At 63.8% G+C, this 57,671-nt stretch carries 49 protein-coding genes (1 of these 49 running past the window's edge); 13 read left to right on the top strand and 36 right to left on the bottom strand.

Going from position 1 to position 57,671, the window contains the following annotated elements; translation table 11 throughout:
* Positions 1 to 459, bottom strand: the 5' portion of a protein-coding gene (locus AB4Z01_RS19525) for a sigma-70 family RNA polymerase sigma factor (protein ID WP_441696299.1). 45 nt of this gene lie to the left of the window's left edge; only the first 459 of its 504 coding nucleotides appear in the window; its start codon is at positions 457 to 459; the stop codon falls past the left edge of the window.
* A gap of 280 nt (positions 460 to 739) precedes the next feature.
* Here AB4Z01_RS19525 and AB4Z01_RS19520 point away from each other — a divergent pair, with 280 nt between their 5' ends.
* Both AB4Z01_RS19520 and AB4Z01_RS19515 read left to right on the top strand, forming a co-directional pair.
* Positions 740 to 985 carry a hypothetical protein gene (locus AB4Z01_RS19520; RefSeq protein ID WP_441696296.1) on the top strand — a complete coding sequence of 82 codons (246 nt, stop codon included), beginning with the start codon at positions 740 to 742 and terminating at the stop codon, positions 983 to 985.
* Between the two features lie 168 nt (positions 986 to 1,153).
* The gene (locus tag AB4Z01_RS19515; RefSeq protein ID WP_441696294.1) at positions 1,154 to 1,909 is read left to right on the top strand and encodes an avidin/streptavidin family protein; all 756 of its coding nucleotides are present in this window, start codon (positions 1,154 to 1,156) and stop codon (positions 1,907 to 1,909) included.
* A gap of 78 nt (positions 1,910 to 1,987) precedes the next feature.
* Here the strand turns inward: AB4Z01_RS19515 and AB4Z01_RS19510 are convergent, their stop codons facing one another.
* The gene (locus tag AB4Z01_RS19510) at positions 1,988 to 2,641 is read right to left on the bottom strand and encodes a hydrolase (protein ID WP_441696291.1); all 654 of its coding nucleotides are present in this window, start codon (positions 2,639 to 2,641) and stop codon (positions 1,988 to 1,990) included.
* 173 nt (positions 2,642 to 2,814) lie between these two features.
* Between AB4Z01_RS19510 and AB4Z01_RS19505 the strand changes: the two genes are divergently transcribed.
* Positions 2,815 to 3,090, top strand: coding sequence for a helix-turn-helix domain-containing protein (locus AB4Z01_RS19505; protein ID WP_441696288.1), 276 nt, complete (start codon positions 2,815 to 2,817; stop codon positions 3,088 to 3,090).
* A 140-nt stretch (positions 3,091 to 3,230) separates the two neighbouring features.
* Here the strand turns inward: AB4Z01_RS19505 and AB4Z01_RS19500 are convergent, their stop codons facing one another.
* From AB4Z01_RS19500 to AB4Z01_RS19490, 3 genes are all read right to left on the bottom strand, one after another.
* Positions 3,231 to 3,581: a hypothetical protein gene (locus AB4Z01_RS19500; protein ID WP_441696287.1), complete on the bottom strand. Its 351-nt coding sequence runs from the start codon at positions 3,579 to 3,581 to the stop codon at positions 3,231 to 3,233.
* 45 nt (positions 3,582 to 3,626) lie between these two features.
* Entirely contained in the window at positions 3,627 to 4,562 is a 936-nt protein-coding gene (locus AB4Z01_RS19495; protein WP_441696285.1) for a pirin family protein, read from the bottom strand.
* A gap of 208 nt (positions 4,563 to 4,770) precedes the next feature.
* Positions 4,771 to 5,664 carry a LysR family transcriptional regulator gene (locus tag AB4Z01_RS19490; protein ID WP_441696283.1) on the bottom strand — a complete coding sequence of 298 codons (894 nt, stop codon included), beginning with the start codon at positions 5,662 to 5,664 and terminating at the stop codon, positions 4,771 to 4,773.
* Positions 5,665 to 5,828: 164 nt separating this feature from the next.
* Between AB4Z01_RS19490 and AB4Z01_RS19485 the strand changes: the two genes are divergently transcribed.
* The 3 genes from AB4Z01_RS19485 (at position 5,829) to glmS (ending at position 9,924) form a co-directional block, all read left to right on the top strand.
* On the top strand, positions 5,829 to 6,797 hold the full coding sequence (locus tag AB4Z01_RS19485; RefSeq protein WP_441696281.1) for a quinone oxidoreductase family protein: 969 nt from the start codon (positions 5,829 to 5,831) through the stop codon (positions 6,795 to 6,797).
* 738 nt (positions 6,798 to 7,535) lie between these two features.
* Positions 7,536 to 7,937 (top strand): hypothetical protein, encoded by a 402-nt coding sequence (locus AB4Z01_RS19480; protein ID WP_441696278.1) that lies wholly within the window; start codon positions 7,536 to 7,538, stop codon positions 7,935 to 7,937.
* Positions 7,938 to 8,100: 163 nt separating this feature from the next.
* A complete protein-coding gene (gene glmS / locus AB4Z01_RS19475; RefSeq protein ID WP_441696276.1) occupies positions 8,101 to 9,924 on the top strand; it encodes a glutamine--fructose-6-phosphate transaminase (isomerizing) in 1,824 nt (607 codons plus the stop codon).
* A gap of 57 nt (positions 9,925 to 9,981) precedes the next feature.
* On the opposite strand, the gene AB4Z01_RS19470 is transcribed toward glmS, so the two are convergent.
* The 3 genes from AB4Z01_RS19470 to AB4Z01_RS19460 all read right to left on the bottom strand — a co-directional run bounded on the left by AB4Z01_RS19470 (position 9,982) and on the right by AB4Z01_RS19460 (position 14,414).
* Positions 9,982 to 11,268, bottom strand: coding sequence for a polysaccharide biosynthesis/export family protein (locus AB4Z01_RS19470; RefSeq protein WP_441696273.1), 1,287 nt, complete (start codon positions 11,266 to 11,268; stop codon positions 9,982 to 9,984).
* Between the two features lie 12 nt (positions 11,269 to 11,280).
* Positions 11,281 to 13,479 (bottom strand): GumC family protein, encoded by a 2,199-nt coding sequence (locus AB4Z01_RS19465; protein WP_441696270.1) that lies wholly within the window; start codon positions 13,477 to 13,479, stop codon positions 11,281 to 11,283.
* An 80-nt stretch (positions 13,480 to 13,559) separates the two neighbouring features.
* On the bottom strand, positions 13,560 to 14,414 hold the full coding sequence (locus AB4Z01_RS19460; protein ID WP_441696267.1) for a LuxR C-terminal-related transcriptional regulator: 855 nt from the start codon (positions 14,412 to 14,414) through the stop codon (positions 13,560 to 13,562).
* Positions 14,415 to 14,950: 536 nt separating this feature from the next.
* Between AB4Z01_RS19460 and AB4Z01_RS19455 the strand changes: the two genes are divergently transcribed.
* Positions 14,951 to 15,472 carry a Mu transposase domain-containing protein gene (locus tag AB4Z01_RS19455; protein WP_441696264.1) on the top strand — a complete coding sequence of 174 codons (522 nt, stop codon included), beginning with the start codon at positions 14,951 to 14,953 and terminating at the stop codon, positions 15,470 to 15,472.
* Here AB4Z01_RS19455 and galE read toward each other — a convergent pair.
* From galE to AB4Z01_RS19430, 5 genes are all read right to left on the bottom strand, one after another.
* Positions 15,449 to 16,483, bottom strand: a complete 1,035-nt coding sequence (galE, locus tag AB4Z01_RS19450; protein WP_441696261.1) for a UDP-glucose 4-epimerase GalE — start codon at positions 16,481 to 16,483, stop codon at positions 15,449 to 15,451. The two genes, AB4Z01_RS19455 and galE, sit on opposite strands and share 24 nt — an antisense overlap.
* A gap of 61 nt (positions 16,484 to 16,544) precedes the next feature.
* Complete coding sequence (locus AB4Z01_RS19445; protein WP_441696258.1) at positions 16,545 to 17,291, bottom strand: Crp/Fnr family transcriptional regulator; 747 nt, start codon at positions 17,289 to 17,291, stop codon at positions 16,545 to 16,547.
* A 349-nt stretch (positions 17,292 to 17,640) separates the two neighbouring features.
* On the bottom strand, positions 17,641 to 18,672 hold the full coding sequence (locus AB4Z01_RS19440) for a GDP-L-fucose synthase family protein (RefSeq protein ID WP_441696256.1): 1,032 nt from the start codon (positions 18,670 to 18,672) through the stop codon (positions 17,641 to 17,643).
* On the bottom strand, positions 18,665 to 19,735 hold the full coding sequence (gene gmd / locus AB4Z01_RS19435) for a GDP-mannose 4,6-dehydratase (protein WP_441696253.1): 1,071 nt from the start codon (positions 19,733 to 19,735) through the stop codon (positions 18,665 to 18,667). Before gmd ends, AB4Z01_RS19440 begins: the two co-directional genes overlap by 8 nt.
* A 179-nt stretch (positions 19,736 to 19,914) precedes the next feature.
* Complete coding sequence (locus AB4Z01_RS19430; RefSeq protein WP_441696250.1) at positions 19,915 to 21,015, bottom strand: DegT/DnrJ/EryC1/StrS family aminotransferase; 1,101 nt, start codon at positions 21,013 to 21,015, stop codon at positions 19,915 to 19,917.
* 641 nt (positions 21,016 to 21,656) lie between these two features.
* Between AB4Z01_RS19430 and AB4Z01_RS19425 the strand changes: the two genes are divergently transcribed.
* From AB4Z01_RS19425 to AB4Z01_RS19415, 3 genes are read left to right on the top strand one after another with little or no spacing between them, the layout of a single operon-like run.
* The gene (locus AB4Z01_RS19425; protein ID WP_441696247.1) at positions 21,657 to 22,937 is read left to right on the top strand and encodes a glycosyltransferase family 4 protein; all 1,281 of its coding nucleotides are present in this window, start codon (positions 21,657 to 21,659) and stop codon (positions 22,935 to 22,937) included.
* Positions 22,934 to 24,178, top strand: a complete 1,245-nt coding sequence (locus tag AB4Z01_RS19420) for a glycosyltransferase family 4 protein (RefSeq protein ID WP_441696244.1) — start codon at positions 22,934 to 22,936, stop codon at positions 24,176 to 24,178. The genes AB4Z01_RS19425 and AB4Z01_RS19420 overlap by 4 nt, the downstream gene beginning before the upstream one ends.
* A gap of 10 nt (positions 24,179 to 24,188) precedes the next feature.
* A complete protein-coding gene (locus AB4Z01_RS19415; protein ID WP_441696241.1) occupies positions 24,189 to 25,430 on the top strand; it encodes a glycosyltransferase in 1,242 nt (413 codons plus the stop codon).
* 90 nt (positions 25,431 to 25,520) lie between these two features.
* Here AB4Z01_RS19415 and AB4Z01_RS19410 read toward each other — a convergent pair whose 3' ends face one another.
* The 6 genes from AB4Z01_RS19410 to AB4Z01_RS19385 all read right to left on the bottom strand — a co-directional run bounded on the left by AB4Z01_RS19410 (position 25,521) and on the right by AB4Z01_RS19385 (position 31,542).
* Entirely contained in the window at positions 25,521 to 26,651 is a 1,131-nt protein-coding gene (locus AB4Z01_RS19410; protein ID WP_441696239.1) for an NAD-dependent epimerase/dehydratase family protein, read from the bottom strand.
* Between the two features lie 66 nt (positions 26,652 to 26,717).
* Positions 26,718 to 27,311 (bottom strand): serine O-acetyltransferase, encoded by a 594-nt coding sequence (locus AB4Z01_RS19405; RefSeq protein WP_441696237.1) that lies wholly within the window; start codon positions 27,309 to 27,311, stop codon positions 26,718 to 26,720.
* A 23-nt stretch (positions 27,312 to 27,334) separates the two neighbouring features.
* Complete coding sequence (locus tag AB4Z01_RS19400) at positions 27,335 to 27,946, bottom strand: hypothetical protein (RefSeq protein WP_441696235.1); 612 nt, start codon at positions 27,944 to 27,946, stop codon at positions 27,335 to 27,337.
* On the bottom strand, positions 27,943 to 29,220 hold the full coding sequence (locus AB4Z01_RS19395; RefSeq protein ID WP_441696233.1) for a hypothetical protein: 1,278 nt from the start codon (positions 29,218 to 29,220) through the stop codon (positions 27,943 to 27,945). The genes AB4Z01_RS19400 and AB4Z01_RS19395 overlap by 4 nt, the downstream gene beginning before the upstream one ends.
* Before the next feature lie 40 nt (positions 29,221 to 29,260).
* On the bottom strand, positions 29,261 to 30,457 hold the full coding sequence (locus tag AB4Z01_RS19390) for a glycosyltransferase family 4 protein (protein WP_441696231.1): 1,197 nt from the start codon (positions 30,455 to 30,457) through the stop codon (positions 29,261 to 29,263).
* Positions 30,454 to 31,542 (bottom strand): MraY family glycosyltransferase, encoded by a 1,089-nt coding sequence (locus AB4Z01_RS19385; protein WP_441696230.1) that lies wholly within the window; start codon positions 31,540 to 31,542, stop codon positions 30,454 to 30,456. Before AB4Z01_RS19385 ends, AB4Z01_RS19390 begins: the two co-directional genes overlap by 4 nt.
* 395 nt (positions 31,543 to 31,937) lie before the next feature.
* Here AB4Z01_RS19385 and AB4Z01_RS19380 point away from each other — a divergent pair, with 395 nt between their 5' ends.
* The gene (locus tag AB4Z01_RS19380; RefSeq protein WP_441696228.1) at positions 31,938 to 34,460 is read left to right on the top strand and encodes a glycosyl hydrolase family 28-related protein; all 2,523 of its coding nucleotides are present in this window, start codon (positions 31,938 to 31,940) and stop codon (positions 34,458 to 34,460) included.
* A 21-nt stretch (positions 34,461 to 34,481) separates the two neighbouring features.
* On the opposite strand, the gene AB4Z01_RS19375 is transcribed toward AB4Z01_RS19380, so the two are convergent.
* The 10 genes from AB4Z01_RS19375 to AB4Z01_RS19330 all read right to left on the bottom strand — a co-directional run bounded on the left by AB4Z01_RS19375 (position 34,482) and on the right by AB4Z01_RS19330 (position 45,649).
* Positions 34,482 to 35,024, bottom strand: coding sequence for a YdcF family protein (locus AB4Z01_RS19375; protein WP_441696226.1), 543 nt, complete (start codon positions 35,022 to 35,024; stop codon positions 34,482 to 34,484).
* 41 nt (positions 35,025 to 35,065) lie between these two features.
* On the bottom strand, positions 35,066 to 35,719 hold the full coding sequence (locus tag AB4Z01_RS19370) for a PIG-L deacetylase family protein (RefSeq protein WP_441696308.1): 654 nt from the start codon (positions 35,717 to 35,719) through the stop codon (positions 35,066 to 35,068).
* Complete coding sequence (locus AB4Z01_RS19365; RefSeq protein ID WP_441696225.1) at positions 35,719 to 36,528, bottom strand: glucose-1-phosphate cytidylyltransferase; 810 nt, start codon at positions 36,526 to 36,528, stop codon at positions 35,719 to 35,721. Before AB4Z01_RS19365 ends, AB4Z01_RS19370 begins: the two co-directional genes overlap by 1 nt.
* Positions 36,525 to 37,838 (bottom strand): methyltransferase domain-containing protein, encoded by a 1,314-nt coding sequence (locus AB4Z01_RS19360; protein WP_441696305.1) that lies wholly within the window; start codon positions 37,836 to 37,838, stop codon positions 36,525 to 36,527. Before AB4Z01_RS19360 ends, AB4Z01_RS19365 begins: the two co-directional genes overlap by 4 nt.
* A gap of 339 nt (positions 37,839 to 38,177) precedes the next feature.
* Entirely contained in the window at positions 38,178 to 39,773 is a 1,596-nt protein-coding gene (locus AB4Z01_RS19355; protein WP_441696224.1) for a lipopolysaccharide biosynthesis protein, read from the bottom strand.
* A gap of 103 nt (positions 39,774 to 39,876) precedes the next feature.
* The gene (locus AB4Z01_RS19350; RefSeq protein ID WP_441696222.1) at positions 39,877 to 41,055 is read right to left on the bottom strand and encodes a class I SAM-dependent methyltransferase; all 1,179 of its coding nucleotides are present in this window, start codon (positions 41,053 to 41,055) and stop codon (positions 39,877 to 39,879) included.
* Positions 41,056 to 41,106: 51 nt separating this feature from the next.
* Positions 41,107 to 42,141, bottom strand: a complete 1,035-nt coding sequence (locus AB4Z01_RS19345) for a glycosyltransferase family 2 protein (RefSeq protein ID WP_441696220.1) — start codon at positions 42,139 to 42,141, stop codon at positions 41,107 to 41,109.
* A 169-nt stretch (positions 42,142 to 42,310) separates the two neighbouring features.
* The gene (locus AB4Z01_RS19340; RefSeq protein ID WP_441696218.1) at positions 42,311 to 43,381 is read right to left on the bottom strand and encodes an NAD-dependent epimerase/dehydratase family protein; all 1,071 of its coding nucleotides are present in this window, start codon (positions 43,379 to 43,381) and stop codon (positions 42,311 to 42,313) included.
* 368 nt (positions 43,382 to 43,749) lie between these two features.
* A complete protein-coding gene (locus tag AB4Z01_RS19335; protein WP_441696216.1) occupies positions 43,750 to 44,526 on the bottom strand; it encodes a GDSL-type esterase/lipase family protein in 777 nt (258 codons plus the stop codon).
* Between the two features lie 28 nt (positions 44,527 to 44,554).
* A complete protein-coding gene (locus AB4Z01_RS19330; protein WP_441696214.1) occupies positions 44,555 to 45,649 on the bottom strand; it encodes a LysM peptidoglycan-binding domain-containing protein in 1,095 nt (364 codons plus the stop codon).
* 692 nt (positions 45,650 to 46,341) lie between these two features.
* Between AB4Z01_RS19330 and AB4Z01_RS19325 the strand changes: the two genes are divergently transcribed.
* Positions 46,342 to 48,129, top strand: a complete 1,788-nt coding sequence (locus AB4Z01_RS19325) for a calcium-binding protein (RefSeq protein WP_441696213.1) — start codon at positions 46,342 to 46,344, stop codon at positions 48,127 to 48,129.
* A gap of 540 nt (positions 48,130 to 48,669) precedes the next feature.
* The gene (locus AB4Z01_RS19320) at positions 48,670 to 50,142 is read left to right on the top strand and encodes a TolC family outer membrane protein (RefSeq protein WP_441696212.1); all 1,473 of its coding nucleotides are present in this window, start codon (positions 48,670 to 48,672) and stop codon (positions 50,140 to 50,142) included.
* Positions 50,143 to 50,219: 77 nt separating this feature from the next.
* On the opposite strand, the gene AB4Z01_RS19315 is transcribed toward AB4Z01_RS19320, so the two are convergent.
* The 7 genes from AB4Z01_RS19315 to AB4Z01_RS19285 all read right to left on the bottom strand — a co-directional run.
* Complete coding sequence (locus AB4Z01_RS19315; protein ID WP_441696210.1) at positions 50,220 to 51,470, bottom strand: peptidoglycan-binding protein; 1,251 nt, start codon at positions 51,468 to 51,470, stop codon at positions 50,220 to 50,222.
* Between the two features lie 891 nt (positions 51,471 to 52,361).
* Complete coding sequence (locus tag AB4Z01_RS19310) at positions 52,362 to 53,498, bottom strand: calcium-binding protein (RefSeq protein WP_441696208.1); 1,137 nt, start codon at positions 53,496 to 53,498, stop codon at positions 52,362 to 52,364.
* 526 nt (positions 53,499 to 54,024) lie between these two features.
* Positions 54,025 to 54,744: a hypothetical protein gene (locus AB4Z01_RS19305; RefSeq protein WP_441696206.1), complete on the bottom strand. Its 720-nt coding sequence runs from the start codon at positions 54,742 to 54,744 to the stop codon at positions 54,025 to 54,027.
* Between the two features lie 99 nt (positions 54,745 to 54,843).
* A complete protein-coding gene (locus AB4Z01_RS19300) occupies positions 54,844 to 55,131 on the bottom strand; it encodes a ribbon-helix-helix domain-containing protein (RefSeq protein WP_441696204.1) in 288 nt (95 codons plus the stop codon).
* 706 nt (positions 55,132 to 55,837) lie between these two features.
* Positions 55,838 to 56,098 (bottom strand): hypothetical protein, encoded by a 261-nt coding sequence (locus tag AB4Z01_RS19295; protein WP_441696202.1) that lies wholly within the window; start codon positions 56,096 to 56,098, stop codon positions 55,838 to 55,840.
* A gap of 213 nt (positions 56,099 to 56,311) precedes the next feature.
* Positions 56,312 to 56,659 (bottom strand): hypothetical protein, encoded by a 348-nt coding sequence (locus AB4Z01_RS19290; protein ID WP_441696200.1) that lies wholly within the window; start codon positions 56,657 to 56,659, stop codon positions 56,312 to 56,314.
* Positions 56,660 to 57,240: 581 nt separating this feature from the next.
* On the bottom strand, positions 57,241 to 57,671 hold a 431-nt coding region (locus AB4Z01_RS19285; RefSeq protein ID WP_441696198.1), incomplete at its 5' end, for a helix-turn-helix transcriptional regulator.

Genomic DNA, 57,671 nt, shown 5'->3' with positions numbered 1-57,671 from the left:
GCCGAGACGGGAGCGGACGGTGCCGATCGGGATGTGGAAGGCCTGCGCCGCCTCCTCATAGGAGTCGCCGTTGATCGCCACCGCCTCCACCAGTTCGCGGTGATGCTGCTGCAGGCCGTCGATGGCCTTGCCAAGACGGATGAGATCGAGGACGTCGTCCTGGCTGGGCGGCTGCGGCCCGTCGAAATCTTCGGCTGGCACCGCGATCACCCGTCCGCGGCGCTCGAATTGCGACAGGAACACACGCTTCATGACGACGCAGAGCCAGCCGGCGATGTTGGTGCCCGGCTGCCAGAGATGGAACTTGTTGTAGGCGCGCAGCAGCGTGTCCTGCAGCAGGTCCTCCGCGTCGGCGCGGTTGCGGGTCAGGGATCGCGCGTAGCGCCGAAGCTCGCACAGCACCGGGGTAACGACGGCGGTGAATTCGGCGCAATCCGCGGCACGATCTTTGTCCGGCATTGGGATCTTCCCTTCAACACTGGGCGCCGCCCGTCGTCTCATCCAGCGAAACGATTCGGAGCGGCAATATATCTCAGGAACACAAGAACAAATCTCATGCCAAAAACTTCGTTCCGTCTTATATTTTATTATCAAATGATAGTTAGTCAGCCTAAATAACAAATGTTTATTCGCTCTTATTTGGACAGGCGACTTGCCCGGCCCATGAACTCATCGGAACCGTCGTCGAAGCTCCGGCATTCAGAAGGAAGGGCCCCACCATCCGATGGATCGCAGCGCCATGACCGTCCTCCGCCTTCCCGATCGCCAGCGCCCCGAGCCCGAGCATGTCTCCTGCGACCAGTGGGGACGGCCGATGTTCCGCTTCACTGTGGAGTACCCGCATCTGGCGACGCGGACTGGCGGGGAGCGCGTCTGGACCGCGACGATCTGGGCCTATGATGAGGACGACGCAGAGGCGCGTCTCGACGCCATCCGCGGCTCCGGCCGTCTCGCCGGGCAAGTGTTCGAGACCGATTCCTGGTGAGGGAAAGCGGCGCCGGTGCAGACCGGCGCCGCCCAAGGGCTGCCGGTTCCGTCCGTCCCGACATCAGCAGGGCCTTTCCCGGGTTTGTGCTCCGCGACTGCTGCCGCACGAGGAACCCGGATGTGGCGACGGCCCATTCACCAGGGATCAGGCTGAGGAGGTGTCGGCATGGCGTCCTGGAACGGCACGTGGCGCAACCAGTACGGCTCGATCGTCGTGATCGAGGACGACAGCGACGGCGTGATCCGCGGCGTGTTCCGCACGGCCCTGGAGGACAGCAGCTTCTTCGGGCAGGAGGTTCCGATCCATGGCGCGGCTTATGGCGACGTCATCGGCTTCACCGCCGCCTCCAACGGCACGGCCGGACCGGCGGCGGTCAGCTATACGGGGCTACTCCGTGACGGCAGGCTCGAGACCCTTCTGGCACACCGTCGCCGGCCAGACCTTGAGCGCGGCCGAGGAAGGCGCACCGGCAAAGATCAGGAAGGTCGGCGCCTGGCGCGCCTTCGGCACCAGCCTGGACACCTTCGAACGCATCGGCTGATCCGCTCGCCGGGCGGCCTGGCCTATGTCGGCGCGAGAGCAGGCGCCGCACCGCCGCGACCACCTCGTCCGACGCCTCCCGCGGCACAAAATGCCCGATGTCGTCGTGCCCACCGTCTCATTGCCTTTCGCAGCCCAAGCCCTCTGCAATTCTCGGCACCGCCGAGTTCCGGGTGTCTCGCTTCAAGCTCGATTCTGATCCCACTCCGGATATCGCTCGATCGTCAGGGTCGGCGCGCGCCCGATATCCGTGCCTGTCTGTGCGTCCGCAATGACAGGCAGCGTCGCTGCCGCGAAAGCGATGGTCCACTTTCGCGGCGACAATCGTTTCAGGCTTCGGCGAAAGCGCCGGCTCGATCGCCGGAGCTTCACGGGGCTTGACACAGAGGGGATGGCGAGCCGCGACACCGGATCCATCGTCTCGCAGGGCATCTCGTTGCTACTCGCCACCCGACCACGTCAGCCGGCGGCGCTCGGCACTGGCGTGTTGAGCAGTTGCTGCTCCCACAGATACGCCATGCCGCTACCGGCCATGTGATCCTTGAGCAGCGAGACCAATGCAGGGAGGGTCTCCGCCCTCGTGTAGTCGCGCTGCCATTCGCACGCGAGCGCCATCCACGTCATCATGTTGCAGCCCGCCGCGATCATGCGCTGGATCGCCACCTCATGGGCTTCAACGGACACACCGCCGCAGGCGTCCGTAATGACCGTCACGTCCCAGCCCTCGCCGGCAGCCTGAATCGCCGGCATAGCCACGCAGATCTCCGTGAACAGACCGGCGATGATCAGCTGCTTGCGGCCGGTCTTCTTGACCGCGTCGACCACCTTCTGGTCTTCCCAGGTGTTGATCAGCATCCGGTCGATCACGTCCTGGCCGGGGAAGACGTCGGTGATCTGCGGGAAGATAAGCCCACCTCGGTCAGCGAGCACGCTCGTGAGGATGGTCGGGACGCTGAATGCCTTGGCGGCTTTCGCCAGGCCCGTAGCATTGTTGACCGCCATATGTGGGTCGTGACTGTTCAGGTTGGTGAGCTGATAGGGCTGGTGGTCGATCAGGACGAGAACCGAATCCTCAGGACGAAGGAGCGACTTAAGGCCGTTGCGGAAGGTCACGACTATCCCTTTCTGACGTCTTCGATGAATGGCGATGTCTGCCGGGCAATCTTGCGCCCCCGGGCAGCGCTGCCTTGTATTGCCGTTCTCGAACGCATCACGGTAGTGCCGGAATCTGCCACGCTGTGTCGCAGAACCAGGGACGCCACATTGGAGAACGAGGATCTGAAGACATGGTGGAGGTCGCCGATGCCGGGGGCATTTCACCCGCCGCGCGCCGGCTCCGCGTCTCCAGATCGATCGTCAGTCGGCGGCGGCTGCGACTTGAAGCGCAGCTTGGCGGTCAGCGTCTCGCGCGAACGACCCGCGGCGCCGCACTCACCAAAGCCAGCGCCTTGTTCCGAGGCTGCGCGTGCAGGCTGGCCCTCCTGCGTCGACCTCTCGGGTCAGGATTTGCGGACAGTGATCTGCGTGGGCGTCGAACCTGCGACGTCACCCGGAGGACTTAGAGACCGTTTGGAAATGCGCTGGCGTGAGTCGGATGGCGGTGGTTTCGAGAACCGGAGCGCAGCGCACATTGGTGCGTGAGCACCGGAAGCTTCGAGGCCGCCGTCAGACGGCCGCGCCAGGTGCATTTACAAACGGTTTCTTACTCCCGTGCCTCCTGCCAGTGGGGATAGGTGACATAGGCGGTGACCGCGCCTTGCTCGTGCGACTGGATCGTCACCTTCTGCCCTTTGGGCATATGGACGATCTCGCCCGGCCCCGCGGTGACGCTGTCTGAGTTGGCGGACACCGTCAGTCGCCCCTCGATGACGACCATCACATCATCGACCGCCATTGTCTCCTCGAGCCTCTGGTTCGGCCCATAGCGCCCGTAGCCGATGGTGATCGGGGAGCCATGGCGCTGGTCGACCAGGTTGCCCGCAAACACGTCCCCGTCCTGTCCCGGGGAACGCTCCAGCTCTGCGTCGGTGATGGCGAACTTGCGAACCTTCATGGGAATTGCTCCTTCCAGCTGGCGTGATTGCGTCACCTGGGCCGGTCAGTCCGGAAGTGGAATGTGCTCATCCCGGTCATCGACCGGGAGATCGAAGCGCCCCTTGCCCCAGTTCTGCGCCCGCCATTCGGCTTTGGCCTCCTCGATGCGCTCCTGCGAAGACGCAACGAAATTCCACCAGATGTAGCGGGGACCCGATAGGGTCGCGCCGCCGAGAATCATCAGGCGCGCGCCTCTGTCGCCGGCCGCGACCGTGATGCTGTCGCCGGGACGGAAGACCATCATCCGACCCGCTTCGAAATCCTGGCCGGCGATCGAGATCGAGCCTTCGACGATGTAGATGCCCCGGTCCTCGTGACCATCCGGCATCGGCAACCGGCTTCCTGCTTCGAGCGCCACGTCGGCGTAGAACGTCTCCGAGTACATGGTCGCGGGGGCCTTCTCACCATAGGCGTCCCCGAGGATGAGCCGGATCGAGACGCCGCGATCCTCGATCACCGGCAGCGCCTCCTTGCCGTGATGCTCGAACAGCGGCGCCATATCCTCGTGACGCTCGGGCAGCGCCAGCCAGGTCTGAATGCCGAACAGGCTGTTCGGACCGCTTCGGGCCGCCGCGGAGGTGCGCTCGGAATGGGTCACGCCGCGCCCGGCGACCATCCAGTTCAGCTCGCCCGGACGGATCGTCTGATCGGCCCCGGTGCTGTCCCGGTGATGGAAGTCGCCACGAAAGAGATAGGTAACGGTGCCGAGACCGATATGCGGATGCGGCCGAACGTCGACGCCCTGTCCGGTCAGGAACTCGGCCGGGCCAGCCTGATCGAAGAAGATGAACGGTCCAACCATCTGCCGCTTCGGCGCCGGCAGGGCCCGCCGAACCTCGAAGCCGCCGAGATCGCGGGAGCGTGGAACGATGAGAGTTTCGATCGCGTCGAGGCCGACCTCATCGGGACAGCCCGGTTCGATTGCCGGATTCCAAGTCATGCGCCCCATCCTCTCTTGGGTTGCCGGGAGGCCTCGCCCTTGCCGATGCGAGTGCCCACGCTGGCGCACGGCCGTCTGGCCGACTAGCCCTGTGCTGCGTCAAGCTGTGTCGCACCAAGTGGAACGTGCGGGCAATGTCGTCGAGCTCAGCGGCCCCGCAGTAGAGCGACCGCCGACGCAGTTTCGATAAGGCCTCGCTCCGTTCGTTTTAGCGGTCGAGACCCCAAACGTCCGGATTTCGTGCGAAGTACTCGATCAGCATCTCCGTCAGGACCCGCACTTTCCGCGTGGGATGCTGACCTGGCGGGCGGACGACATATGCGGCCCCCGGAGGGACCGGATAGCGTGTCATGATCGGGACCAGCGCACCGGAGGCCACATACTGATATGTGATGCAATCGGGAAGCCATGCGATGCCGAGACCTGCCGCCGCCGCCGCGGCAAGCGCCGTGGCGCTATCGGCCTTGAACCTGCCCTGCGGCTGAACCGTGACGATCTTGCTGCCATCCATGAACTGCCAAGCTTCCGTTCCCTGCATGAGGGCCTGATGGCTGGCGAGTTCGCCCGGAGTCTCGGGTGACCCGTGTGCTTCGACATAATCCGGGCTTGCGACAAGCTTTCCATGGATCGGCCCGACGCGCCTCGCGATCAGGTTGGAATCCTGAAGGTAGGCGCCCCGGATCGCGCAATCGAACCCCTCTGCGATGAGATCGACGAAGCGATCACTGTAGGAGGTATGGACGTGGAGCTGCGGATGCTGGCGCGCCATTTCCGCGACGACGGGGGCGAAGTGGGTCGGGCCGAAAGTGAGCGGCATCGCAACCCTCAGGACGCCGCGCAGCTCGCCGGTGGGGAGGATCGTTTCCGTGGCGGTATCGATCTCAGCGCTGGCTCGGGCCGCATGGTCTTTGAACGTGATCCCCGCCTCAGTGAGCGCAGCGCCGCGGGTCGTTCGTGCAAGAAGCTGGACGCCGAGCTCCGCCTCGACCCGCAAAAGCCGCCGACTGACGATCGATTTGGAGACCCCGAGCCGGCGCGCGGCGGCCGACACACCTCCAGCATCGGCCACGGCGACGAATGTCCGAAGATCCTCGATGTCCAATCGGCGTTCCTTCTTTCGCGACACAGCTTGCCTGACTATGGCACTAGCGCATCACCGAAGGGAACGGCCAGTTCTGACCGGGCGACGTGGCCCGCCGCTGGATGCGTCCGTTGAACCCATTGCCATTCATAGCAGCCTTCCGCAGGGCGCGCAGTGAGAGAACCATGAAAGCAGCCGTCTATGACTACCCCGGCCCGCCGGATGTCCTTCGCTATGCGGATGTGCCCGATCCGGTTTGTCCAAGCGATGGCGTCCTGATCCGCGTCGAGACTGCTGCTATCGAGGGCGGCGACCTGATCAATCGCGCGTCCACGCCTCCACCCCGCCCAGCCTTCGTCGTCGGCTATGCGGCCGCTGGCAAAATCATCGCGGTCGGAGAGAAAGTGTCGAATCGCCAGGTCGGCCAGAAGGTGACGAGCTTCGATCTCGCCGGGTCGCACGCGCAGTTGCGTGCCGTTGCCGCCAGTCGGACGTGGCCTGTGCCGGAAGGACTCGACATGGCCGCTGCCGCAGCTCTGCCGATCGCATTCGGAACCGCTCATCACTGCCTTTTCGCACGGGGTGGTTTGAAGCGTGGTGAAACTGTCCTTATCCAGGGCGGCGCCGGCGGCGTCGGGCTCGCCGCCATCCAGCTCGCGCATCGGGCAGGCGCGACCGTGCTTGCAACGGTCTCCGGGGTTGAGAGGGCCGAACGTCTTGTCCGGCTTGGCCTCGATCATGCGATCGATCATCGCTCGGCCGGGGTCGTCGATACGGTCATGCGTCTGACAGAAGGTCGTGGCGCGGACCTCGTCGTGGACCCGGTGGGAATCACCTTGCAAGATTCCCTGGCGGCGCTACGCCCAGAGGGGCGTCTGGTCTTCGTCGGCAACGCCGGCGGTTCGCAGCTCAGTATCGATCTGTGGCCCGCGCTGCAGGCGAACCAATCGCTTTTCGGCGTCTTCATGGGAACGCAATTGGAAAAGCCGGATGTCTACCTCACGGTTTCCCGGATGCTGGAATTGGCGGCGACCGGGGATCTTCGGGTGATCGTGGACAGGACGTTTCCACTCGCGGCCGCTGCCGAGGCCCACGCCTATGCCGAAGGCAATTCCGTCCTCGGGCGCGTCGTAATCGTCTCGGCCACGCAATGAGCATCGTGGACCGGGTGATCTCGCGTGCGTATGTCGGGTGGGGCCATCGTCCCGCCCTCTGGCAGCCAGGGCCGCCGCACAAAAGCATCACCACGCTTCTCTCGGGCACGGCAAAGGCCATCTACAGTCCGCCGCGCACCGTCTCTCCACCGTGGGGCCAGAGGCCGGGATATCACGACGATACAGACCGGGGATATGGAGGGATATCGGCAACGGCCATGGCGAGATCTCTTCTGCTCGCCATGGTGAATCATATCCCGGCCGTTTGGAAATCCTCTGAGACAGCCTCTATGGGAGTTGGTATAACACGGCCTCACAACGATCACGAAATCTGGCTGGAAGCAGCATGTCAATCCAATCCTTCGGCTGCGGCGACCTCCGCTGAAAGCCGGAGCACAGAACGCTATACACTAACTGATATACCGAGCACTAATTCCTTGATCCAAATACGAATGCCTCACTAAGCCTAACTACTAACCCCGTCACTCTCAATTATACTGAACTAAGAATAAATCTACCGCCAAAAAGACATGTATTCATGTCTCATATTTATCATTGCGCCAAGTAATGACTTTGATATCATGCATCTAGAGATTTTTGATTTTGGCAGAATTTAGATATTATCGAAATTCCAACCATTAATTCTGAATTAACCAAGATCAAATCCGATATACGGACAGAATCATAAAGCAGACGATAACAAAGGCGCGCCTCACGTAGCTTAACTGGAGTATAAATATGCCTTCCCGGATCGAATCGGCACTTAGGCCGCACGAAACTGACCTCGCAAATCTTGATATGTTTGCCTCCAGGCTCGATCAGGTGGGCACCCGCGAGCGCATGCGAACCAGCGGGTGGCTCCACGACTGCATCATAATCATCGACACACGCGCCCTGGAGAGGGAGTGTCTCGCCAAAGGTTTGATGGGAAGCAGCATCAAGGTGTTTTCCTTCGGCTCGAGCGAGGAATGGCAGCAAGCACATGAATTGCACAACCGCGCGTCCGCCATACTCTTCACCCTAGGGTCACGCGACAGCGGCGATGCCCGGGTGCAAGCCGACATTCCAGCCTCGTCGCCCACTTCCAGGATACTCCGATCATTGCCATCGGCGACCTCGACGGCTCGGATCATGTCATGAAAATTCTGGAATATGGCGCCCGCAGTTATATCCCAACGAGTGTCGGTCTGGATGGAGCGATCAAAGCGATCCGGCAGGCCCGTGGCGGGATCGTGAGCAGGCCCGCGGCGGGATCGTGAGTGGAGAAGGCTGAAAAAGTCAGGCATGTGCAGGAGAAGAGCTGATGTGCGGCATCGTCGGCATCGTCGGGACCAAGCCGGTCGCCTCGCGCCTGGTCGAGGCGCTGAAACGCCTGGAGTATCGCGGCTATGATTCCGCCGGCATCGCCACCCTGGTGGATGGCCGGATCGAGCGCCGCCGSGCCGAGGGCAAGCTGGTCCATCTCGAGGCCCGTCTCGGCGAGGCGCCGATCGACGGCACCATCGGCATCGGCCACACCCGCTGGGCCACCCATGGCCGGCCGAACGAGACCAATGCCCATCCGCACGCGACCGACCGGGTCGCGATCGTGCACAACGGCATCATCGAGAACTTCCGCGAGCTGCGGCAGGAGCTGGAAGGGCTCGGCCACGTCTTCGCCACCGAGACCGATTCCGAGATCGTCGCCCATCTGGTCAGCCACTACCTCGACCGGCAGATGGCGCCGCGCGAGGCCAGCGCCGCGGCCCTGAAGCGGCTGGAAGGCGCCTTCGCCCTGGCCTTCCTGTTCAACGGCGAGGAGGACCTGCTGGTGGTCGCCCGCCGCGGCTCGCCGCTGGCCATCGGCTTCGGCGACGGCGAGATGTATGTCGGCTCCGACGCGCTGGCGATCGGCGCCTGGACCGACCGGATCTGCTATCTCGACGAGGGCGACTGGGCGGTGATCGCCCGCAGCGGGGTCGAGATCTACGACGCCGAGGACCGGTCGGTCGCCCGGCCGGTGAAGCCGATCGCCACCACCGGCGCCCTGATCGGCAAGGGCGATTTCCGGCACTACATGCTGAAGGAGATCTACGAGCAGCCGGCGGTGGTGGGCGACACGCTGCGCACCATGCTGGACCCGGCCACCCGGGCGATCGTGCTGCCGCCGCTGCCCTTCGACTTCGCCGCGGTGCCGCGCGCCACCATCGTCGCCTGCGGCACCGCCTTCTATGCCGGCATGGTGGCGAAATACTGGTTCGAGACCGTGGCCCGRCTGCCGGTCGAGATCGACATCGCYTCGGAGTTCCGCTACCGSGAGGCGCCGCTGCCCGAGGGCGGCCTGGCSATCTTCGTCTCYCAGTCGGGCGAGACCGCCGACACGCTGGCGGCGCTGCGCTACGCCCGGTCGCAGGGCCAGCGCATCCTGTCGATCGTSAACGTGCCGGACAGCTCGATCGCGCGCGAGAGCGACGCGGTGATCCAGACCCTGGCSGGGCCGGAGATCGGCGTCGCCTCGACCAAGGCCTTCACCACCCAGCTGACCGTGCTGGCCTGCCTGGCCGTCGCCGCRGCSCGKGCGCGCGGCGCCATCGAYGCSGSGCGGGAGGCGGCGCTSTCSACSGCSCTGACCGAGGTGCCSAGCCGCCTGGCYGACGTGCTGAACCACGACGCCACGATCCGCGACCTGGCYCAYCAGGTGGCCCTGGCGCGCGACGTKCTSTAYCTCGGCCGYGGCCTGTCCTATCCGCTGGCGCTGGAAGGCGCGCTSAAGCTGAAGGAGATCAGCTACATCCACGCCGAGGGCTATGCCGCGGGCGAGATGAAGCACGGGCCGATCGCGCTGATCGACGACAAGGTGCCGGTGATCGTGCTGGCGCCGCGCGACCCGGTGTTCGACAAGACGGTGTCGAACGTGCAGGAGGTGATGGCCCGCGGCGGCAAGGTGATCTTCTTCTCCGACCGCGAGGGCATCGAGAAGCTCGGACCCGGCCCCGTCGCGGCGATCGACCTGCCGGCCGTCGACCCCTTCGTCGCCCCGATCCTCTACGCCGTGCCGGTGCAGCTGCTGGCCTATCACACCGCCGTCGCCAAGGGCACCGACGTCGACCAGCCCCGCAACCTCGCCAAGAGCGTCACGGTGGAGTGAAAGCCACTCCCCGGATGACACATTGGCGGCAACGGGGCCGGTCCGGCACGCCGGGGCTCATTTGAGAGTCAATTGCGGACCGCGCAGATCGATCTTCTGGGTAGCCCGCAGGATATCCCCCGGCTTGATCTCCGCCCTCTCGTCGGCCGCGACCTCCTGGTACTGACCATCGACAAGGCGGGTGATCGTATAGGTCGTCGTCAAGGTGGCGACGGCTTCGGAGGCGGTCGTCGCCTGCCTCTGCATCTCGGCCAGCGTGGTGAGGAGAGAGGCCATCCTCTGGTCGCTGCGAGCGATCTCGAGATCCGCCTCGCGGATGCCCGTGGCGTCCTCGTCGCTTTGCTTGCTTCGCAGCTCGACACGGCGCTGCTCGATGTCCAGCAGGTTTTGATGCGCTCGCGCCAGATAGGATTGCTGCTCCAGCATGTCGCGCTGCGCCACTGAATAGCTGCGCTGAGTCTCGCGCAGCCGCGTCAGCTGGGTGAGCTTCTGGTCGGCCAGAGTCTGCATAGCCTTAACGTCCTCGGCCAGCAGGGCGAGTTCGTCGCTGTGCAGCTTGATGGCTTGTTCCAGCGTCGCGATCTCCTGCTCGTAGCTGGCGCGCTGGGCCAGCATCGCCCGGTCCTGACTCTCCATCGATGCTTTGCGGACGGTGAACAGGTTCTTTTCGCTCTCCACGATCCGGTTCAGGGCGTCGATATCCTGAACGCTGTCATGCGTGGGCAGGACGAAGGAGAAATCCTCGGCCCCATCCATTTCGGCCTTGAGCCGCGCGCGGCGAACCTGAAGGGAGAAACGCAGAAGCTGGTTGTCGGTGTAGTCCTGCTCCGTCGAGATGAGCTGGAGCCGGCTGTTGTCCATGGCCAGTGTCGGCTGTTTCAGCCCGCCGCCGACAGCGAGGAGTTCCAGCGCGATCATGCCCGGCCGATATGGATAGGGACCCGGCTTCTCGATCTCGCCCAAGACGAACACCGGCGCGTACTCCTCGATCGACACGCTGATGGCTTTGCCCGCCGGGACGTGCTCCTCCAGTTCGACACCGATCCGCTTGGCGATCTCGGTGGTACTGAGACCGCCGACATCGACCTCACCGAGCAGCGGATATCCGATCATCCCGTCGGGACCGACACGGAACCGCCCCGTCAGAGTTTCCTGCCCATAGACCGTGATCATCAAGGTGTCGCCGGGGCCGATATGGTAGGCCCCGTCGGCCGCCCGGGCTGGAGGTGCCAGCGCCATCCACAACAGTCCTGCGATCAGATAGGGAAGTACGCGGCGTGCCATGCGCTGGTTCGAGCTCTGCCGGGGACACACCGGCATCAGCGTCTGGATCTCGATGGTCATTGGTCAGCCCCTCTACGCTTCCTTGACGAGACCGATGCCCTTGCCGCGAAGATCGGGCGGGGACGGCTGATCAGGCCGCGCGGCGATGGGAACGGAGCTGGCTTCGTAGCGTGTCTGCCGGCCAGCCGGGACGCCGTTGAGGATCACGCCGGATGCCGTGACCCCACGGAAGGCAAGCTGTCGAACGGCGGAGGCGACATCTTCCCTGTTCGTCCGGCCCCAGCGTACGACCAGGATGACGGCATCCGCCAGCGCCCCCATTTGCGCCGCATCGGTGGAAGTCGAGGCCGGAGAGGTGTCGAGAATGATGAGATCGTACCGTTTCCTGAGCTTCGACAGCGCCTCCTGCATGCTGCCGCCGCCAAGGATGCAATCGAGGGACTCTCCGGACGATGCGGGGGCGATGAAATGGGCCTGGGACCGCTGATCGATCTGGATCGCTTCCTCCAGCGATTCCGTGCCGCCGATGGCCTGTCGATGCGGCGCCGCAGAGGACCCGAACTGCGCGGCGATCGCGGGCTTGCGCAAATCGGTGTCGACAACGATGACCTTCAGGCCCGCCCGGGCCGCCGAGCGTGCGAGCGAAACCGCCAGGCTGGTCTTACCCTCGCCGGCATGCACCGACGTGAACATCAGGATCTGAGCACGTCGAGTTGCCGGCGCCAGCTGGAGGGTCGATCGGAGCGTGCGGATGGCCTCGCTGAAGGCGGATCGCGGCTGGTCCAGCACGAAAGCGGACACCGGCATTGCTCGCCTTCCCCGCCGGATCCAGGGGATCAGATCGATCACGGGAACTCCCACCGCCTTCTCCAGATCTCCCGGGGACCGGATCCGGTCATCGAGGTTCTCGCGCAGCAACGCGAGACCAAAGCCGAAGCCGAGGCCAGCCAGCAGGCCCAGCCCGGCGTAAGGGATCAGCTTCGGGCTCGCTGGCACAGATGGCGGCTCGGCCTCCGAGACCATTCGCGCCTCACGAACAGCGTAGCCCTCTTGTTCGATCGTCTGCTTGTAGCGGTTGAGATAGGTCTCGTAGATCGTGCGGTCGGCAGTCGCTTCACGCTCGAGCTGGTTCAGTTGCACCCGTGCGTTGCTGGTATTGGTCAGGTCGGCTTCGGCCTCCTGGAACGCGGCCTGCAGCGCAGTTTCCTTACGCCGGGCCACGTCGAGCTCATTGTCGAGGCTCATGAGCACGCGCTGCACCTCGGCTGCGATCTGCTGCTTGAGCGAAGCCAGCTGCGACTGGAGGGACGGCAATTGGCTGCTTTTCAGCGCACCGGTATCCTGCAGCTCGGACAGGCTGCGCTCGACCTTCGCCTGCTCGGCCCGAAGCGCCTGAATGGTTGCGGAGCCCAGAACCTGCGCGAAATTGTCCAGGCCCCCCTCGCTTTGCGAGAGTGCCTTGGCGGTGTCAAGGCGGGCCTCCGCATCGGCACGGCTGGACCGGACCTGAACGAGCTCGATGTTGAGGGCATTGATCCGCTGCGTCTCGAGTGTCTTGCCATCGGATTCGATGAGTCCGGCGTCGCGTCGAAAGCGCTCGGCCGCGGCTTCCGAAACCTCAAGCCGCTGCCTCAGGTCGTCGAGTTTCGCTCCGAGCCATTCGCTCGCCTGTCTCGTGGCCTCAGACTGGACCGAGGCTTGGTAGGACAGGTAGGCCTCGCCGAACGCGTTGGCGGCGGCTGCGGCGAATTCCGGATCTTCGGCCGTGTAGGAGATGAAGATCGTGTAGGAGCGACCGTCATTGCTCACTTGGAGGTTGTCGAGCAGACGGTCGATCACGTCACGCTTCGCCGGCCCTTTCCCATCGGATTGCGCCACGGACGGCTCCGGCACGGACGATCCGGCGACCGCATCCCAGCCGTTCCCGATCCAGCGCTCGATCCTCTGCCGGAAGGTTTCGGCCAAAGGCGGTGCGATGTCGGCAGGCTCGTAGCCTTTGTGCTCGAGAATGCCGGCCACGCGCTCGGCCATCGTGCGGGATCCGATGACGTCGAGCTCGGTCCGAAGAACCGGACTGTCCTGAGGCAGCGGAGAGACCACCGCGTCAGCCGGCAGAATTTGGACCCGCCGGACATCAAGAGCGATGACGATCTCTGCGACATAGCGGGGCTGCGCCTGCATATATAGGAAAGCGGCAATGGCCAGGGCAGCAGCCACCGGAATCCAGATCGCCAGCTTTCGCCGTCGCAGTATTCTAAAATAATCCTGCATGCTTCGCATATGAAGCCCGGAGGCACTCACATTCTCAATCACAGTAGCACCATCATAACAGTAGATCGAAAGAACGCATACTACGACATGGACCGATTTGAACTTGACCCTCTCGGCATCATATCGTTAATCTTGTAGGCCACTTCCGTTCTGTTCTTAGCCTTCAGCTTCTTCATAATATTGCGAATATGGACCTTTACCGTACTTTCGCAGAGATTGAGCTCATAGGCGATGATCTTGTTCGCTTTGCCCCGGCGCAGCGCGTCGGCCACTGCCGCCTGACGCACCGTGAAAAGGCCGTTCACCACATTGTCCTGATGCGATTGTTCCCCAGACAGATGCTGCTGGAAAGACGTGAAGCTGCTGGCCGGAACGAAGATCCCGCCTGCGCGCGCCAGGCGGACAGCCTCGATGGCGACGTCCAGCCCCACGCTGGTGGGGATATAGCCGCGGGCGCCGTATTCGAGAATCTTCATGACATGAGCCATATCCTCCACGTCGCCGATGACGATCGTGGGAATTCCAGCGAAGTCCGATGCCAGCGTTCTCACCGCATCCACCACATCGGGTTCGGCGGCGTTGCGCCATCCGATATTGAACAGGATTGCCGACACCTGATCGTGGACATCCACGGCGTTGCGCCAGCTATCTATGGTAGAGAAAGCAGACGCCTCGATATTTGCGTTTCTCGATGTAAATCCCCGAATAAGGCACTCCAGTTCAAGATTCCGATAATCGATTACCGCCATATGTATGTTGTTTCTGCTTTCAACAGACAATCGATCATCCATCGAACGGAACTTGGATTCGGTCACATCAGATAAATCATATAGCTTCGAGTTCGCCTCTGCCGCCCCGACATAGTTCTTCGCAGCGCTGTCGGCAGAAAATTGTAGATTTTGCGACATATTATTTCCCCATGTGCAGAAGATCACGTCGTTTACCCGAGCGACTTGCATCAAGTTTTATGAAAATTATTGTTAGCGTTCCTGAGCGATTCTCTCATGCCCCCGTCAGCCTCTTGATAGAGGCAAGTTAAAACCGCCGATCAGCGCCGATATAGTTGCAAGACGCTTAGTACAGATTGGAGACCCACCAGCGAGATGAACGCATCTCAGGCAGGATCATCGATATGGATAATATCCACTTAACCCAGTTTGGGAATTAACCTAAATTAAACTAACTGTACGTCTTTTGACGGCATCCACCAGCAGGCCTTGTTTACAAAAAATTAACAACCCTCACAGCGGGCGCCGCAAGATTACTCATCGCGGCACCTGCAGGCGCAAAATCGGGACGACCAAGCCTCCGCTTTAGATAACCGCGCTCTCCCCCGCTGGCCGATCGATCGCGGCCCCCGGCCCAAAGGGGTAGGGCGAGGGGAGCAGCTGACGGAGCCGGAGGAGGTCGCGGCGATGCTCCGGCTCAGGGCTTTGGCCGGGGCGTTCGCGGATCGCGCGGCGTCGGCTATGTGAAGCGCAACGCCATCGCCGGCCACAGCTTCGCCAGCTGTGCCGCGTTGCAGACACATCTGGTCTGGTGGATGCGCGAGATCGCCGACTGGCGCGTTCACCGCACGACGGGCGAGCCGCCGCTCCACCGGTTCCGGCGCGAGGAGGCCACCGCCCTCCGTCCGATCGACGGCCGTCCGCCGCTCCGCCAAGTTCGGGATCTGTCACGCAGGGTGCAATCCGATTGCTTCGTCGAGGTGGACACCAACGTCTACAGCGTCCCCTACCGGCCGATCGGCAAGACGGTGCGCGCGGTGATCGCCGGCGGCCGGATCGGCATCCGGCTCGGCGGCCAGGAGGTGGCGGCCCATCTCGAGTGCGCCGGCCGCCGTCAGCGGCTGATCGAGTCCGCGCATTTCAGCGGCACGTCGCCCGTCAGCGCTCTGTTGCGCTCCGCCGCGCGACGCGACGCGCCGCGGCCGGCGGCGCTGCTCAGGACGTCGCTTGATATCCGGCGCTCACCGGGGAGGCAAAGCCGGTGAACCGAAGCCGTCCGGATGGCGGGAATGCCAGATCCACGCCGTCCGGATGATTGTCTGAAGGTCACTGTACGAGGGCCTCCAGCCCAATTCGCGCCGCAGCTTCCCAGAATTCGCCACCAGGGCGGCCGGGTCTCCCGCGCGTCGTGGCCGGACGATCGTCGGGATGGGACGGCCCGTCACCCGCTCGGCGACCTCGACGACCTGACGGACGCTGTACCCCGTGCCCGATCCGACATTGTAGGCGAGTGCGCCAGACGATCGGAGTGCGATCAGGGTTCTGACATGCGCATCGGCAAGATCGACGACATGCACATAGTCTCGGATACAGGTTCCGTCCTGCGTCGGATAATCGTTCCCGAAAACATCGATATGCGGCCGAAGCCCTTGCGCCACCTGCAGAACCAGCGGGATCAGATGCGTCTCGGGGCGGTGATCTTCCCCGAGATCCCCACCTGGCTGAGCGCCGGCGGCGTTGAAGTATCTCAAGACGGCCGTGCGAATCCCGTGGCTGTGCTCGGCCCAGAACAGGACCCGTTCGCACATGCGTTTGGATTCGCCATAAGGATTGCCCGGCGAGACGGCCTGATCCTCGTCAATGTCCGAGCCGTCTCGGCTCTCGAAAATGCTCGCGGTGGACGAGAGGATGAAAGCACGCGTCGCATGGTCGACCGCCGCCTGCAGGACGTTGCAGAGCGTGCCGACATTGTCACGCACGTAGTCGACGGGGCGATGGTTGGATTCACCCACCAGGGTTCTGGCGGCGAAGTGCATGACCGCATCGTACCGGCGCTCTGCAAACACCTGATTGATCGCGTCAACCTGCCGGAGGTCGGCGAAAACAAAGGACGCGGCAGGCGGCACGGCAGCGCGATGCCCGGTCGAGAGATCGTCGACGACGGTCACCCGGAATCCCAGATTGCAGAGCAGCCAGGCAACATGGCTTCCGACGAACCCAGCCCCTCCCGTGACAAGGACGTTCTCAATCGGCTCGATCGCGTGATGCTCCGTCATCGGACTCTCCGTTTGCAGAGGCGACCGGCATCCGTTGCCGCGGCGCCAGACGCGCTCCCGTTCAGCGGCCGAAGATCTTGCGCGACGCCTCGCGGCCCAGGCCGAGATAGGCGGCATCGAAGTGGGCGATATCCATGAGCCCACTGCGGTCGAGAAACTCGACCTCCGAGTTTCGAAAGACGACGAGCCCGAGCTGGCGCAGGCGCCGTAGGACGCGATTGACATGGATGGATGTCAATCCGAGGGCATTGGCAAGATCGTGTTGAGTGAGCGGGCAGAAGAACCCCGACGAACTGCCCTGGCCTATGAATTCGAGCCGAACGGACAGTTCGAGAAGGAGGTGAGCCACGCGCCCTGCGGCGGATCTGCGCCCGAGCGCCACCAGGCGCTCTTCCGCGATGGAGCCCTGAAGGCTGGCACTCCAGAGGATCGCTCCGCCCAGCCGCGGCCATTGCCTCGACACTGCAAGCAGAGAGTGCGGCGAGACCGCTGCAGCGTCTACGGCTGTAATGCTGGCGAAACCAAGGCTGGGTCCATTCAAAAAAATGCCGCGCAAACCAAAAAAATCTCCCGGGATCATAAAATCTATAATCTGCCGCAGACCGTTTGGTAGATCTCTGAACGAGTACCCCCACCCACTATTCAAAATTAATACCGCTTTTAAAACCTCAGAATCTTCCAATAACTCGATTCTGGCTGCATATTCATGGTGATTTCCAAGTAGTTTTTTTATCTCAGCAATTTCTGATGCCGACGGGGAAAAATGTCTACTGATTTTAGTTAGAAGTGCTCCCTCACCTATCGTCATTTTCTGCCCGTCGGCCTTCTACGCGGCTATTCTCATCGATATATCGCGAATCCCCAACGTCCTCGCCGACTCTAAACCGACCAACAATGCAGAGGCTGGTTACGACGGCGATCGGTAGCGTCCGTCTCTCGACCTCCGAATATGCAGCCTTGGCCGGCGGTCGAATTCCGGCGACGATCGCCTCGCAGGAAGTTGCCATGGTCTGCCCATTATCCGCTTCGAACCAAGCTCGGCAAGCGCCTCACCAGGGCTGCACAGCATTTACCTTAAATTAAATCCGGTTGAGGACCAACCCATCAAATCCTACTTAGCCTATGCCCCGGAAGGAGGACCGGGTAGCCCAAACGGGCTAGCCAAACGTCAGAGAGGATGATGCCAAGCCCAGTGGCCTCCCCTCCACCTGACACCCTGCAATGCAAATATCTTGAAGCGTCTCCTCGAGCCACCAGCGATAGGTGCTCCGTATTCCGCTTTCCAGATCCGTCGCGGCTCGCCAGCCGAGACGCGCGATGCGTTCGATGTCGAGCAGCTTCCGCGGTGTGCCGTCCGGGCGGCTCGCATCAAACGCGAACACCCCCTCGTAACCGACCACCTTGGCGACAGTCCGGGCGAGGTCGGCTATGGAGATGTCGGCCCCCGTTCCGATATTAATCGGCACGGGATCCTCATGACGTTGCATGGTGATGACGCAAGCATCGGCGAGATCATCGACATAGAGGAACTCGCGGCGCGGCCTTCCCGATCCCCAGATCTCGACATTCGGCTGATTCTGGATCTTCGCTTCATGGATCCGGCGGATCAGCGCCGGCAGGACGTGGGAGGTCTCCAGATCGAAATTGTCGTTGGGGCCATACAGGTTGGTCGGCATCGCGGAAATGAACCGGCAGCCATATTGCCGGGCGTAGCACTCCACCATCTTCACCCCGGCGATCTTGGCGATGGCATAGGGCTCGTTGGTCTTCTCAAGGGCACCGGTGAGAAGCTGTTCCTCACGGATCGGCTGGGCCGTATCCCGCGGATAAATGCAACTGGACCCCAGATACAGCAGCTTTTCGACGCCGACGCGATGGGCCGCATGGATCACGTTGGCGCCGATCATCAGATTCTCGTAGAGGAACTCCGCCGGATATGTCGCATTGGCGACGATTCCGCCGACCCTTGCCGCGGCGGCGAAGATGATCTCCGGCCGTTCCCGTCGCATCCAGGCCTCCGTCGCCGCCTGGTTGGTCAGGTCGACCGTTCTCCGGTCGGCGAAGAGCAGGACGCAGTCCTCCCGCGCGAGTCGGCGGACCAGAGCCGATCCTACCATGCCCCGGTGGCCACTGACCCAGACGCGCTTTCCGCGCAGATCGAGCGGCGGTCGCTTGATGTCGTCACTCATAACGGTCATTGCGTCCGGCCTCGCGCATCACGGCCACCAGATCCGAATTTACCATCTCGGCGACAAGATCGGGAAAGGAGGTGGTGTGGCTCCAGCCGAGCTTCTCCCGGGCCTTCGCCGGATTGCCGAGCAGGAGGTCGACCTCGGTCGGCCGAAAGTATCGCGGATCGATCTCAATCAAGGGCGCACCGGTCCTGGCGTCCAGCCCCTTCTCGTCGACGCCTGTCCCAGCCCATTCGATATCCCGGCCCGCCACCTGGAACGCAAGTTCGACGAATTCCCGCACAGTGTGGGTCTCTCCGGTGGCGAGCACGTAATCGTCCGGCATGTCCTGCTGCAGGATCCGCCACATCCCATCAACGTAATCGCGCGCGTGACCCCAATCGCGTCTTGCATCCAGATTGCCGAGATAGAGGGATTTCTGAAGCCCCCGTTCGATCGCAGCCACCGCGCGAGTGATCTTGCGCGTGACGAAGGTCTCTCCCCGGATCGGACTCTCATGGTTGAACAGGATTCCGTTCGAGGCATGAAAGCCATAGGCTTCACGATAGTTGATGGTCATCCAGTAGGCATAGAGCTTGGCGATCGCATAGGGACTGCGGGGATAGAACGGCGTCCGCTCGTCCTGCGGAACCGCCTGGACCCGCCCGAACAGCTCGGACGTCGACGCCTGGTAGAACCGGCACCGGTCGCCGAGCTTGAGAATCCGCAGCGCCTCCAGCAGCCGCATCGTGCCGAGGGCGTCGGCGTTGGAGGTGTACTCCGGCGTCTCGAAGCTGACCTGCACGTGGCTCTGCGCCCCGAGATTATAGATCTCGTCCGGCACCACCTCCTGGATGATGCGGCAAAGATTGGTGGAATCGGTGAGATCGCCGTAATGGACATGGAAGCGCACGGCATCGCAATGTGGATCCTGGTAGAGATGGTCGATCCTCTGAGTGTTGAAGGACGAGGATCGTCGCTTGATTCCGTGGACGATGTAATTCTTCGATAGAAGAAGTTCTGCCAGATATGCTCCGTCCTGACCGGTAACTCCGACAATCAAGGCTATCTTCTCTGGCATTACGCACTCCACGTGTCATTACGAGAAACAAGTTTTTGCTTAAATTTCATCAGCAATTTAAGATTTTAAGTGCCGATCGGCACCATATACAAAAGGGGGAGACCTCTACCTATGCGGGGCGAAGCCTCATTCTCACATTTGGGGGGGGCGTCGGAATTCGATCGCGAGGGCCTATCTCGTCATGATCGACTGAGCTCGTTCACCGTTTGCGCGATCCGTTCGACCGTCGGGGTCGCCAATTCGGGGTAGATCGGCAATGACAACATCTGTGCCGACAGCGCCTCGGAAATCGGGAAGCGCCCAGGCCCATAGCCCAGACCGGCATAGGCTGGTTGCAGATGCACGGGCAGCGGATAGTGCACGCTCGTGGTGATGCCGGCCTGCGCCAGGCGCGACCGGACGAGATTCCGCTCCGAGATCCGAATGGCGTAGATCTGATAGGCATGCTCTCTGCCGACAGGTGGTGTCGGCGCTTGGATGGTCGCCCCTTCGAACGCACGGTCGTAGGATGACGCGATATGCCGTCGGGCGCGGATCCAGTTGTCCAGGTACCGAAGCTTGACACCCAGAACGGCAGCCTGGATGGCGTCCATACGATAGTTGAATCCCTGGCGGACGTGGTTGTGCCTGCTGGTCTGGCCCATATCCCGGAGGCACCGCACCGCCTCGGCCAGATCGCTCCGATCCGTGACGACAGCGCCGCCATCGCCACAACCCCACAGGTTCTTGCCGGGATAGAAGCTGAAACATCCCATATCGCCGAAAGTGCCGGCGGCAATGCCGTTATGCTCCGCCCCATGCGCCTGCGACGCGTCCTCGATAACCCACAGGCGGTGGCGGCGCGCGACCGGCAGGATCCGGTCCATATCCGCGATGCGACCGTGCAGGTGAACCGGAATAACAGCCTTGGTCGCGGGAGTCAGCGCCGGCTCGATCGCCGCAGGGTCCATCGTCCAGGTCTGCGGATCGATGTCGACGAGGATCGGCTTGGCCCCAGCGGAGAGTATCGCCGCGACCGTCGCAACGAAAGCAGCGGGAACCGTTATCACCTCGTCGCCCGGCCCGATGCCGGCCGCGAGGAGGGCCAGATGCAGTGCCGAGATGCCGGAATTGACGGCGATCGCCTCCCGCGCTCCGCAATAAGCGGCAAAGGCATCCTCGAACTCGATGATGGCGGGATTCGCGGCGTAGTCGCCGCTTCTGACGACCTCGATCATCGCCCGCTCGACTTCCGCCCCGATGCTGCGGTGCTGCGCCGCCGGGTCCAGGAACGGGATCATGGCCCTCTGAAGCCGCGGCCGAAGCTGGTCGTGTTTTCGCGCTGATCCATGCGGAGAGGCCATCCAAATCCGGTGTTGAGGCGAAGGTGAGAATTTCTGCGCGTCGGAAGGCTGGTCCGCCCTTCCCGCTCCTGGAAGCCTGGATCGCCCTCAAGCTTGTCCGTGTATTACGGTTTATGCATCCCAGGGCTCTATGTTTTCAGACCAAATAAAGAATCGGACTGAGCCGGTTGGCCCCGGAGATGATGTCAGAATAGCGCCCGTACAGAGAGGCAGGAGGCTGACCAAGAGAGATAGAGCCGATCGATAAAAACGATCAGCCACGGAAGTCGGCTCATCCATCCGGATAGTCCTGCCGGCGGCAAATCCCCTACCAGTCGGCCTGTCTCTACAACGGTGGGAGATCGAAGTTCCGTTCGGATCCGTCGTGACACCGCCTTTTGCCCCTCTTGTTGGATCGGTCAGTCCTTACCCAGAATGACGTTGAAGGCAGCCGCCAGAATCGGTTCGATGCATCTACGAAGAGCGGGATGCGTGTCTCTGTGATTTCCGCATGTAATCGTTGTCGCGCGTTGTCGACGACGTAGACCACTTAGTTCCGCGATCTGACAATTCACCAATGATCCGCGAGCGACGGAGAGATGAAGATCATTCTGGCGAACCGCTATTTATATCCGGACGAGTCGGCGACGAGCCGAATGACGTCCAGCTTGGCTTTCACGCTCGCCCGGAGAGGATTTTCCGTCCAGGGCTTGACCAGCAGGCAGTTTCACGACAACCGCGACCGGCGTCTTTCGAGCCGCGAGATGGCAAACGGCATCGCGATCCACCGCCTGGCCACATCCGGCTTCGGCCGCAACAGGCTCTGGGGCCGCGCGCTCGACTACATCACCTTCCATTTCAGCGCCGTCCTGTGGGTGCTCCGGAACGTGGAAGCAGGGGACGTCTGTGTGGTCTGCACTGACCCGCCGCTGCTGTCCGTCACTCTCTCCCTGCCCCTCAAGCTGAAGCGGGCCAGGATGGTGAATTGGCTCCACGACCTCTTTCCCGAGGTCGCGCTTGAGCTCTCCGTCGTCAGGAAGGGCTGGGCCGGCCGGGTGGCGCTGGCCATGCGCGACTGGTCGCTTCGAGGGGCGTTGTGCAATGTCGCGCCGATCGATCAGATGGCCCGCTACCTCGAGCGCCGCCGGATTCCGAAGGGCAGCCTCGCCGTCGTGCACCATTGGTCGGACGGCGCCGCGATCCAGCCGATCCCTCGGAACCAGAACCGCCTGCGACGGGACTGGGGGCTGGATGATGCCTTCGTCGTCGGCTATTCGGGCAATTTCGGGCGGGCCCATGAATTCGACACCATCCTCGCCGCCGCGGCGCGGCTGAAGCACCGGGACGATATCCGCTTCCTGCTCATCGGCGGCGGACACAAGCGGGCGGCTGTCGAAGCCGAGATCAGGGCGCAGGGGCTCGACAACATCGTGCTCAAGCCGTTGCAGCCCCGCGAACTCCTGGCCGAGAGCCTCGGTGTCGCCGACGTCCATCTGGTATCGCTGCTGCCCCCGCTCGAACCCTTCGTCATTCCGAGCAAGTTCTACGGTATCCTGGCCGCCGGCCGGCCGACCCTGTTCATCGGCGACCCGAACGGTGAGATCGGCGACATCTTGGAACGGCACGACTGCGGTCATGCAGTCGCCATCGGCGACAGCGAGACGCTCGCCGGCCATATCCTCCACCTGCGGGAATCGCCCGAACGAGTCATAGAACTGTCGGCCAATGCCCGGCGGTTGTTCGAGATCGATTATACCGAAGATCGCGGATGCTCCGCCTGGACCAAGCTCCTGTCGCGGTTCCTGCCGTCGGCGACTGCCGGCGCCATCCTGTCGCAGGCCGAGGCGGTGGCTCCCATCAACGAGAGGAGCCGACCGTGAAAGAACGTGTGGTCGTCAGCCAGCTCGGTGCCCGCATGGACTATGCGGTGCCGCGCATTCTGAACGCGCATGGCGCGCTCGAGCACTTCTACACCGACATCTGCGCGACCAGAGGGTGGCCCAGGCTCGCCCGCCATGTCCCGCCCCGATTCCTGCCCCGGGGAGTTCGGCGGCTCGTCGGGCGAAGGCCCTCCGGCATCCCACCGCAGCGGATGACCTGCTTCACCAATCTCGGCCTGTCCTATGCGCTGCGGCGCATGCGCGCCAGGGGCGCTGCCGACGAGATGGAAGCGGCGCTGGATGCGGGCCGCCGCTTGTCCGAGCTCGTCGTCCGCCAGGGCTTCGGTCAGGCCACCGGCTTTTACGGCTTCGTCCGCGAGTGCCTGGAGCAGCTTCAGGCGGCACGGTCCCGTGGCCTGTGGACGGCGGTCGAGCAGAACATCGCCGCGCGGGAGACCGTCGACCGCCTGGCATGGGAAGAGCAGGAGCGCTTCCCCGACTGGGCGACGCCCGCCACGCAGACTGCATTCGCGACAGCGTTCGGCAGCCGGGAGAAGGCGGAGTGGGCCGAAGCGGACATGATCGTCTGCCCGTCCGACTTCGTCCGACAGACGGTGGCGGACAGCGGCGGTCCCGCCAATCGCTGCATCGTTGTCCCCTACGGTGTCGACACGCGGTTCCAGATCCCGGTGCGCAATCGGCAGCAGGGCCCGCTGCGGGTTCTGACGATCGGTGCGGTAGGGCTGCGCAAGGGCTCGCCCTACATCCTGGAAGCGGCCAGGCAGATGCGGGGGCAGGCCGTCTTCCGCCTGGTCGGATCCGGCACGATCCCGTCTGCCGCCCGCGCCGGCCTGGATGGAGTCGTCGAATTCACTGGCCCAATCCCGCGGCTGGAGATCATCGCCCAATATGCTTGGGCCGACGTCTTCCTGCTGCCGTCGCTGTGCGAAGGCTCGGCTACGGTGATCTATGAGGCGCTGGCAGCCGGCCTTCCGGTCGTCACAACTCCGAATTCCGGCAGTGTCGTCCGCGACGGCAGAGATGGGTTCGTTGTGCCCATCCGCGACGCCGAGGCCATCGTCCACGCCCTCCATCTGCTGCACGACGACCGCGCCCGGCTTTTCGAAATGGCGCACAATGCCCGCTTCCGAGCCCTGGATTTTGATCTGCCATCCTACGGTCGGCGCCTCTGCGATGCGCTTGATCAGGTCCGCACCGCGGCGGCCGCCCGCAATCTCTAGAAAGTTTGCCATGTTCCATCAGCGCGCCCGGCTCCAGCCCGATCACACCGCCACGGTTCGGCACAGCCAAGCTTCCGGCCAGATCAAGATCGCGCATCTGTTGCCCACGGCCTGCCTGTCCGATGGCGGCCCTCCTACCGCGCTCAGGTTGTTGTGCGAGGCCACGCAGCAATCGCCGGCGATCTCGCTCGAAGTGTTCGCGCTCGAGCGCAACGCCATCTCCGATCGACAAGGTTGGGGAAACGTTCCGATCCATATGTCGCCTGTCCAGGGCCCCCGCAGCTTCGGCTATTCCCGGAGTCTGCAAGCGGCGCTGCGCGAGAGCGATGCGGATCTGCTGCATGTTCACGGGCTATGGATGTACACGTCCATCGCGGCGATGCGGTGGGCCGCGCACACCCGCAAGCCCTACCTGGTCAGCCCGCACGGCATGCTCGATCCCTGGGCCCTGGCAAACCACGGCTGGAAGAAGCGAATCGCAATGCGTGCCTATGAAGACGCACATCTGCGGGGAGCGTCCTGCCTGCATGCACTGTGCGAGTCGGAAGCCCACTCTATCCGGGCTCTGGGGCTGACAGCGCCCATCTGCCGCGTTCCGAACGGCGCAATCCTGCCCGAAGGTGTGCTGCCCCGACCGGAATGGAGGACGCGGCTGCCCGCGGATGCAAACATCCTGCTGTATCTCGGCCGGCTGACGCCGAAGAAGGGGCCGGCCCAGCTCATCCGGGCCTGGGCCACTCTCGAAGCCGCGGCCCCGTCGGCTCCCCCCTGGCATCTCGTCTTTGTCGGTCCCGGCTCCGAAGCCTATTGTGCGGAACTCGAGAAGCTGGTTGCAAGCCTCGGGGTCGGAACGTCGGTCCATTTCACCGGCCCGATCTATGGTCGGGACAAAATAGCGACACTTGCCTCGGCCAACGCCTTCATCCTGCCGTCCTTCAGCGAAGGCATGCCGAACGCAGCGCTGGAGGCCTGGGCTCACGGCCTGCCGTCGCTCCTCACCCCACAATGCAACCTGCCGGAAGGCTTTGAGCACGGAGCCGCGCTCTCCATCGATCCGAACGAGTCGGCGATCGCGAATGGGCTCCGGCGACTGATCGGCATGACCGACAGCGAGCGCAGGGCAATGGGGGCGCGCGGACGCGCCCTGGTCGCCAGCCGCTTTTCCTGGCCGGCGGTCGCCTCGCAGTTCGAAGATGTCTATCGCTGGCTGCTTGGTTTTCAGGCGCGGCCGGAGGCCATAGAGGTCGTCTGACCGGTCCGCGCGCCTCTGCGCGGGTGGCAAGGTGTCCGGCGCCGGGCACGCGCCCTGTCCCGCCGGCCGTCGCCGGCGGGACACCAGCCCTCAGGCCGATTCGATATCAACCATGGCCGCGACCGGTCTCGAGACCCGAGACTTGGTGTTCCGAGGAGACCTCCCGGCCGGTTTCGAACGGCGTGCATTCGCGCTGCGAGCCGCCAGATCCGGCCCGCCATAATATTCCCGGAACCAGTCGATGAAGGCGGCAATACCGGCATCCACGCGCGTCCGCGGGACGTAGCCGGTCAGTGCCGCAAGCAGATCGGGTGCGGCGAAGGTTCTTGGCACGTCGCCCGGTTGCATCGGCAACATACGCCGGACCAGCCGGACCCCGAGATGACGCTCGATCGTGTCGATGAACGGCAGCAGCCCCACCGGTGCTCCACCACCGATATTGACGATCCGGAATGGCGCAACCGCCGAGAGGCTGTCCCTGCCCCCCTCGAAGACCACCGGCCTTCCCTTCACCGGCACCACGTCGGCAAGGCGGGCAATGGCTTCGACGAGATCTTCGACATAGGTGAAATCGCGCTCCATGCGGCCATCGCCGTAAACGTCGATCGCCTCCCCTCGCAGCGCCGCCGATACGAACTTGAACAGCGCCATGTCCGGCCGGCCCCACGGGCCATAGACCGTGAAGAAGCGGACGGCCGTGGTCGGAATGTCATGGAGGTGTGAATAGGCGTGCGCCATGGCCTCTCCCGCCTTCTTGGAGGCGGCGTAGAGCGTCATCGGCTCATCCGCTCCATCGACCTCGGTAAATGGGATCTTCGCATTCGCCCCGTAGACCGAGCTGGTCGAGGCCACGATCAGATGCCGAACCTCGAGTTCTCGAACCACCTCCAGCAGGTTGAAGGAGCCGATGAGGTTGGAATCGACGTAAGCGCGTGGATTCTCCAGGCTGTAGCGAACCCCGGCCTGCGCCGCCAGGTGAATGACGACATCTGGCGCTGCCTCGCAGGCCGCCTGCCGGAGCCGGCCGGCGTCCTCGAGCAGGCCGATCACGGGCTGGAACCGCGGGCTCTTGGCCAGGATGGCATGGCGCCGCTCCTTCAGCCTCACATCATAGTAGGGCGTCAACCCGTCATAGCCAACGACGAAGGCGCCCTGGGCGAGCAGCAAGCGGGCCAAGTGAAAGCCGATGAAGCCGGCCGTGCCTGTAACGAAATACCGCATTCGGAACACCCCTGCTTTGATGCCCGCTCCTGGCGGGCAGCTAACGGCGTCGGCCAGGCCGGGCCGTCATCCCGCTCGTGCTGAACTTTTCATGGGTACCGGAGCCTGAAGCGCCGCCGCGCCGCGGGAGAGGATCGGACCGGACGGCAGAATACGGGCCGGATTGCCTGCGGCGACGCATCCTGCAGGAACATCGGACCGCACCAGCGACAAGGCCCCGATCAACGCGCCCTGGCCGATCGTGATGTCGCCGATGACGACCGCGTTGGCGCAGATCACGGCCTCGTCTTCGATGACGGGGTACGAACTGCCGTTCGGCTTCCCGGCCCCGATGGTGACATTCTGGTAGATGACCGCGTGGCTCCCGATCCGGACTCCTTGTCCGATCACGACACCGACGGCATGCGGCAGGCCCAGCCCCGGGCCGATGGTCGCGCTCGGCTCGATATAGCATTGGGTCAGGAAGATGCTCAGCCGATGCAGGACCGCCGCGGCGCCCGCCCCTACCCGCCCCAGCTCCGTCAGACGGTGACAGAGACGGTGGTTCACGATCGTGCAGAAGCCCGGGTGGTAAAGATAGGCCAGCACGCCGCGCAGCGGTCCTCTTCTGCCGGTGTTGGCCTCGAGATCGTCCGTCAGTGTCTGCCAGAAGTTCGGCACGATGCCCTCGCCGGCGGTTGGGTTCAGGTTTCAGCGGGCGGCCGGGACGGACCGCCGCGAGGGCGCTCCGGCGGCGCAATCTGCCTCCGCGATCGGATGAGGCGGGCTGGATTGCCGGCATGGATCGTCCAGGGATCCAGATCTCGGAACGCGACGCCCCGCGCCCCGAGCACCGCGCCCTCGCCGATAGTCACGCCGGGTCCGACGAAGGCCTCAGCCGCCACCCAGGCCTGGGCGCTCACGAGAATCGGCCGCGCACGCAGCGGAAACCGGTCGTCGTCGACATCATGCGTGCCGGTGCACAGATGGGCGCCCTGCGACACCATGGCGAAGTCGCCGATCGTGATCGGCGCCACGTTGTAACAGATCGCCCGCGGGGCGATGACGGCATGCCGGCCGACGGTGAGATGCGGCGGCCACCAGATCGATGTCTGGCCGTAGACTCTCGCGGTCGGATCGATCCGCGCCCCGAAGGCCAGGAGCACCAGGCGCCGCCATCTGTGGAACGGCCGCGGTGTCCAGGCGCCCAGAAGGCCCCAGCAGATCGACCAGGCGAAACGTCGCAACCGGTCGCCCAAGGCGAAAGTCGGACCGCCGAGCAACGGCTCCAGCCGCGCTGTTTCGAGGCTTTTCATGATGCTCTCACGATCGCGGCGGCGACCGCAGGCTGCCCGGCGGGCGCACGGATTCGGGCGTATAACAGGCACGGGATAAGGAATGCGGCCACGTGAACCCATTCCGACACGACCCATTGCGTGTAATGCGAAATCGAGTTCATCGCCGGCACCGCCAGCAGCATGTAGAACATCTGCGGCGCGGCGTGACCGGCCATGGCGGCGCCATAGAGCCGGCTCATGAAATAGGCGAGGAGAAAGAACTTAATCGAGCCGAACCACCAGAACGACGCGAAGGCGTCGGTCATTCCGGTCTCGGATGTGCCGGTCGGCCGGTCATAGCTGCGATCGATCTGTTCCTCTTCCATTCCGACATACAGCGATTCCTTGAGCTCGGGGCCGACCAGCTGCTGCGGGACGAAATTCCAGACCAGGGTATCCCAATGGATCGAGCCGAAATCGAAAGCCATGTTCCGCTCCATGGCGTTAATTCTCAGTATTGCGTTACGCATCTCCGGACCGCCCTTGGATAACATCTGCTCGAATTTCTCGATCGGCGAGATCTCGGACAGACTCGACAAGGTAGGGTTGTCATTGGTGCGACGGCTCATCTCGCGATAATCATGCGTCGCGCTCGCCAATACCGTTCCGACGACGATCCAGCTCAGGAACAGGATGTGCGGAATGGACCTGCGCCGCAGGAACCAGACCGCCATGGCGAACATCAGGACCAGTTGCGTCGTCTCGCTGCGCTTTCCGGTCATCACGATGCGATCGAGGTAGAGCGCCGTGTCGATCAGGGCTATGACCAGTGCGGGCCAGGACGGTCGCAGGAAGAAGCACAACAGCGCGATGCAGAGACCGTAGCGTAGGAGCTTGGAGAAGAAGAAAAACACCACGTTCGTACCGGTGAACATCGTGTATACCGCTTCGTCGATCGGGATCTCGGCAAGCTTGTGATAGAAATAGGCACCGATTGCCGAGAGCAGTGCCGCGACGATCAGCAGCCGCTTCTCGTCAAACCGCCACTGGAAAGCCCGCATCACCGGCCGGTTCGGCATCCACCCAATCCGGCACATGGCGATGCACATGATCGTGAAGATGATGGCGTGCTGATAGGACTCCGGCGGCAGGAACGGGTCACTCGCCAAGCCTGGCAACTGAGGCAGGATGAAAGAGAAGGTCATCGTTCCGGCCAGGAACGGGAATTCGTAGATCTTGCCGGGACGCGTCGCCGCGGCAAGCAGCATCCAGACGACGAGGGCGACGAGCAGCCAGGTCACGACCCAGTTCATGGCAGCAGCCAGTGCATTGCCGCGGATGGATCCGGCATCGTCACGCCTGGCGCTCCCGCAGCGTGCGGAGCGCGTTCTTCAGCGATATCGGCAGATAGGTCCTGATGCCCGGCCTCAGCCCTGGCGGCAGCCGCCAGCCCGCGAGGCCGAGCGGTGGAGCGACTGTGGGTTGCGAGTACCGCAAGCCGTCAATCAGGTCGCGATAGCGCTCGGCCATGAGACTGACGCCGAACTGCTCGCGCGCCTTCCGGCTCGCCCTGGCAGACGCCGCCACCAGGAAGGCCCGGTCTTCGGCGAGCCGGACGATCGCCCGCGCCGCGCCGCGCGTATCGCCGATAGAAAAGAGAAAACCATTGACGCCGTCCTCGATTGCCATATCGGTGACGCCCTGGAGGCGGGAAGCCACCGGCACGCACCCGGCGGCCATCGCCTCGACCAGCGTCACCGGGAACCCTTCGAAGCGCGAGGGCATCAGCAGCACGTCGTGCTCGGCCAGAAGCGTCCCGACGTGGGCAGGTGGCACGGCGCCGCGGAATCGGACTCGGCGCCCTAGCCCCGCGCACCGCGACTTCAGCCTGGCCAGGTCGGGTCCGTCGCCGGCCACCGTCAGCGTGACGGAAGACGGGAGGTCGCGGCAGATCCGCGGCAGCCAGAAGACGCCCTTGGCCTGGTCCTCGACCCGCCCGAGATAGAGCAGACGGAGCCCCCATTGCGAACGCGCGGGCCGCTGCGCCGCCACCTCGGCCACATCGATCCCGTTCGGGATCGTGACGGTCCGGTCGCGATGAAAGCCGTATCGCTGCACGAGATCGGCCTGGATCCGCGCCGACACCCCGACCGTCGCATGGACGTGGTCGCGGATTGCCCGGGCCGCGGCGTAAGTCCCCGGCGTGATGTTGTGAACGACCATGATCCGGAGGATGCGCGGATCCAGATAGCGGACGGCGTTGGTCTGCACGCGATCGGCGAGGACGTTGACGAACACGCCATCGAATTCCGCTTCGATCGCAGTCACCATCGCCTGCGTGCGCGCATAGTCGCTGTCCTCAGGGCGCCCGACCGTGCTGCCGAGGGCCATCTCCGCGCGAAACATCGGATTGTCCGCCGCCGCGTGTGCCTTGGGGCCGCAGCCCAACCAGCGCAACTCGATCCCGGCGCCGGCGAGGCCCGCGCGCAGATGCCGGAAGACGGAATAGGTGCCGCCGATATGGGGAAAGCCGAAATAAGCGAGCCTCATCCGAGCCGCTCCTGCGTTGGGGCCATCGGCCGAAGCAGGCGCGCCCGCCGGACCGACATCCAGACGAAGAGGGAATGGACGACGACCGGAAGCAGCAGGCCCACCGTCAGCAGCTGGTCGGAGACGGCGAAGACGGTGCCGACATAGGCAATCGCACCGAGCAGAATGGACACGCCGACGATCACCCCGGTCGCAGAGGCGTGGCTGAGGCCCCGCTCGAGGATCAGATGGTGCAGGTGCCGGCGATCCGGGGAGAAGGGGCTGCGGCCGGAATGCAGGCGGCGGATCATCAGGCTGAGCGTATCGACCATCGGAATGACGCAGACCCAGAGGAGGATGGGGAACGGGACCGTCGGCTGCGCCCCCGAAGACAGGTCGACAATGAAATAGGCGATCGCGGCACCGAGCATCGTGCTGCCGGCATCACCCATGAACACGAGCGCGCGCGGACGCCAGCGATGCCGCATATTGAAGACCAGGAAACCCAGGACCACGGCCAGCAGCAGGAACAGCTGCATGACCTGCTCGCCGCGCCCGAGGAATGACGCCATCAGCGCCAGCCAGAACAGCGCCGAGGCGGCGGTTCCGCCGGCGAGCCCGTCCAGTCCGTCGATCATGTTGAAAGCATTGGTCAGCCCGACCACGAACAGGACGGTGACGCAGAAGACGAGCGCCGAAAGGATCGCATCGGCCTCGACGGTCTGGGCGTCCAGGAAGGCGCTGCCGAAATTGCCAATCATGTGTCCGCCGAGAGCGACCATGGCGACCGCCGCCATCGACTGGGCGATCAGCCGCAAGATGGGGCGCAGGTTCAGGCGGTCGTCGAGGGCGCCGACGGCAACAAGGATCGCGAGCGCGCCGATGAAGGACCAGGGGGCCCTGAGCGGCGGGGCCAGCACGCATGTCCCGATGACATACGCGGCGAACATCGCCAAGCCACCGCAGACCGGGATCACGCCCTCATGCGCCTTGCGTGCGGTCGGATGATCGACCATCCCCAGCCTTGGAGCAATCCGCTGCATCCAGACGACCAGAACCACCGCGAGAAGAAACCCGTTCAACAAATGGGCGGCTAGAGTCGGCATCGCGCCCTCTCTCATGAAATCGCATCGTTCGCCGGGGCGGCGCACAAAGGCCTGATGAAACGGCAACCCCCACGGTCACCCACGCCGACTCTATGCAACTCCCCCCGCTACGTTCGATCTGGACAAAGTGGGAGGGCTCTCCATCCGGAAGGCCAATTCGGATGCTTCGGCGATAATCTTTGGACGCAGGGTGCGGCGACGCCCCTCGACCGGTAGGGCGAGTTCGTCCCATAGCCGCGCTACGCCCGCCGCGAAGCTTCGTCTTCCGCAGGAGGCCGGCCCGTTCAAAGGACAACTGGCGGAGGTCGACGGGGTGGCTACCCTGGACGGCCCAGGGCGAAAGCGATGCGTCGTTCCCCGACCGTTCGAAACAAGCCGGCTCGACCGAGAGGCTGATGACCATGCGGACTGGCTTGACGAGATCCGCCGGCGGTGTGCCGGCCCGCCGGACCGGCGGCGCATGGCTTCATTTGATCGAGCTCTGGCTTCTGGCGACCCTGCTTGCTGTCGCATGGGCCGGCGCCGGCTTCGCTCCCGCAGAAAGCCAGATTCCCGCCCCCGCTGTGCCGGCTGATTTCGGATTCCCGATTCCCGATCCGGAACCTGCCCTGCCCGCCGGGTTCGGTGGCTTCGAGCCGCCGCTGCTCGCCCTGTCGCCCGACGCTCCCGGCATCGCCGAGGCCTCAAAAACCGCCGGGCCGGACGAAATGATGGTTCTGAGCGGCATCGGACTCAGGGCCAATGCGAGAATCCGCGTGTTCTCGCAGGCTGGTGGGGCCGGTCCGACCTTGACTGCCGGCATTCCGCCCGAGGCGGCCAATGGGCTGGCCGCAACCTTTCTGCTGCCGAGCGACCTGCCGCCCTGGTCGATGTATCTCGTATGGCCCTCGAACGCGAAAGGTGTCGGGGCGCCCGTTGCGATCAACCGGACCGAGGCGTGGTGGGCCGGACCACAGCCGGCGCAGCCGGGCGGAGCGGCGTCTCTCTACGGTCGGAATCTCAGCCGCGGCAACGGAACGGCCGATGGGGCGATCTACCTGAAGCCGCTCGGCCGCTCCGCCGGGCGCTGGCTCCAGGTCACGGCCGTCAGCCCGTACCGCATCGACTTCGCGCTTCCCCCAGACTTGGCGGATGGCGCCTACGAACTCTGGGCGCACAATGGCCATGGCGGCCGGTTCGGTTGGAGCGGCCCGGTCGCGCTCGCCCTCGCTCCCTCGCCCTGGGCAGGCCAGGCGGCCCGCGTCTTCGACGTGCGGGATCAAGGGGCGAAGGGGGACGGCCGGACAGACGACGCAGCGAGCATCCAAGCCACTCTGGACCTGGCCCACGCCCAAGCTCCCGCCACGGTCCGCTTCCCGGCCGGCATCTACATGACCGGCCGCAGCCTCGTGCCACCGAACGGGGTCGCCTGGGTCGGTGAGGGAAGCGACCGCTCCATCATCCGTGCCATCCCGGCACCCTCCGACAAAGCACCAGATCCGCGGACGGATGCCCTGCTCTATGCCGAGGGGGACAAGGCTGGCAACAGCGTCGCGATCTCTGATCTCGGTTTTGAGCTGCCCGAGCGTCACGGCGATCCGGATTTCGCAGCGGTCTATCTTCGTTTCGTCAGCCATTTGCGGTTCGACCGCGTCGGCATCCGTGCCGCGACCTCCGGCTACTTCAACGTTGACGGGTCGCAGGATGTGCGCGTGGCGGAGTCCGACTTCGTTGGCAGCCGCGGCACCCTGGGCACGGCGCAGCAGGTGTTGGTCGAGAACAGCCGCTTCCGCCTCACCTATCGGGCCCGGGCCGCCATCCTGGCGCGGGGTGGACAAGAGATCTCGATCATCGGAAACCACGCGGAGGATTTCGACTCCTCGCGCCCGGAGGGGACCGCGGAGGGCCGCTTCTTCGTCTCACAAGGGGGCCAGGTTCGCGGAACCCGGGACATCTTCATCGCGGAGAACACCACCACCAACCTGGCACCACCCAGGCCCGAATGGACCGACTTCGACCCTAATACCGGCGAGCAGATCCTGTTCGAGCAGTTCGGCACCGCAGGGTTTGAAACGGTTCTTTCGGCCGGTCCCGACACGGCCACGCTGGCGCCCAACGGCATCGACCCCGAGGCTGACGGGGTCAAGGCCGGTAATGACGTGATGGTCGTAGCCGGCCGGGGCGCCGGCCAGCACCGGCGCATCGTCGACTACGACCAGAGCGGTCGGGTGTTGCGCCTCGACCGACCTTGGGCGCTGGTACCGGATGCCAGCAGCACGCTGGTGGTGGTCAATGCGGCCGTGCACGCCGTCGTCTATCGCAACAGGCTGGACGGCAAGTCCTTCTATGCCAGCGAGAACACGGCCTCTTGCGGAGTTCAGTTCTACGGCAACTCGGCGGACATCGTTGTCGACGGCAACATCATGACCCGTATGCGTGGCGGGGTCGAGCTCTGGGCTCTGGGTCACGGAGCGCTAAACCCCGTCTTTTTCAATTTGGTGGTGAACAACCAAATCAGCGAATCCTATGACGGACTGGTCGCCTACACGAAATACCTGAAGACGGAGAAAGAGGGCGCGGTCGGTCATCTCGGCAACGTCTTCCGGAACAACCACGGAGACCGGCTGGCCCATGCCGGCATCAATGTGGTGACCTGGCAAGGCTATGAAGCCGGTGCCTATGCCATGGAGGTGTTCGAGCGCAATCGCTTCACCGACGCCTATGGCGGTGTGATGGTGGAGACCGATCCGCAGGCGGAGGACATCGCCTCCGGCCAGCCGACGCCGATCGCCGGCATGATCTTCCGCGACAACGATTTCGCCCGCGGCTCGGCCCCCTATACCGGATCGCGCGGCCGGGTCTGGCCGGGAACAGCGACCGTGATCGACACCGGCAACACCTTCAAGGGCTTCGAGGTCGAAGCGGTCACACGCCGCTGATCCCGGGCCGGACGGGCCGCTTCAGAACGCCACCACACCGTACCGGACGGAATACCAGCCGATCTTGACGTACTCGGCGAGGACTGAGAGGCCATGGTGATTGCCGAGCATCTGACGATAGGATTCGCCGCGCTCGACCGGCACCGACATCCACTCCACCTGCGGCACCAGCTGCCGGAAGCAGGCCAGCGCCCGGCGGGTGTGGAACCAGCTGGTGACCAGAATGGCATGCCGTGCTCCCATCGCCGACAGCAGCGGGGCCGAGAACACCGCGTTCTCCCAAGTGCTGCGTGCCGCGCATTCGATCTGGATCACATCGCCCGGCACGCCCTGGTCCATCATATAGCGCCGGATGTTCTCGCAGTCGCCAAATCCGGTGACGAGGACCTTCGGCGCCGCCCCCTGTCGGTAGAGGCCTGCCGCCTGCCACGCCCGGGCCGGTCCGTCGCCGCCAAGCACGACGATGACGTCGGCCGGCCCGAGCGCGGTGCGGACGACGAGCAGCGGCTCGGAAACCTTGAAGGCCGCGGCCACGGCGCCGCCGCTGACCAGCGCGACCAGCATGATCGCCACAAGGATGCGGCGGACCCGCCTCGATCGGGATGTCAACCGAGTAGCCCCTTGCGCTGGACGAAGGCCTCGGCATAGCGCTCCGGCGCCCGGCTTTCCATGCCGCGCAGACGGGCCAGCCCCCGGAACGTCTCGGCATCGAACCAGTCCTTGGACCGCTGCGAGCCGAAATGCGCGAGAAGCAGCTCGATCTTCCGCTCCAGGATCTCTGATGCGAGAGGCATGTAGAGGTTCGGCTGGCCGAGATCGCCGTCCCATTTCGGAATCTCGTATTCGAGGATGAGGTGGTCGCGGAACGCGTTCCAAGTCAACCGGCAGGTCTCCTGGTGGTCCTGATGCGCGTCGTCCCGGCGATGAGTCAGAACGACATCCGGGCTGATGCGTGCCTTCAGCCCTGAAAGCCAGGCTTTGATCTCGCCGCCCTGATACGGGAAGAAGCTGTCCTTGAACTCGGCGAGCTCGATGGCGGTGCTGGCCGCGCCGGCAAGGAAGGCCGAGGCGGATGCCTCTGCCTCAGCTGCGCGGGGACCGGCGGCACTGAGCACGCACCAATGGACGTGCAGCCGGACTCCAGCCGCAATCCACGACAGCAGCATGCCCCCTGCCCCGATCTCGATGTCGTCCGAATGCGCGCCGAGGCACAGGACGGTCAGGCTTTCGCCCGGCCGAGCCAGACCCAGAGCCCGCATCAGGCCAGCACCAGCGTCTTGGCTTTGTCCTTGGCCGGGTGCGGCACGCGCCACGGCATCTTGCCCTGCTCGACCAGATCCTCGAGCGCCTGCCGGTCCTTCAGCGTGTCCATCGAGCGCCAGAAGCCTTCATGCTTGTAAGCCATGAGCTGGTTCGCCTCGATCAGCCTCCGGAACGGCTCCAGCACCAGTTCCTCGCCCTCGCGCATGAAATCGAAGATCTCACGCCGGAACAGGAAGTAGCCGCCGTTGATCCAGATGTCGGAGCAGTCGGAACTGCGGATGCCATGCACCTCGCCATCCTTGTCGATATCCGCCAGATGGTAGGTCAGCGGCGGCCGCACGGCCATGAAACAGGCGATCTTGCCGCTCTGCTTGAAGCGGTCGACCATCTCGTCGAGATCACAGTTGGTCAGGCCGTCGCTGTAGTTGGCCAGGAAGATCTCCTCGTCCCGCACCTGCTCCCGCACGGCCCACAGCCGCTCGCCGATATTGCGCCAGATCCCGGTGTCGATCAGGGTCACGCGCCAATCCTTGTCCGGCTCGCTCAGCAGCTCGACATTGGTGCCGAACCCCGAGATAACGCAGTCGGCAAAATTCTGCGGCCGATAGTTGAGGAAGAAATCCTTGATTATATTGGCTTTATAGCCCAGGCAGAGAACGAAGTCGGCATGCCCGTATTGCCGATAATACTGCATGACATGCCACAGAATCGGCTGATGCCCGATTGGAATCATCGGCTTCGGAACGTTCTCGGAGTATTCCCGGATGCGGGTGCCCAAGCCACCGCAGAACAGCACGACTTTCATGAGCGCAAATCCTTCGGATCGATGACCGCCACCTCGGGAATCGGGACGATAAACTTCCCGCCCCATTCGGCGACATGGCGCATCTGCTGGACGATCTCCGCCTTGAGGTTCCAAGGCAGGATCAGGATGTAGTCGGGCCTGGCTGCGTCGATCGCCTCCACCGGATGGATCGGGATGCGCATGCCCGGCGTGAAGTGGCCCTGCTTGTAGGGGTTGCGGTCGACCGTGAAGTCGAGAAAATCGGTGCCGATACCGCAGTAATTCAGCAGCGTGTTGCCCTTGCCCGGCGCCCCGTAACCGCAGATGGTCTTGCCCGCTGCCTTCGCCTCGATCAGGAAAGACAGGAGCCGCCGCTTCGTCTGGCGGACCTGCTCGGCGAAGGAGGCGTAGGTCGCAATGTCGCGAAAGCCCAGGCGCTGCTCGCGGGCCAGCAGATCCGGGACGCTCTGGGCGGTCGGCCGGGCCGAAGCGGCATGGGCCAGATAGACGCGCAGGGAGCCGCCATGGGTCGGAAGCTCCTCCGCATCGATCAGCCGCAGCCCGTGCTTGGCCGCCATTCGCTCGATCGTGGTCAGCGAGAAGTAAGAGAAGTGCTCGTGATAGATCGTATCGAACTGGTTCTCCGCCATCAGCCGCTCGAGATGCGGGAACTCCAGCGTGATCGCTCCCTCCGGCTTCAGCAGCCGGGCCAGCCCCGAGACGAAGTCGTTGAGGTCGGGGACCTGGGCCAGCACGTTGTTGCCGATGATGAGGTCCGCCTGCTTGCCCGCCGCGACAAGCGTGTCGGCAAGCTCCTGGCCGAAGAAGTCGACACAGGTCGGAATGCCCTTGTCGATCGCCACCTTGGCGACGTTGGCCGCAGGCTCGACCCCGAGCACGGGAATGCCGAGCGGCAGGAAGTGCTGCAACAGGTATCCGTCGTTGCTGGCGATCTCGATGGCCAGGCTCTCGGGGCCCAGCCCAAGCCGCTGCTGGATCATGTCGCAATAGGCCTTGGCATGGGCGACCCAACTCGTCGAGTAAGACGAGAAGTAGGCGTATTCGCGGAAGATGTTCTCCGGGCTCACATACTCCCTGAGCTGGACCAGGAAGCAGTCGCCGCACACCAGCACGTTGAGCGGAAAATGTGGCTCCATCTCATCGAGCTGCCCCGGAGCGATAACGGTCTGGCAGAGCGGAGAGGATCTGAGGTCGACGAACACATGCTCGAGCGGGCTGTCGCAGAGGCGACACCGGGCGGAGTGATCTCGCTGCGCCACGGATGCCCCGTCGACCGCGTCACGTGATGTATCGAGTAGCTGAACATTCATCCTCAGTCTCCATGAACGCCGCTTGCATCCGCTCCGATAACAGCGGATCGCCAATGCGGCAGTCGTGATCAGTCTCGGACCCGAACCCACAAATCGTGACACCCTATTGTTTATAGTCTTTCCCTAAATCGATAATTCACCATCCTTGTCAGCATAGTAGAAGTATCTTCAGAAAAATCTCAGCGGTCACGTCACTAAGATTGAGCCAGAGACTAACGATATGGATGCCTGACCATGATTATTCTGTCGGGCACAGATTGTCTTAAGTGATGAATTTGGACGGGTGCCTACCACCAAATGGGTATCGGAAAAGCAACCCCTTGTACGACTCCGGGGTTCTCAGCCGGAATGGACTGGCGGCTCCGTTTGCTGCTGGCCGGCACGCCGGCGCCGGCGCATGGTGGCGCGCAGCGCGCTGCGGACCTGGGACCGGTTGGCCGGGCTGAGGCCGAACAGCCAGAGGCCGGCCAGGCAAACGGTCATCCCGACGGACGTCCCGGCCAGCAGCCGGTCGAGTGCGCTCGGCAACAACGATCCGCCCGCGACCGCCATCGTGCCGAAATAGGTCACCAGCGAGACCGGCACCAGCGGCAGGAGGCAGGTCCGGCCATAGGTCGCCATTGACACCCGCAGTCGTCGCAGTCCGTCGCGCAAGACGATCCAGTTGGTCGTCAACAGCTGGGCCAGCAGCGTGGCCAGGGCGGCGCCGAGCAGCCCCAGATGTGGCACCAGCCCCCAGGACAGGAGGAGGGCCAGCCCGCCCGCGAGCAGAAAGGGAACGGCATAGACCTCGTTCTCGGTCGCCCGGGCGAAGGTGAGGACCGCATTCTGCTGGACGCACAGCACGAACATGACGCCGAGGGCGGTCAGCACCGGAAAGCCCGCGAAATGGTCGGGCCCGATCCAGACGCCGATGAGATCCTGACCCACGACCAGAAGCGTCGCCACGCCGGAGACCATCAGGATCAGCGTGATCCGGAGGCTGCGCAGAACGATCTCGTGGATCTCCTCCATCGTGCCACTGTGCCAGAGCTGGCTGACATAAACGCTGGAGGTCTGGCCCAGGGCCAAGGCCAGGATCGCGAGGTTGTGCAGCAGGGTGTAGACGGCGTAGTAGGCCGGCACCTGTGCCGTGTCGACATAGATCGCGATAAAGTACTGGTCCGTCTTGAACAGCACGGCGAAACCGACGGCCGTGAGCCACGACCGGATCGCAGGCGCCATCATGCCGCGCATCAGCGCCCCGTCCCAGCGGCCGGGCACCGAGAACAGGTGCGGCTGCCGGCGCTGGACATAGAGGCGCAGCGAGAGGCGGACGACGACGCCGCCGAGCGCCGAGACGATCGCGAGCCAGAGCAGGCCGCCGCCGGCCAGCACCACCACCATCTGCGCCAGCAGGGTCGCGATCCCGACCACGGTGGAGGCGATGGTGCCGGCGGCGACGTAGCCCAGGCCGGTGGCCAGCGCCGTCCATAGGCCGGACCAGGCCATGGTAGCGTATCCGAGGCACAGCAGAATCCAGGCGATCCATGCCGTGGTCGGCGAGACCTGCCGCAGCTCCAGATTCCAGAGATACAGGCTGCCCAGCGCGAAGGTGACGATGAAGACGCCGATCGACACGAAGCGGTAGGCGATGCGCCCGGATGCCAGCATATCCGAAAGGTCGCGCCGCGACTCCTCATCCAACGGCCGGTCGGGTCCGGACAGGTTCCGGCCCGCCACGAAGGCGATCCGTCGCGTGATGGTCGGGGTGAGGCCGGCCTCCATGAGGATGCTGAGGAAGATCGTGCTCTGGCCGAGAACCAACCAAAGCCCGAGTTCCTCGGGGTTCATCGCATGAAACATGATCGGCAGGATCAGGAGGTTGAGCCCGATCCGGATCACTTGGCTGAGCCACGAGGCCGAAACGGCGAAGGCGATCTTCCGGCCAATCACGGGCGTTCTCCGGGTGACGACGGCAATGTCCCGGCCGCACGGGACGAGAGGGTGGATGGTCCGGCCGCGCGCCGGCAACCGTCGAACGGGTGATTGGGCATGACTAGAGGCACCGCAGTTCGGGGTCGCACCCCTGGGCCTGCAGCATCTTCCGGATCTCGTCGCGGTAGACAGAGTTCATCACCACCACCAGGTCGGGCGGTGTTGTCGATAGCTCGTCGGGCGATATGATCTCGTGGCCGGTGGCCGGCAGGTAGCGTCCGTGGCGAAACGGGTTGATGTCCACGACCGATGCCACCTCGCCGTTAAGGCCCACCGTGGTCAGGAAGGCGACGGACTTCGAGCCCGACCCCCAGAGCACCGTCCGCCGGCCCGACGCAGCCGCATCCGTCAGTTGCTCGCGCCAGGCCGAGATCGCGGCCCCGACGCCCTGCCGGAACTCCTCGGCCCATTGCCGGATCTCCGCCACCGCCGCTTGGCCGGTCGGGACCGACACTGGAGCGCTCGCAGGCCGGGCCTCGATCATCAGGTACTGGTCGTCATAATCGGTCCACACGCGGTCCACGGCGAAGCCACAGCGCTGGAAGAGACCCGACAGGCTGTGCGCCGTGAAGTAGGAGCAATGCTCGTAGTAGACGTCCCAGAATGCCCCGTCCTGCAGGACCAGCCTGGCGTTGGGCACCTGGAAGAAGACACAGGTGCCCTCCTGACCATCGAGGGCGCGGCGGATCATTCCGACGAAGCGGCCGACGTCCGGAATGTGCTCGAGCGTCATTTTGCAGCACAGAAAATCGCAGGCGATGGGTCCGGTCGTCTCGTCGAAGAGCTCGCGGAGGAATCGGGCGCGCCCGGCCGTGGCGTCGTTGAGGCGACCCGGCATGAAGGTGGGGTCGTAGCCCACCCCTTCATTGTCCCCGAGCCGGCACAGCAGCGCGAGAAACTCACCCTTGCCGCAGCCGATCTCGATCACGCGCTTGCCACGCAGGCCATTCCGATCGATCAGGTCGCGGGCGAGACGCTCATGGAAGGCGTTGAAGGTCGGTGAGAAGCCCTGGGTCTCTTCGTAGGATTCCGAATAGACCGTCCGCGACCCTTCCCAGGCGGCGTTGAAGATGAAACCGCAGCCCGGGCAGAGGCTCAGCCGCAACGGGGCGACCGGGAAGGCCAGCGCCGCCTCCCGGTCGTTGATCAGCAGGCAACTGTTGGTCGGGATCGCGGGCAGGTCGTAGAACGAGTCGCCGACCTCGTCGCCGCAGGCAGGGCAAACGATCTCAACGGTCATGGCAGGTTCCTTCGAGCCGGGAGGCCGCGCCGCCGGCACGGATGGCGCCTCTCATTTCGGCACTTCGGAGCCTGGCCGGATCCGCACCGAGCTGAAGGGCGCTTTTCGGCCTCGCAGCCAACACTTGATCCGCCGCCCCAGGACCTGGATTCGGGGATCCGCCGCGGTAAGCGGCTCGATCACCAGCCGAGACATCGTGTGCCGGGTGAGGACGTGGCGCAGCAGCCCGAGATACAGCCCCCGGCGCTCCGCCCGACTGGAGACATGCTTGCGGATTGCCCGCAGGGTGTGCAACTGGATCTGCCAGCTGGGGCAGAGATCCAGCAGGCGGGCTCGGTCGTTGTTGTTCCACCACCGCCAGGATGCAGCGCGGTCGATCAGGACCGCATGGCTGAAGCGCTCGGGATGATCCCGGTTCAGGAACAGCGGCTCGGGTACCAGGGCGAAGCGCCCCAGCAGCCCCATCTCGATGCAGAGGACGACGTCCGAGCAGGAGAAAGGCGCAAGCAGGCCGGTCTTGGCCATGATGTCCCGCCGGACGAGCGCGAAGACCTCCCAGCAGTACCGGGGATGCCGGACCAGCGCTGCGAAGCGCTCGGTCACCCGCGGCGAGGCGGCCGCTTGAAGGCCGTCATCGCCGACGAACTTGACCGTGCCCTTGGCGTCGACGAGGCCGACGAGGGGTTGCGCCAGGATCGCGTCCGGCTGCCGGTCCAGCGCGGCAACGCAGCGATCGAGGCATTCCGGCGCCAGCAGGTCATCGTGGGCGAGCCACCGGAAATACTCCCCGGTAGCCAGCTCGAAGGTCCGGCTGAAATTGGCGCTCGCCCCCAGGTTCCGGGGATTTCGGTGATACCGGACACGCGGATCGGACGCGGCATAGCGGCGGCAGATCTCCTCCGTCCGATCTGTTGAGCCATTGTCGCAGATGATCAGCTCGAAATCCGCAAAGCTCTGGGCCAGAACCGAATCGATGGCTTCGGCCAGATAGTTCTCGCCATTATAGACGGGCAAGCCAATCGAGACCCGGCACCCACTCTTGACCATAGCAATCCCCTGCTTTCGCCCATTGGGCCGAAGCTGCAACTGACACACCCTTCCACTGCGAGATTTTTTGGTTACTGGCCAATCATGAAATCGGCAAGATTGGATGGGCTTTTCTGTTTGGCCGTTAGAATCTTAAATATTCGAATTGACTATTCATTCGAGCATCGATGCCTGGCTTTCCCGAGCTGAGTGGGTGCGCCCCAGCCTGTCACTCGGCCGCACAGGCCGACGGCTTCTGCGCGGGCATCCGGCCGGTGCGACGGAGATCCGCACCGAGGATGCCATCCGCCATCAGCTTGCGAATATGGCTGATCCGCTGGTAGCGGGGACCTTCGAATTCCTCCAGCGTCAGGCGCGAGCACCGATAGGCGGCATAGAGCTGCTCGGCCCCCCGGTGCACGTCCCATTGCGGCTGGAACTCCGGCAGGACGCGGGCGATCTTCTCGAAGCTCACCCGGTAAGACCGCTTGTCGGGCCCGGCGTCCGCCGCGATCTCCAGGCGGCAGCCAGGGACGACCTCCGCGACGATCTCGGCGATCTCCCGGATGCGGTAATTGTGTTCGGTGCGGCCAACATTGAACGCCTGGTTGAACACCGCCTCGGCTGGCGCGCGCAGACCCGCCAGGAAGGCGCGTGAGATGTCCTGGATGTGGACGATAGGACGCCAGGGCGTGCCGTCGGACTTCAGGTAGATCAGCCCCTTGGTCACGGCCCAGGCGACGAGATTGTTGAGGACGATGTCGAAGCGCACGCGGGGCGACAGCCCATAGGCCGTGGCCGGGCGGAAATAGACCGGACAGAAGCTGTCGTCGGCCAGGCGGGAGATGTCACGCTCCGCCCACACCTTCGACCGACCATAGGCCGTCACCGGGTTAAGCACCGCGCTTTCATCCACCATCTCGTCGCCGGCAAGGCCATAGTTGCTGCACGACGAGGCGAACAGGAAGCGGCCGACTCCAGCCGCCTTCGCCGCCTGGGCGACATGCACGCTGCCGAGGTGATTGATGCTGTAGGTGATGTCGGGATTGAGGTCGCCCAGCGGATCGTTTGACAGGGCGGCCAGATGGATCACGGCCTCGAAGCCCTCGAGGTCGCGCGGTACGATGTCTCGGATGTCCTTGCGGATGTTCGGGACCTCCGCGATGTCGCCTCCGGCCTCGTAAGTGCACCGCTCATAGAGATCGCTGTCGCATCCGGTCACGCTGTGACCCGCCTGCAGCAGCATCGGGACCATCACCGTGCCGATATACCCCCGATGACCCGTAACCAGAACTCGCATGCGGTGTTCCCCTCAGCTTGACGGCGCGGCATTGTCGTCCTGTAGGCCCATGTCAGTTCGACGGGCCGAGTTAGATGCTATGTCATCGAGTGATCGTCTTCCGAGAGATCCGATCGGAGGGGACTTCACGGCAATCGTTCGTCTTGGCCGCCACCGGAGGGAGCCCCCTCTCCCACCAATGTTCGAAGTTATCGTCCGATTTCTGGAGGAGCATCATTCTTTAAGACAGCGGCCTGCCAAGCGGCACAGCCGGATGAATACACGGATCGACCGGATGCCCCGCCGCAAACATCCCGGCGTGTGGGAGCGGGTCCTCGTCCCGAAGCATCGGACACCGCCGGCTGGCCGGATATCGCGAGCGCCGCGTGTCAGCCGCCACTGGTCTCCACGCCTGCCTCTCCACCCTGCAGATACGCCTCCACCATCGCCGCCCATCGCATGTACGCGGCGGCGCAGAGGTGCAGCCCGTCGGTGGTCAGTTCGGCCGGCAGCACTCCACCCGGTGCGAGCCCGGCATTGAGATCGAGATAGCCGCTGCCGGTCTCCGCGGCGAGCGCCTTCAGACCGTCGTTCAGGATGCGGATCTGATCGTTGCGCCGGAAGTCCCATTGGCGCCGGATGTCCGGCCAGGCATGGTCGTCTGCGACATAGAGCACGGATTGGATAACGATTCCGGCCCCCTCCTTTCTCAGTCGGTCAATCAGTGCCCGGAAAGGCTGCTGGAGCGCGGCCGGCGGCGTACCGTATCCGAGATCGTTGGACCCGACCATTACGAAGACGAGACGTGGGTGCAGTCTCGTGACGGCGTCGACTCGCTCCAGGATCTGGCCCACCGTATCACCGGAGGCGCCCCGGTTGACGACATCGCGGCCGGGCAGCAGCTCGTTCCATTGCGGCGCGGCGGTGAGGCTGTCGCCCAGCATCACGATCTCGGCATGAGCCGTGGGATACAGCCACGACAGCTGCACGGGCAACGGATCCACGCGGTGGCGGGGCTGGAGGAAGGCAATATCGGGCAGGAAGCGCGCCATGACGCGCTGCGGAAGCTGGGATTCGAGCGCGACCGCGACGAGCAGGGCGGCAAGGATCAGGGCCAGGATTTTCATCGCCGATCGATGCCGGTGGCCCCGCTGCGCGCGGACCATGGCGATCCGCCGTAATCGCGGCCGCCGTTCACAAGGTGCGCCCGATCGTGGCCGATGCCAGCGGGGCGGGAACGGTGAGGACCTGGCCCGGATAGATCAGGTCCGGATCGCGGATCTGCACGCGGTTGGCCATGTAGATGATGGTGTAGCGGGTGCCCTGCCCATACGCGCTGTGCGCGATCCGCCATAAGCTGCTGCCCGGCTGGACGACGACCTTCCCCTGGGCCAGGGCGAGGTCGGCCGGGGCCGCGCGCTGGAAGGGCGTTTCGGTCCGGTCGGTCACCCGACCGTCAGCATCCAACTGGTCGGCCCGCAGGCGGTATGTGCCCGGGGCGATCGGCCGGTCTGCCGAGATCCGGAATGCGCCCGCGGTGTCGATCCACCCTTCGCCGATCGGGAGGTTGTCGAGATAGAGCCGGACGAGGGCACCGCCTGCGCCGTGCCCACTGATAATCACTGCGCCGTCTTCGCCGTAGTCGACGACATCGATGGACAGGCCGGGCAGCGCCGCGGCGGCGGCGTCCGGAGCCTGCAGGATGGTGGAGGCGCCGCCGGCCTTCGGGATCACCAAGACGAGCGGCTTGCCGTCGCCCTGACCCGGCCCCGCCGGCAGGCCGTCGATGGTTCCGTCGCGCGAAGGAACGATGACCAGCGCGATATCGCCGGACGCCGTCGTGCGGCCGTTCTGCGTCGCACTGAGTGAGATCTGATGATCACCGGGCGCGATCGGCTCTTCCGAGACGAAGACCCAGTCGCCATCGGCATCGGCATCGACCGACCCGATCGCTTTCGCGCCATCCCGCAGAGTGATCCGGCTTCCGGCAGGCCCTTGGCCGGCGATCACCTGGTATCCGCTGGAATTGATCCGGATCGCGTCGAACCGCAGGAGGGGCTCATGCGCGACGTCCCCGCTCCGCCCGGTCTCATGCCCATCCGGGGTCGAAGGCGATGGGAGCTTGATCGACGTCATGAGGCTATCGGTGGCGGGCAGCGACGACGGGATCACTGGAGACATTTCGACCGGCTGCGGATCCGATGCCTCGGTTGACAGCCGGTACACGATCGTGGACGACGCCGGGAAGAGCGCGAGGGCAGCGCCATAGATCAGGAATGCGTGTTTCACTTAGGATCTGCCCAGATGAGGCGCCGAACCTGCCCGGCTCCGCGCGGCCACTTGATGCCCGCCCGCAAGTCTCCCGCTCCGCCCCGGCGCTCTTCGCCGCCTCGGCGCCATCTATAACCAAATTCCGAAAACGATTACCTGTTTTCACAGGATAATATAGATGTTTATTGAATACGAGTACCTCTTTTGTGGATACGTCCGGAGAAGCAAGTGCACTCAGTCTCGGCCAGATCTATACGGGAGAGAAGATCAACATCATGCGACGGCAACGACAGACCGACACCGGGGGGGGGTGCGCACGTGTTCCAATAGGCTTCCGTGGCTTTCTTGCTCGCAACAGAACAATGCTACGGGAGATCGGCGACGAAGGTGTATCCAGACTAAAGCCTTCAGCCGACGTCATCCTTCCAATGCATTACCTGGTTAACCCTATGCCTGGTCCGGCGCCAGATATCAAAGGCATTTATTGCGCTTTCTATCTTGTTTTCGTCCATACGGCCGACCCGTATCCGATCTTTGAATACCATCTTACACCCTAAATGGCAGATAGATTACTTTCCTGTCGTCAGGCTCCATTGTGAAGATCCCGAATACCAGGCAAGCGAGCCAGTCGGACTGAGTCTTTTAGTGGCGGCACGCTGACCTTCGTCTCTCAGCCAAGGCGTCGATCCTTTTCATTCTATGAGGAAACGATGGCAAACTTCCCTACATCAGGCGATGACGTGATCTCGGGGTTGGCCGGATCCGATACTATCGACGCTTTGGCCGGGAATGATCATGTCTCCGGCCTCGACGGAAATGACACATTATACGGCAATGACGGCGATGATTTTCTCTATGGCAATGGAGGTGATGACACGTTGTCCGGTGGCGCCGGTCTGGACAATCTCGATGGCGGCGGCGGCAATGATACGCTTTATGGCGGCGACGGTACCGACACCCTGAATGGGGGCAGCGGCAACGACACACTCGCCGGTGGCAGCGGCAACGACCGGCTCGACGGTGACGATGGCAACGACCTGCTGTATGGTGGGCTGGGCGCGGACACGCTCGGCGGCGGAGACGGTGATGACCGCGTCTGGGGCGGCGACGATACCGATGCTCTGAACGGCGATAACGGCAATGACATCCTTTACGGCGATGCTGGCGACGATGTCCTCTGGGGTGGCGCCGGACTCGATGTGCTCAATGGTGGTGACGGCGCCGATCGGCTCCGGGGTGGTGACGATTCCGACCGGCTCAACGGCAACGCCGGTGACGACTACCTGTTTGGTGAGAACGGCGACGATCTGATCGATGGTGGCGATGGCCGTGATGTGATCGACGGCGGCAATGACGACGATACGATCTATGGCGGGCTCGGAGACGACATCGTCACCGGCGGCGACGGGCTGGACATCATCATCGGCAATGCCGGCAACGACAAGCTCGACGGGGGCGCCGGCACCGACCTGCTGAGCGGCTATGAGGGTGATGACCTCGTCCTGGGTGGCGCCGGCGACGACGTCCTCGGCGGCGGTCTCGACCAGGACATCCTCCAGGGCGGCGACGGCAAGGACTCGATCGACGGTGGCGCCGGCGACGACAAGATCCATGGTGACGCCGGCGACGACGGGATCTCCGGCAGCGTCGGTGATGACAAGCTGTTCGGCGATGGCGGCCGCGACATCATTCTCGGCGGCGATGGCATCGATGAGATCGATGGCGGTGCCGACGATGACACCCTCGACGGCGGTGCCGGAACGGATTGCCTCAACGGCGGCACCGGCAATGATCTCGTCCGTGGCGGAACCGGGAATGACGCATTGAGCGGGGGCGACGGCAACGACACGCTCGTCGGCAACAGCGGCGCCGATCTGATGACGGGCGGTGTGGGCGACGACATCTACTATATCGATGATCGCGCCGACGTGGTGAACGAGAAGGCAGGCGAGGGCAACGACTGGATTGTGACCTGCTACTCGACGACCCTCGACAGCACGGTACAGAATGTCGAGAACGTGCAGCTCTACGGGCTGTGGGCCCTGACGGCCGTCGGCAATGCCGGCGCCAACCGCCTCGTCGGCAACGACGGCAACAACGCTCTGGCCGGGCTTGGTGGCGACGACATTCTCAACGGCGGCCTGGGCAAGGATCTCCTGGACGGTGGCGCCGGCAAGGACGTCCTCACCGGCGGGGACGCGGTGGACACCTTTCGCTTTATGACCCCGGCCGATTCAGCGGTCGGCGCCAATCGCGACGTGATCACCGACTTCACCGCCGGGCAGGACAAGATCGATCTGTCCTACATCGACGCCGCCGCCGGTGTGTCCGGCAACCAGGCCTTCAGCTACATCGGCACCACCGCTTTCAGTGGCCATGCCGGGGAGTTGCGCTTCGCCGGCGGGGTCGTCAGCGGTGACATCAACGGGGACGGGCACGCCGATTTCGAGATCGGCGTGGCCGTGCCGTCGCTGAGCGCCAGCGACTTCGTTCTGTAGGTTCTTGAGCATGACGACGGCGCCGGGATACCGGCGCCGTCCCGCCTCGTGAACCTCGGCGTCGGGCGCTCAAGTCTGGAAACGATGGCTGAACCCGCGATTTCGGCCGCGCAGGCCACAAACCGCTCCATCGTCGAAGCAGAGTATCGCTTCGAGGACAGAACGTCGGGTCGGCGATGGCGGCCAACGACATCCGCAGTTCGTGGCTCAGCATCGTCAGGACGCAGCCTTCGCTCCACCCGCCCTGGTCCGAGCCTTCGCCTGCAGACGTCATGACGGCAGCGACGGCCGGGTACAGCTGGCTGCCGGATCCTCGGCCATCGATCAAACCTACAGCCGAAGGCCGCCGGATCGCACAGGACGCATGGGGTGAGTCGTCAGCAGGCCGGCACCTTCTATCCCCTTTGGATGACTTGCAGCCACACCGGGATCAGAGAACCATTTCGTCCCGGAGATGCTGGTCGATGAACTGCCTCGATTCCCTCTTGGCCGCCATGGAATCGGCACTTGATGGGCAGGATGGCCCCACGACTGCGGTGTATGACGATGACACGATATGGACGGTTCGGGCTCTCCACCGCGGCGTTGTCCGCCGCCCTGATGCTGGGCACCACCCCAGCCTCGGCCCAGTCGATGACCGAGGCGCTGGCATCGGCCTATGCCACCAACCCGGACTTGGCCGCCGATATCGCCAATCTCAAGGCGGTCAATGAAGGCGTCGCCCAAGCGCTGTCGGGCTACCGGCCTCAGATCACCGCGGACGCCAGCATTGAAAGCCAGTTCAGCAACACCACCACCGACAGTGTCCCGGCAACCGGCCTCATCTCGCAGTTGCAGCCCAGCGGCAGAAGAGGCGACCCTCTGAGTTCCGGCGGCCGGGAAGGCTACTGGCACGAGGTCAACCCGGCCACGCTTGGCATCACCGTCACGCAGAATATCTACAATGGCGGTAGAACCCAGGCTTCGGTGAACCAGGCCGAGAACACTGTGATGGCGACCCGCGCGGTCGTCCAGACCACCGAACAGACGGTGCTGCTCGACGCCGCCACGGCCTATGCCGATGTGGTCCAGGCCCAGGCGGCGCTCGACGTGCAGCGGAGCAACGAGGCGGTACTGCGCCGACAGTTGCAGGCGACCCAGGACCGGCTCAATGTCGGCGAGGTGACCCGAACCGACGTCAGCCAGGCCGAGGCCAGCCTGGCCAGTGCCGTTGCCGGCCGTGTGGAAGCGGAAGGCACGCTGCGCGCGAGCCGCGCGACCTTCGAGCGCTTCATCGGTCAGCCGCCGGGATCGCTCGAGACGCCGGCGGTGCCCTCTGGGCTGCCGGCGTCGATGCAGGACGCGATCCGGAACGCCCAGTCGAACTATCCGGGCATCGTCGCTGCAGTGTTCACCGAACGCGCCGCGGCCGACAACATCGATCTGCAGTTCGGCGCCCTGCTGCCGTCGATCGACGTGCAGGCGCGGATACAACGGCAATATTCGACCATCTCTCATCCGCAATCGAGCGACGGTGCGCAGAGCCGCATCGACTCCGCCGCGATCCTCGCGCAGGTGACCATCCCGCTGTACTCCCAGGGGAATCAGGAATCGCTCGTGCGCCAGGCCCGCTACACACATGGCCAGCGCCGCATCCAGATCGAATCGCAACGACGACAGGCGATCCAGAGCGCCGTGCAGTCATGGCAGGCGCTGGTGACGGCGCGGGCGGCGATCAAGTCGTTCCAGGCTGCGGTCAAGGCCGAGCAGGTAGCAGTGGAAGGCCTGCAGCAGGAAGCGCAGGTCGGATCGCGCACCGTGCTCGACGTGCTGACCGAGCAGCAGAACCTGCTCGACGCCCAGCTCAACCTGGTCCAGGCGCGGCGCAACGAGGTGGTCGCAGGCTACCAGCTGCGCAATGCCGTCGGCACGTTGACCGCGCAGGATATGGGCCTGCCGGTCAAGGTCTACGACCCGGAGCCGGATTATCAGAAGACCCGCGCCCGCTGGTGGGGTACGTCGGTCGACGAATGATGGTCATCCAGGTAAAGGCGTCGGCGATCGATCAGCACGACAATGGTCACGGTTCGCCTCGTCTCAATCGTTTCCGGTCAATCCCTCTGGGCGACAAGGGTGGCGGTGCGAAGAGCCTCCAGCAGCGCCACTGAGGGGCGTCGCGTGATCGGCAGGTCGTGGCCCCGCTGGAATGCGGCGATGGCGGACCGGGTCTTGCGCCCCATCCGGCCGTCAATCCGCCCAGCATCGAGATTTATCTGAGTCAGCAACCGCTGGATCTCGGCGATCTCGGCAGCGGTCACCGGTCGCTCCGACGCAGCCGCAGGCCGTGTTCCAGTGCCGTCCGGTCCAGTTGCGATCGCCGTTGCGGCACGGCTTCGCTGCGCCGGCACCGTCAACCGCGCAGCCAGGTCGTCCAGGATCCGGTCCGAGTCATCGTCGGGCATGACCACCTGGCTCAACGGAAGCGGGTCCGCCCCCGGGACCAAGCCGACAAAACCGACGCGCGAGACAACGAGGCCACCGGTGCCGGCGGTCGACTGCAGCCTTGCCAATGCCTCCCTGGCCTGCTCGTTTCCGGCATCGGCCGCCACCTGGTACCAGCCGATAGCGGCCCGGGGATCGGGGAGCCCAAGCTCACCATTCTCATAGAGCCGGGCCACATTGTAGGCGCCGCGCGGGTTTCCGGCAGCGCTGGCCCGGCGAAACCAGAGCAGCGCCTCCACAGGATCGCGTGTCGTGCCTGAGCCGCTGAGGCAGGCGAGGCCCAGGGCATTCAGTGCACCTGAATGTCTGGCCGCCGCAGCTTCGCGGAAGCGGGCCACCGCCGCTTCGGAATTGCGCGGCACCCCGAGGCCCTTCTCCAGCAGTACGCCGAGATTATAAGAGGCGCTGGCGACGCCCTGGTCGGCGGCCCGCCGATACCAGTAGGCAGCTTGTTCGAAACTGTTCGGGACCTCGATGCCGAGCGCAAAAAATGTGCCGAGATCGTGCTCGGCGTCCGCCTGTCCGGCGGCGGCATCGCGCGCCAGGCGCCGCAGTTCGGCGGAGGCGTTGTCCGGCAGGCGGATTTCGGTTGTTCCATCCCGAGCCGGAACAACGGCTCCCGGCGCCGCCCCCTGGGCTGCAGACTCGGACTTTGGAGCCGAAGCCCCGAGGCCGGGAACTCGGGGTTTCTCGGCGGTCTCGACGAGAGGCGCCGCGTCCGCCAAACGGACTGCCAAGCCTTCCGCAACGAAACACCCTGTCAGAATCAGCAGTGTCACGAGCGTCTGACGGGCATACGGGTTGCAAGCCCCGTTCGGCTCTCGATCGAACCTGACTTCGCAATTGGCCAGAGACTTCACCTGACCTCCCTGCCCGCCTGAAATTCGGCCTGTCGTCGAGATCGGTTTGGGCATAGGACCGGGCAAGCCGCTTCTGTGCGGAAGACACCGCCTGCCCGGTCCCATGTGGGGGAGCTGCGAGGCTGATCAGCGGAGGTCGCTCAGCCCTTTCAATTCCCGAGTTGGATCCTAGATACAAGGCCCGCCTGGATCTAGATGCACATCCGGTGGTGGGCGTCCACCTGGGATCGATCCTCGGAAGGAGTCGGCCCGTCCGCCGGTCGGCGCGCTACCACTTTCTCCTACCATCAGGGCAACTGGCTTCAGATGGCCCCGGTGTCTCCCTAGGGCCTACGCAGCCCGACGCCGGGAATCTCCCGTGACGCACGAGTTCGGTTTGCTGCACGCCTACGCCTTCCGACGTGTGGGCCTGCCCCTGCTCAGCCATCGGGATCATCAAGCAGATGACAACCGCGGCCGTCGCCTCACTGAAGGTCTAAATTGATCGCAGGGTCTGCATTGGCTACTCTCGCATTCATGTAACGCGACGAGGTTTCATGATCATAAAGCGCGACCTCAATATGGAGAGACCGACCGGGCCAGCGTATCCGCGATTTTCCTGCAAAACGCAGCCACCTCGCTGTTGTTGTCCCGGCGGCGATCATGCTGCCGACGTTACAGCGATTGCGAAATTAAATATCCGTTCAAGTAGTTACAAAAAATTCTTAAATTATTTAGAAAGATTGTATATTTTATTCATGCACCCGATATTTCTATATACTGTCTGTCGCAGGGGGCCGGCAAACAACCGGCCCCCTTTGTTTTGCGCGCTCCGAACCTCGAGCATTCGCTAAGATTTTCAGCGAAAGAAGGCCTCGGCGTTCGGTGCGATCGAGCCGCGGATGACTGGATTCAGAGAGAGAAATCCGAGGCCGTGAGGTGGGAAGCCCCATATAGCTCGATGTGGAAGTCGGAAGCGCCGTCGCCATTCACGTCGCCAGCTATCGTCACGTGCCCCCCACCGCGGTCGGCATAGCGCAACTCCCCTGCATGATGGCTGTACAGCGCCGACCCGATGAAGGTGAAAGCCTGGTTGCCCGCCACGCCCATGTTGGCGTCGATCGCCGACAGGACGACGTTGTCACCCTCGGCATGGCTGAAGTCGCTGATCGTGTCGGCCTGGACGACCGGCGTGTGCTGGACCGACGTGAAGTTGAACCGGTCTGCGCCTCCCCCCCCGGTCAACACGTCTGCACCTGCCCAGCCATCCAGCACATTCGCCCCGCCATTGCCGACAAGGTTGTCGTGCCCGGCCGACCCGTTGACGTTCTCCACCGAGGTGTAGACGTCGTTCGCCGCATCTCCGCCTGAGCCCTTGCCCGTCGCGAGGTTGACCGTCACGCCGACATTGCTGTCGGTATAGGTCACCGCATCGATGCCGTTGCCGCCGTCGAAGGTGTCGCCGGCATAGGTCGCCCCTGGCCCGCCCCGCATCACGTCGTTGCCGTCCTGGCCGTAGAGATAATCGTAGTCGGCCCCGCTGCTGAGCGTATCGTTGCCCGCCCCGCCATATAGCATGTTGGTACTGCTGTTGCCGGTCAGGGTATCGCCGTAGGCACTGCCATCGATATTCTGAAAGTTGACGAAGCGGTCCCCCGTCGCCTCGCCGCCGCTGGCTGCATGGGTGGCCAGGTCAATGGTGACCCCGGCGAGAGAGTTGCGATAGCTGAGATAATTCAACGTGCTGCTGTCGCCGCCATCCATGACGTCGGCGCCGACACCGCCTTCAATGTAGTCCTGACCGGCGCCGCCATCCAGATGATCATCGCCGCTCGCCCCGACCAGATGGTCGGTCTCGCTGCCCCCGAAAATCGTGTCGCTCCCGTTCTCGCCAGTCAGGTAGTCCTTGCCCCCGCCGCCGTCGATCCTGTCGTCTCCGGCTTGGCCGTAGATGTGATCACCGCCGTCGAGTCCGGCGATGACATCTGCTCCCATCGAGCCCCACAAATCATCGATACTGGCGGTTCCGTTGATGATCATTGCGATCATTCTCCTTACGAATCATTCAGCATTGCTTCGCCAAAAAACGAGATCAGCCATCCGTGTGCAAATGAATAATTATATGAACAATTTTCGGCGAATAACTATTTATGATTTTATGTAGAATAAAGTCTCGGCGAAGCGAAGCGGGAGATGTTTTTTCCTTCTGCACTAGGTGGTAGCGGATTATTGTCTGACGAAGATTTTTGATTCAGGCCTAATTGTCGCATCACGTCGAATCGGTGCCGCAGACTGGATCTGCACCGATGTGCGACATCGGCATCGCCCTCGGCGCGACGCCGGCGTTATCCTCCGTGGAGCTGCTGCGGCTTCGGGATTTCACGCCCGCAGAACGCATCCCCGAATGCTGCGCCGGGCAGTTTCGGCTGACAAATCCGTCAGGCTCCGGGCGGCTGCATCCAACGAAATCGGCCGCGCCACTGCATCGGCGATCAGGCGTTCCGAATCGCGCCGACACTCATCGCGTGCGGGAGTTCGCCGCCCGGATCCCGAACCCACGATGTGAGAGTCGGGGTTAGGACCGCGGCTCGGCGGGAAGGCTGAATTGGAACAGGGGAACAACGGTCATCCGATCCGTCGAGCTGCCGAACGGATGATTGATCGTCAGGCGCAGAGCTCGCGCCTGCCAGTCCACTCCCCCAAGGAAGAGCAGTTGGCCGAAGACATGCGACTGCGGTCCGATCACCAGTTCCGGATTGTCCACCGGGGCGACGAAGAAATAGCTCCTGCCACGTTCATCAGTCAGCAGCAGGCTGCCGGATGGGTTAAGTCGCTGCCGGTAAAAGGCCGGATTGAAGATCTCAACGGAGACGACGATGCTGGAGGGCAGGAAGCTCACGGTGTCGATCAGGATCGTCACGCCGTTCGGATGGGTTTTGCTTTGCCGCACATGGACGGTGGCCGGAGCGGAGAACGGCACGGCTGGCGGCTGTGTCGGCCGGCTGATCCCCAGTCCCGGCGGCGGCAATCCGGGCTTGACCAACGGGTAGGACGGCGTCGGGCTACCCGGCGTGCGGGGAGGCTCCTGCACCGGCGGCGGTAGATCGAACTGGGCATGCGCCACATTGACGAGATTTGCGGCGATGATCGGAATCGCGACCACCTGGATGCAAAGGCTGAAAATGCGCTGAGCGGTCCGGAACAATGCGTCGCGGCAGACGGGCCTTGCCATGGTGCTCAAATCTCCGCCGTCGGGCCCAGCCACGCGGATCGGCGATCGGTTGAAGCCGATCATCCCGTTTTCGGATGCCATCTCTCGCCGACATGATCGCCGCTCCCTGTTCCGCGGAGTGTCGGCACGCGCAGATGGCTCACGTCCATTGGGGGGACGCCTCTAGGCGTAGCCTTTCGGAACGGTCGGACGGCAGTTGTGGGCTAGCGCGAAGAAGTAAGCCTGGATGAAGACGCGAACCGCGCTGGACAGGCTGCCGTCGCTTCGCTGCGACGCACGGATCCGCCCCACGAGGGCATTCACGGGAATGCCCTCCCGCGTCACTATTTCCTCCAGCCCGCGCCAGAACTGCTGCTCGAGGCGAATGCTGGTCCTGTTCCCCCCGATTGTGACATTTCGGGTCCGGGGCTCGAGGGGGTTCAGTAAGTGGAAGTTTGCAGATCGGCCCATTATCTTCGCCGTTTCAAAATGTGATGGCTATATTCTTCTTGAACCGCGAAATCACTGAAGCCCGGAATTCGGCTGTTGACGTATCCATTTCGACGGGCGGTGTACTCCTTCCGCTCAGGCGGCCGATACTAACCGGCTTCGGAGGCGGTGCATGACCGTCGCCTCTCCGCTAGAACCGCTCGATGCCGATCGCGCAGTCTGAAGCCGAGTATGGTGGCCTCGTTGGGGAAGATGCCAAGCCTGCTTCGGGCGGGCGAGGCCGAACCCAGGGGATGTCGGTCCCGCGCTTGTTCTTGCCGTGCAGCCGCTCCAGCGGATTGGTGGAATGGAGCTTGCGTCGGCGGTCCCCATTGAGGCCACATAGGCCAGGACGTCAGTCTCGGCTGTGTCCTTGAAGGCGGCAAGCTTGGACAATTTGAGCGGGTGTTCGTCGGCGACTCGACGCGTCTAGGCCCAGTCGGCGGTGACCTCCTTCTGGGCGAAGGCGGTGGCGATGAGGGCCGAAACCACCCGATGGCCGCTCTTGCCGGCATATCTCGGGACGTTCCTCATGAACAGCGGCCCCGGCGTATCGGGCGGCGAGCCAAGCCGAGACGGCGGTGACGGCGCAGAGCGGCGATTTTGGGACGGCATGGATGCGGACCTCCTCGCCCCGGCGCCTGGTCGGGCTTGGAGCCGGCTACGAACAGCACCAAGCCCTCGGAAGTTAAGGTCGATCCCGCAGGTCGAAGCCGGCAAGAAGCAGCGCCCGGTGGCGCAGGCAGCGCTTCGGTGCCGGCGCCGCTGCCGTGGCTGGGTCGAGCAGCAGCAGAACGGTCCGCAGGTTCTCCTCAAGCAGCGCGGCCGTCCCGTCAGGACGGGCGCTGTTGATCCGCAAGGTCGGCGAGGAAGGCGTTGAACCGGGCATCGTCGAACTGCAGCGCGGAGTATCGGTTTGCCTCGGCGGGAAGGCCCCATAGACGATCATCGCGTCGACGCTCCGACCCCGGGCATTGCTCGAAACCGAAGGATTCCTGCCCCTCCCGGCCCGGATCTCCGAGCCGACCCGAATCCGGCCACAGCAGCCAGTTCGACGACACGAGCATGACCGCACGCGCTGCTATCCCGCCCTTGCATTCGATAACCATTTTGGACGCCGCCCGGCCCAAATTCAGACGGTGGCTCCAGAACCGGTCGGCTCTCACTCGTCTTCGGCAGGCGACATCCCCGTTGGCGTGATCGCTGCTTTGAACGCCTTCAATGCGTTTTGAGAATCCGTCAGCAACTCCAATATTCTGGCAGCCACCGCCGTATCCAGTTTCTTGATTTTAATTGCATCAATAATATCATTTTGCTTCTCTATCAAAATCAGTCCCCGTGCTATCTTTCTATCAAGGATTTCCATTTTTTCTCTCGCACTTCCGAGTTTATCCTCCTCCTTGATCAGAAGGCTCAACAAAACGTCACGGACGTTTTGATCTTCCTCAAATTGGAAACGGGAATGAAAGATATCGATGTTTCGCTCTATCGCGACACGTCGCGGGGACATGACCGTTCTTCCTGCCTTGAGGTTGCGACTGGGTCGTGAACGAGCTATCCGCATGCCTCGCCGGCCGGAAACATTCGACGGCGACGTTCGCATTTTAACACAATCCGAGGTTTTCGGGGCTGGAGTATCGTCTCAGCTCGCTCGCCCGTCCACTGGCGTCCGGCTTGCGTTCGGTGTGGGGACGCGGTCTCCAGCGCATGGTGATCACCAATATTGCACGCCTCCTTGTGCCCCGTCGCGGTATGTTCTGCGAGCGCGCACCTAGGTTGATCGGCCGGCATACGCCATTTCCGGCCATAGCCGCGGCGCCCTTATCGAGGACGTCGCTCGAATCCGCAGAACCCGGTTTGTTCCATCAGATACCGCTATCCAGCGTCGAACCCGCAGCCTACGCCGAAAGACGTACTTGGGAGGCCTGAATACTGTGTTATGGTTATTTCGCTTCGACCGAGGAAATGAATGTGTTCGGGCCGTCACCCGGCACACGGTATTGCGGATAAAGTATTCTTGCCCGTGTTGACGGATCGGGAAGGAACGCTTGAAGCTGGAAAGGCCGCCAGACGATGGCGGCCTTTTCCAAATCATGCGGCGCGGGTTTTTGCCGCATGCAGCTTGAAGGCGATTTCGGTCCGGTTCCGGGCCTGCAGCTTCTTCATGATGGTCCGGATGTGCACCTTCACGGTGCTCTCACAAAGGTCCAGCTCATAGGCGATGATCTTGTTCGGCTTGCCCAGGGCGACGGCATCGGCGACAGCGCCTTGCCGTTCCGAGAGGCCGAGCAGGCTGTGAGCGGTCTGCTCCCCCTGCGGCCGCTCATTGCCGGAGTTCCGGAGAGCGCTGGCAGGGACGAACGTGCCTCCGGCCATCGCGAGGCAAAGCGCCCCGATCGCCGAGAGGCCGAGCAGGCTGTGAGCGGTCTGCTCCCCCTGCGGCCGCTCATTGCCGGAGTTCCGGAGAGCGCTGGCAGGGACGAACGTGCCTCCGGCCATCGCGAGGCAAAGCGCCCCGATCG

The sequence above is a fragment of the Inquilinus sp. YAF38 genome, assembly GCF_052113205.1.
Lineage (GTDB): Bacteria > Pseudomonadota > Alphaproteobacteria > DSM-16000 > Inquilinaceae > Inquilinus.
The sequence above is the reverse complement of the archived record's forward strand: the minus strand, read 5'-3'. Positions and strand labels throughout refer to the sequence as shown.

What these genes read in the sequence shown, in the direction of transcription:
- AB4Z01_RS19520 (WP_441696296.1), top strand. Translation starts at nt 740, where the DNA reads ATGACCGTCCTCCGCCTTCCCGATCGCCAGCGCCCCGAGCCCGAGCAT.
- AB4Z01_RS19515 (WP_441696294.1), top strand. Translation starts at nt 1,154, where the DNA reads ATGGCGTCCTGGAACGGCACGTGGCGCAACCAGTACGGCTCGATCGTC.
- AB4Z01_RS19505 (WP_441696288.1), top strand. Translation starts at nt 2,815, where the DNA reads ATGGTGGAGGTCGCCGATGCCGGGGGCATTTCACCCGCCGCGCGCCGG.
- AB4Z01_RS19500 (WP_441696287.1), bottom strand. Translation starts at nt 3,581, where the DNA reads ATGAAGGTTCGCAAGTTCGCCATCACCGACGCAGAGCTGGAGCGTTCC.
- AB4Z01_RS19495 (WP_441696285.1), bottom strand. Translation starts at nt 4,562, where the DNA reads ATGACTTGGAATCCGGCAATCGAACCGGGCTGTCCCGATGAGGTCGGC.
- AB4Z01_RS19485 (WP_441696281.1), top strand. Translation starts at nt 5,829, where the DNA reads ATGAAAGCAGCCGTCTATGACTACCCCGGCCCGCCGGATGTCCTTCGC.
- AB4Z01_RS19480 (WP_441696278.1), top strand. Translation starts at nt 7,536, where the DNA reads ATGCCTTCCCGGATCGAATCGGCACTTAGGCCGCACGAAACTGACCTC.
- AB4Z01_RS19470 (WP_441696273.1), bottom strand. Translation starts at nt 11,268, where the DNA reads ATGACCATCGAGATCCAGACGCTGATGCCGGTGTGTCCCCGGCAGAGC.
- AB4Z01_RS19465 (WP_441696270.1), bottom strand. Translation starts at nt 13,479, where the DNA reads ATGCAGGATTATTTTAGAATACTGCGACGGCGAAAGCTGGCGATCTGG.
- galE (WP_441696261.1), bottom strand. Translation starts at nt 16,483, where the DNA reads ATGACGGAGCATCACGCGATCGAGCCGATTGAGAACGTCCTTGTCACG.
- AB4Z01_RS19445 (WP_441696258.1), bottom strand. Translation starts at nt 17,291, where the DNA reads ATGACGATAGGTGAGGGAGCACTTCTAACTAAAATCAGTAGACATTTT.
- AB4Z01_RS19440 (WP_441696256.1), bottom strand. Translation starts at nt 18,672, where the DNA reads ATGAGTGACGACATCAAGCGACCGCCGCTCGATCTGCGCGGAAAGCGC.
- gmd (WP_441696253.1), bottom strand. Translation starts at nt 19,735, where the DNA reads ATGCCAGAGAAGATAGCCTTGATTGTCGGAGTTACCGGTCAGGACGGA.
- AB4Z01_RS19430 (WP_441696250.1), bottom strand. Translation starts at nt 21,015, where the DNA reads ATGATCCCGTTCCTGGACCCGGCGGCGCAGCACCGCAGCATCGGGGCG.
- AB4Z01_RS19425 (WP_441696247.1), top strand. Translation starts at nt 21,657, where the DNA reads ATGAAGATCATTCTGGCGAACCGCTATTTATATCCGGACGAGTCGGCG.
- AB4Z01_RS19415 (WP_441696241.1), top strand. Translation starts at nt 24,189, where the DNA reads ATGTTCCATCAGCGCGCCCGGCTCCAGCCCGATCACACCGCCACGGTT.
- AB4Z01_RS19410 (WP_441696239.1), bottom strand. Translation starts at nt 26,651, where the DNA reads ATGCGGTATTTCGTTACAGGCACGGCCGGCTTCATCGGCTTTCACTTG.
- AB4Z01_RS19400 (WP_441696235.1), bottom strand. Translation starts at nt 27,946, where the DNA reads ATGAAAAGCCTCGAAACAGCGCGGCTGGAGCCGTTGCTCGGCGGTCCG.
- AB4Z01_RS19395 (WP_441696233.1), bottom strand. Translation starts at nt 29,220, where the DNA reads ATGAACTGGGTCGTGACCTGGCTGCTCGTCGCCCTCGTCGTCTGGATG.
- AB4Z01_RS19390 (WP_441696231.1), bottom strand. Translation starts at nt 30,457, where the DNA reads ATGAGGCTCGCTTATTTCGGCTTTCCCCATATCGGCGGCACCTATTCC.
- AB4Z01_RS19385 (WP_441696230.1), bottom strand. Translation starts at nt 31,542, where the DNA reads ATGCCGACTCTAGCCGCCCATTTGTTGAACGGGTTTCTTCTCGCGGTG.
- AB4Z01_RS19380 (WP_441696228.1), top strand. Translation starts at nt 31,938, where the DNA reads ATGACCATGCGGACTGGCTTGACGAGATCCGCCGGCGGTGTGCCGGCC.
- AB4Z01_RS19375 (WP_441696226.1), bottom strand. Translation starts at nt 35,024, where the DNA reads ATGCTGGTCGCGCTGGTCAGCGGCGGCGCCGTGGCCGCGGCCTTCAAG.
- AB4Z01_RS19370 (WP_441696308.1), bottom strand. Translation starts at nt 35,719, where the DNA reads ATGCGGGCTCTGGGTCTGGCTCGGCCGGGCGAAAGCCTGACCGTCCTG.
- AB4Z01_RS19365 (WP_441696225.1), bottom strand. Translation starts at nt 36,528, where the DNA reads ATGAAAGTCGTGCTGTTCTGCGGTGGCTTGGGCACCCGCATCCGGGAA.
- AB4Z01_RS19360 (WP_441696305.1), bottom strand. Translation starts at nt 37,838, where the DNA reads ATGAATGTTCAGCTACTCGATACATCACGTGACGCGGTCGACGGGGCA.
- AB4Z01_RS19350 (WP_441696222.1), bottom strand. Translation starts at nt 41,055, where the DNA reads ATGACCGTTGAGATCGTTTGCCCTGCCTGCGGCGACGAGGTCGGCGAC.
- AB4Z01_RS19340 (WP_441696218.1), bottom strand. Translation starts at nt 43,381, where the DNA reads ATGCGAGTTCTGGTTACGGGTCATCGGGGGTATATCGGCACGGTGATG.
- AB4Z01_RS19335 (WP_441696216.1), bottom strand. Translation starts at nt 44,526, where the DNA reads ATGGTCCGCGCGCAGCGGGGCCACCGGCATCGATCGGCGATGAAAATC.
- AB4Z01_RS19325 (WP_441696213.1), top strand. Translation starts at nt 46,342, where the DNA reads ATGGCAAACTTCCCTACATCAGGCGATGACGTGATCTCGGGGTTGGCC.
- AB4Z01_RS19320 (WP_441696212.1), top strand. Translation starts at nt 48,670, where the DNA reads ATGACGATGACACGATATGGACGGTTCGGGCTCTCCACCGCGGCGTTG.
- AB4Z01_RS19310 (WP_441696208.1), bottom strand. Translation starts at nt 53,498, where the DNA reads ATGATCGCAATGATCATCAACGGAACCGCCAGTATCGATGATTTGTGG.
- AB4Z01_RS19305 (WP_441696206.1), bottom strand. Translation starts at nt 54,744, where the DNA reads ATGATCGGCTTCAACCGATCGCCGATCCGCGTGGCTGGGCCCGACGGC.
- AB4Z01_RS19300 (WP_441696204.1), bottom strand. Translation starts at nt 55,131, where the DNA reads ATGGGCCGATCTGCAAACTTCCACTTACTGAACCCCCTCGAGCCCCGG.
- AB4Z01_RS19295 (WP_441696202.1), bottom strand. Translation starts at nt 56,098, where the DNA reads ATGATCGTCTATGGGGCCTTCCCGCCGAGGCAAACCGATACTCCGCGC.
- AB4Z01_RS19290 (WP_441696200.1), bottom strand. Translation starts at nt 56,659, where the DNA reads ATGTCCCCGCGACGTGTCGCGATAGAGCGAAACATCGATATCTTTCAT.